A 50,628-nucleotide genomic window follows, 5' to 3' on the forward strand; every position below is an offset into this window, starting at 1 on the left:
GGTTCGTTTTTTCCTCATCGAAAAAATGAACACCCCTTTTAACCGGTTATGATTTTTTATCTTTAAGAATCATAATGTTTATCACAACCGTATCAAATGCAAGGTATTTTGGGAAATAGCGGAAAAATCTTGCATTTGAATCGCTAATTTAGTCTCCCAAGGTATTGGTAAATAATGACTTAGCACTCGCCTGAGGAAGCCCTAATTAACGGGTTTGAGTCTTATCCCTTTGTAGTATTCATTTTTTTAGTGATAAAAAAACGAATCAAAAAAATCACCGACTGGGATTTATTCGCCTGGCTGCACTTCGCTTCGGCTAAAAGAAATCTAGATTTTCACGTTTCAAGACTCTTCCCAGAGGATGAGGTTTTCATCAATCCTGCTTTCAAAATAACTCTGAAGCAAGATTTCTTTCTTAACGCCTGTGCTACGTTTGCCCGGGACGGCTCATAAATCGCTAGGCCGGATAAGGTAAAATTAGGAATGAAAATTTAAGAATGGTGAATTGTTTCTTCATGCTTCGATTTCGGGCACTTTCTTCAACAAAAATTTTAAAGGGTGGATGGGTAAATTAGAAATGAGAAATGTAAAGCTCCATATGGGAGATGAGAACCATCAACAACTCAACAATTCCACGCTTCAACGTCTCAACTTTCAATTCAACTTCTCTCCTGCTTATAGATAACCTATTGCTTTTGACCATCTGTCATCCTCTCATAACCACTTGCAGGGATTCTCTGGACTCGGAGTAGCATTTATTGTCTAATCATATAGACGAGCAAAAAAAGAATAACTCCCTAACTTTCAAACTTTTGACTTTAGACTTTCCTACTTTCGACTACTCCTCAGTGCCCATTGGTATCGAGATGAATCATCTGCAGTATTGTCCTGCCAATAATCTTGAGATCCATGGAGAGGGAGTTTTTCTGGACATAGATCAGGTCATAATCGAGGCGCTTGCGCATATGTTCTTCATCAAGTGTTCCCCCACGGTATCCCTTAGCCTGGGCAAACCCGGAGATTCCGGGCTTCACGGAGTACCGGTAGAAAAAGTCTTCAAAGGTGGAGTTCCAGTAGGCGCATTCCTGGACGGGATAGGGTCGTGGTCCGACCAAGCTCATATCTCCTTTCAGTACATTAAAAAGCTGGGGAAGCTCATCTAAATTCAGCTTGCGCAAGAGGCTACCGAACCAAAATATACGGGCATCTCCTTTTTGTGTAATGTCAGGTTTCCCATTCCGCTCTCTTCTCTGAAGTACATGCATTGTACGGAATTTGAAACAGGTAAAGGGATTGCCATTCAATCCTGTTCGCTGTTGTTTAAAGATGACAGGACCGGGTGAGGATAATTTAATTGCGAGAGCTATAAACGGATAAACCAGCGCCATTATCAGGACACCAATGCCTGAGAGTATAACGTCTAGTATACGTTTACTGCGATATTGCTTCTTAGAAAGAACGTGAAATTGTGGAGGAGTAACATTCTCGGTGATAGATTGAGCATTATTATCAAGTTCGGTATGAACCATAATGCTTTCTCTCACAGTTGTAGTCTCCTCTCCATTATCAAGGGATAATGCTCGGGAATTGCCTCTCATAATGTTATTTATTTATCGGTTAGTATCTGTAGAAGCCAAATACGGATATTTTATTAAGTTGAGGTTCCAATAATCTCCAATAGAAAATAGAAATTCAATGATAGGAAAATGTTTCATAGTTTCAAAGTTAAAGGTTTCTTAATGTTGGGTGACACTATGCATACACTTATCACAGGGGGATACCCCCAAAAGGATATTTAATTTTCTCTTAATTGTAATACACGGTGGGAATGCTAATAACTATTGGAGCTGTAATCAGAGATAATATATTTTATCATATAATCAAGCCGGGAGCGCTGCACGCAGTAACTAGTAAAAAAAGCTGGTTTCTTACTCCTCTCTTTTAGGCTAACTTGCCATTGCAATCACTGTACCAATCTTTAATTCCCTCTTTTAAGTTGTACTGGAGTTGAAAATCTGACTCAGAGAGTTTTTTCCCTGAAATATTTGTAGATATCATTACCTTCCTGACACGGTCTGGATGAATTCCATTAAATTCTTTTCCTATCAGCTTACCCAGGATCATTATGCAATAAGCTGCGAAGATCAGAAGAGGTCCAGGAATGAGTAGCAAAGGTTTTCTGGCATCTGTCTGATCCGCCAGTGTAAGACAAATTTTCTCTATTGCGGGTGCTTCTTCATAGACCAAATTATAAAGATGTTGTCCCTGTCTTTTTTTACTGAAATGGTAACATGCCCTGGCTACATCTTTGACATATACACAAGCTTTTTTGGTATCTTTTCGTCCCGGATATGCGAAAAAGCCTTTTTTCTGTGATTCATATAGACGGGTAAAATTGGCCTGCTCCCCTTCTCCATAAATAATACCCGGCCGAAGAATACTGAGCATCCGGTTTTCAGGTTCTTTTAGCTGCCATCCTTTGTGTATATACTCGGCAACCAGTTTGGAACTGCCATATGGATCTTTTGGCTGCGGAATGGATTCTTCGGTCTTAAGATCTTCTGAGGCGCCATAAGGTGAAACAGAACTTGTGAATACCATTCTTCTACAGCCCAACTCTTCTGCTAACTGGCATACATTTTCTGCTCCCTTTATATTGGTTCTGAAATAATCAATTTCTGGGAACCCAGGAATACGGCAAATAGCCGCCAGGTTATAAATGACGGTATCCTCATCACAACCCAACTCCTGAAGTGGAGGCGGATCAATGGGTTTGCGAATATCACACTGTATAAATTTAACATCAGTAGTTACTTCTTGAAATTCTTCAGTGGGAGGTACCAAATCTAGAATAATTACCTTTTCATAGGCATTTTCATTTGATAAATGATTTATTAGATGGGTTCCTACAAAGCCGGATCCACCGGTGACAATAGCTTTCATAAAATATCAAACCGTTTTGAAGTACTTTTAAAATAGCTAATCATCTTTTTTCTTGAATCAACTGCAGGATTTACTAAAAAAACATGATTAGTTTTTTTGGCTATTGGGAGATCATCTATATGATCAGTAAATAAATATTTAAATTTAGTAAAACCATAGTTTGCTTCAATTCTCTTGAGTTTCTCTAATCCATTACACTCTTTATTTTTTTTCATCTCTCCATAAGTACTGCAAACAATTTTTGATATTCCAAATTTCTTAGCCAATGGCTTAGCATAAAAACAATAGGCTGCTGTTGCCAAGATGATAATATATTCCCCTTTCAACTCTTCTAATCTTTTTACTACAGACTTTCTCCTGAAAAAAAAGAGAATACTCGTCAAATATTTTTCATATAAATCATTTCTATCTTTAAAGTATAACTCTAACACTTTGCGTTTAGTAGCAACCCTATTACTATTCTTGATTAATCTTTTTCTAAGAATTAAAAATAACTGATGTACTGTCCTAATTCTCCGATTCAAAATCAGAAAAATAAACCATGTAAATAAAAAAACTTTATAAGAGTTATTGATCAATAGGGTCCCATCAAGATCAAATACAGCTACTTCTTTTTTTTGAAATCTATCGACCATGGAAATATTATGTTTTCATTAAATAAATTATAGTCTGGTTTTATCTTGGGTGAATTAGAAGTAACAGTTATACAAAATATCTTTATATCTGGATTTTCATATTTTTCATTCAAAAAAAAGATAGATCTTATCAAAGTATTTCCAGTATCAACGGCATCATCAACAAGCAATATTTTAATTCCAGCCCCTTTTTTCTCAGGCAATTCCATACTAGAATTAAAGATTTTATCTTTAACCAAGTAAAATTTGTTTTCTATTAACCTCAAAGGAGTAAGCATGAAAGTTGGTAGTTTGGATAACCCATTCCTGAGAAAATTCTCTTTAAAAGAAGTAGTGCTACGCCTAAAATCTATCGACTCATATTTTATTTCTTTATTCAAATCTTTCTGCTTAAAAGATTTGAATAATTTTCTCCCTATGATATCTCCAGCATTTTTGATACCGATAACCTTATTAGGCATCCAATTCTCATTGATTATTTCACCGGACTCCAAAAAATCATTAACAAACTGATTAAGCTTTTTATCACTTAAAGTTCTCACTAAATTCTACTATTAAATTAATCTTCTTACCTACGATACATTGCACGTAATTATTTAATGTAAATCTTAGAAATAGATACAGGACAATGAAAGAAGCTATTATATAAAGCCCTAAGGCATTTTGAATAAGATTTACTACTGGGAAAAAAAACAAAACGACTAAAAAATAATTGAAGATTGGAAATAACCAAACCTCTCCATTTGTTAAAAATCTTCTTATCCCATTAATAATCACCCCGAAAGTCGCTAGTATCCAAAAAATAAAAAAGCCAAAATCAACGAATAAAGGACCTAAAAAGGTAGTATAGACTCCACTCCTTGGCTGAATATTACTAGGATCTAAAACTATGGATTGCCTAGTTATAAACCCAACAAATTTTCCTCCTAAATAGAAAGTATAAAGTCCCATAGTATGGCTATACTCCTGAAACTGATCATATAAATAAGCCCATTCAAAAAAGCCATGAGAATAATATTGAGTAAAATTAGTGTATGCAAAAGTCAATGTCGACCATAAACCTGTTTCTTTTAATATTTGATTAACAGTATCACTTGGCTTAATAGTGTAGGCATAAACTGAATGATTCGCAGTATAATAAGTTGAAAACCCATAGGAACTAATCCTTTCAATAAAAATATATAATGACAACAAAAATGCAGCAAAACCTACTAATAAAAACAATAATAACTTCATCTTTTTCTTATCAAAATCTCTGAAAGAAATTAAATAAGTTGCATATAGTGCTGTACTTACCACCATCACACCTCTATTGCCAGTTAGCAAGACATCTACAGATGGGTAGACAAAAACCAATATTGAAAACAACCAAATCCAAAAACTTTTTATTTTAAACAATCGAACTAAAGGATATAAAAACAAACCAGCTGGGTAAATAAAAGCTGAAATAACAGAAAAAAGGGAGGAATCTGTAGATTGGATAAGTTGTTTCCTTTCAAAGGAAGACATAAACAAATCTAATCCCCTAACATAAAACCTATCAAGAAGTCTAAATATAATCCCGATACAAACAATTATTAAAGCTGTTTTTAAATACTTTTCAACTTTTTGGGAATCAAAAATTAATGTTATTGACTTTCTATATGTTAGCTTAAACCTAAAGCTAAAGGCCAAAAAGATAGAAAAAATAATATTAGCAAATATATAAAAAAGAATTGCACCAATTGATGGGGGATAATACACTTTAGTCGGGGAGATCAGAAATATAACGATAAAAAATAGATTTCCTAATAATAAAGTGCTTACAGGAGATAGAAATCTAATTTTATGATGGACTATCGACATTCTTTTTTATAACCTTATTAATACCTGATACGATCTTACTTATATTTTCTTTTTGTAATACAGACGGATTATTTAACGGCTCTGTTATCCAGCCCTCCAAACTCCGATTTATCAATTCTTGAAATAATATTTCAGGGGATGCTTGTTTACTCTCTATCTCAGATAATTTTTCCAAATAATTAGATAATTCATCAAAATTATTTAGCTTAACAACAAGATTTTCTCTACTTAAGAAAGTATCACCTAGAGCTATTACAGGTTTCCGATTAAACACTCTTTCTAAGACTACTGTCCCTGTTACGGATATCACACAATCACTCAGTTTATCAATTTTTCTCATCCCAACTGAGGGATCGAGTAAACTAATATTCTCTCTTGACTGAATTCCTTCAAGTGTATTCATATTTAAATCTTCCCTACACTTAGGATTAAGTTTTACCACTAATTGCCAATTTTCAGGAAGAGCATTAGAAATTTTTTTTATTGTATTGCCTTGATCACGATACTCAACTCCCCAGACATCTAAATTAAATTCTGGCTGCATTTGCATGGGATACAGTAAAACTTTCGTCCCTTTACTCTTTAGATTCTGAACCTTACCTAAAGGTACGGCTGTCTTTTTAAATCTAGTATATTTCACCTTTGTAGCAAACTTTCTGTACATGAATACTAAAGGAGAAACCGTAGAAAACTTTTCGCCCCGAATATATTCAATTAAAAGTTTTATACGATATTTTAATTGAATCCATATCTTTACAAAAAGTTTGTCACTATTTTTATCCATATAATCAGGAACTATATTCCTGTTATTTACAGCTCCTAAAAAATTCTTGATGAAATCTTGTTCAACCTTCTCATTTGGGCTTATTTCTATTGGGCAATATTTATCGTATAGATGGAAAGAAAAGCGTTGGTTTGGATATCTTGAGGTCTCAATATCGTAGTAAGGTATTTCCATCTTTCTTGCCAATAAACAAATGAAATGTGTATGAAAGTTGCCCAATTCACCAAAGACAATATCGGGTCTTTCCTCACTCAAAATAGTTCGGATTTTATCAAAATAATAAGGATAGTGATTAGCATTTTTGCTGAAGTAATTGAGCATCCTATCTGATTTTTTTACTCTCTCAATAATATCCGAATCTACTTCTATCTGCTTAGCTCTCCTAATATCCTTTTTTTGAGGATAATCAATACAATATACTTTGCTAAAATTTTCAGGTTTAAAAAGGTGATTTTGTACTATCCATATTATTTCATGTCCTTCCTCTAATAAAGCAGCTGATATCTCATCATATAAGAAAGATTTAGTTCTTACTTCTGAAAATAAAATTTTTGCCATTTGGTCTTATAAGATATTTCAAAATTCCAATTGTAATAAATGATAAAAATAAACTTAACGCTACTCCAAACATTCCCAAATAAATAGGGAACACAAATCCTGATATGAGAAAGAAAACGGTACCGATGAAAGACGTCATGCCAATTTTGAAGTCATGGCCTGGCACATATAAATCGTAATGAAAAAGACTACTTATTGAGAGGAGCCCAAATGAAATTAATAACAGATAAAATACATAGAGAAAATGAACATACGATGATTTATCTATGAATATTATAATCGGATAAATCAAAATTCCATACGCAATAATTAGAGCAATAGATAAAAAAAGTAATCGGAATTTAAACTTTTTCCTAATTCGAGTAAACCTTTTCAGATTAGAATAGTAAGTACTAATTAATCTAGGATAATATATAGATGTTACTCCAGCATCAATCATCGAATTAAGAGAGGCTGCCACTCCTACATAAAATGAATAGATACCAGTTGCTTCCACTCCAACAAAATAAGTCACCATATACTTATCAATTGTAAGGATAAGTCTGTGACTTACAGTATTAACAAATAGATAAAAAGCTTTTTTAATCCGGTTGTAATACTGCATGGGTGTTAATAGCTTGATACTAACTCCATCAGTAATCTTATTAATGATCGGAATACCAACCGCACAAGAAACTAATGCAAATACCAACCAATAATTGAATATTGTCTCTAACGAATAACTTTTGCCAAAAATTATATAAATTCCAATTAATACAAACATCCATAAACCACTTCTAACCAACATCAACACAGATGCTCGAATCTGTTGATCCATGTATATTAAAAGACGATAAATTTCGTTGCCCCATATTTCAAATATGACGATAAATAATAGTATGATCAGATAATCATCTAATACAGTTGGAAAAAACAATACCAGAAGGTAAATAAATGCTGCAATGAAAGTAGAAATGAATAAAAACCCAAAGTGATCGCTTATAACGATCCCAATCCTTTTTTTGTTATTAGTTTTAGATATAATGCGCCCTGTATATGTGTAATATTCAAAGCCTAAAATAAACCTTACCAATAGTATAGTAGAATAGGCCAAACTATATAATCCCAAGACTCTCTCTTCATAAACTTTGGCTAAAAAAATCAAGAAAAAAAACTTTGCGGCAAGTGTTGTGCCTCTGATAAGAAAGTTAATTCCTCCCTTCATAACCACTCAAAATATTTACCTAAGAGAGGATCCCCTTTATTAATTTTTTGTTTTGCTTTTTTGCCTAAAATCTGATCAAAATACTTGGGATGAATACCATGCCCGGGTCGTACACTTCGCATATTTTGTTCAGTCACCTTTTCACCTGGTTTAATATCTTTTACAGCAAACAACGAACGCCTTCGAAGTTTATCTTTTTCGCTGACCTCATAGCTCACTTTTCCCAGTGCTTTCTCTACATTTCTCACATCTCTAACCATTTGTTTAAACTCATCCGGCTCCATGGAAAATCCAGCATCGGGTCCGCCCAGTGAACGGTCTAAAATAAAATGCTTTTCAATAACTTTTGCTCCCAAACTAACAGCAACAACCGGTACTGTGCTTCCCATCGTATGATCTGATACACCAACATGCACACCAAACCGTTCCTTCATATCGGGAATAGTCCGCAAATTCGCATCTTCAATAGTGGCCGGATAATCAGATGTACACTTAAGAAGTGTGATATCATCATTGCCTACTTCCCGACAAGTATTTACAGCCAACTCAATATCTTCAACTTCTGCCAATCCTGTAGATATAATCATCGGTTTGCCTTTGGATGCGGCATATTTTATGAGTGGAGTATCTGTAATCTCCATAGAGGCAATTTTATACTTTGGTACATCCAAAGATTCCAAGAAATCAATTCCCTCTTTATCGAATGGTGAGCTAAAGAATTCCAGCCCTACCTCTTGAGCCACTTCCTGCAGTTTTAGTTGCCATTCATAGGGCATTGATGCTTCTTGGTATAGTTCATATGGGCGGTATCCCTCCCACAATCCTGACTCCATGGGTTTGAAGTATTCATTTTCTACATCTATCGATAAAGAATCGGCAGTATATGTTTGAACTTTAACGGCGTCTGCACCAGCATCTGCCATTGCTCTAATAGTTTTTACAGCAATATCAAAGTCGTTGTTATGATTGGCTGATAGTTCGGCAATAATAAAAGTTTTGCTACCCATTATTGATTAAAGTTAGTAGATATTTCTGTTTAAAAGACATAAAGCGAGAATATGTCTTCCATTAATTCATCTCTCTTGATAGTAATGTACTGATTATTCCTTTTTGAGAGTATGTATGGTTGCCCTTTGATGAAGGGAGGTTTATACATAAGACTGTAAGCGCCAACATTACTAAACTCAATAAAGTCCCCCACTGCAATTTCTCCACTGACATCATATGCCAATATATCATCCTCAATACATGTGTAGCCGGTTATGTCAGCACTATTCACGAAATACTTTTTGCCTTTATGCATAGGTATTAGTCTGTAAGGTGGCAAAATTCTGGATCTACCCATGGGCTTAGTATTATGGATGCTTCCATGGACCATAACAATATCATTACCACGTATATTCTTTACATTGTTTACCTTACAATAAAACTTGACCGTATCTGCCACTACCATTGTTCCCGGCTCTAAGATGAGTTTAACTTTTTGGTCAGGAAAGCTTTGAACCATTTCATTACAGATGGATTCTGCATATTCTTTGAAATCAGGTACCTTACATGAAAATTGAGCTTTCATCTCTTCGGACATGTTACCAAAATATCCTCCACCTATATCTATATATTTACAGGGGTGTTTGTCAAAAACTTTTTTAGCCACCGTAATAATTTTCCTCGTTCTTTCTGTATAGCTTTTTAAACTTCTGGTAGAGGTTGAAAAATGGCAATGGATGCCAATAGGTTTACAGCCTTTCAATTGAAAAAGTCTTTTATATACTCTTTCAATATTATCGTCTTCAGCGTTAATTCCGAATCTCGATGTTTCTTCTCCCTTTAATGCAAAATTGCACCTGACAGCACACCGAACAGTTTTTTCTGGATGGTTAATTAGAAATTCTTCAAGACAGTCAATTTCATCCTCGTTGTCAAAATGTACAATTGAATTATTCTCAAATGCTCGGAAGAGTATCTCCTTTTTTTTGATGGGCCCATTGAAAATAATTTCATTAGGAGAATAACCTACTTTCAGTGCAAGCTCATATTCCATTTTAGAGACAACCTCAGCCAGTACGCCCTTATCTTTTGCAATTTGACAGATTCGTGGCATATAGTTCGTTTTGAAAGAGTAAGCTAGACCAATATTCGAATAAATATCTTCAAAGGCTGTCTTAACTTCATTTAAGTTTGAGATATATTTATCTTCATCAAATACATAGAAAGCGTCTCCATATTCTTTTTCTAATAATTCAATTGTTTGGCGGTCCATTTCCATAAATATTCGTTTTTTTTTAACTATGGCGCTCTGATAACGCTTTCAGGTGTGATTCTACTTTTTGAACATCAGGCGTATCTAACCTGATTTTGTTACCGGATTTCAATTTTAGATCTTCAATTCGTTTTTCATCATTATTCCAAAGATGTAAGTTGAATTTTGAGTTTAGCAGGTCTATAACAGATTCAGTATCACTAACAAAATCTTCATATTTTAACGTCAAGTACCTCTCATCAGGAAGAGTGGAAAGTGCATCAGAAATATCTTTTTTAATATAAAATACTTGTTCTGTACACTGAATTAACGGATCCTCTATTTCCATAATTTGCTTATAGTTTCTAGGGCGTATACCAAACCATGAACTATAGTCCCCATTATATTTTTTTCTAGACTCATAAGTAGACTGAACTACGTACAAATCTTCACGTACAATATTCAGAAAAATTGCGGGAGGAAACATTTTGCTAAGGTTAACTATATTAGGAATTACCTCAAGCAAGTTTTTAAAAAGAAGAGGCTCCTCATTAACAGACTGCCATGCTGCAAGATGTTTTTTCAATTGCTTTTCATGACTTGGCGGCATATCCCATGCTTTTGCGAGAGTAGCCGACTCGGGAAACCAGTGTCTCCAGAAATAACTAAATTCGTGAGGACCCTTGACTCCCTGTGTGGCTCCAAATTTCGAGTTGAAACCAATAGATTCGTTATTTAATTCTAGTGACTTGCTTATTATCGCTCCTAAGTATGGTGCACGCCAAAACCTAGCAATTAAATTTGAAGGGTACGATAGTGAGTAAAGTGTGGCAAGAGATTGAGTCAAAATCGTTGTTCCTGATCGTTGTACTCCAATCACGAAAATTATTGGGAGTTGTGGTTCTTTAAACTCGTCGTTAATCAAAAATTCTTCAGGGCCTGCTAAACTACTATTAATCAGTCTTAAGACTTTTTCTATGTAAGGGTCTTTCTCGGGAGGCATTCTACTTCTTTTTTATATGTTAAATCTATGATCCTAAGTGTTTAAGATAAATATCAAAACTAAGGTGTTAAGAAGTCATATAATGTCTTAAAACTATATTCTTAACTTCTTCTATTTATCTTATGAGATGAGTTTGACATGTATTAATTACAAGCTAGATAATAGTTCTCTTACAAGATTAGTAACACCGTCAATGTTTATTTTTTTCTTAAGAGAAGCTGCCATCGATCTTATGTCATTCTTAAGTAATTGATTAATACGGGTACCCAATTGTTCGGTGTTTAACGAAAGTGGGTCTTCTACAAGCTGTGCAAGCCCTCTTTGATTTAAAAAATTTGCACTTTGATATTCTCTTTTCCCCGCCGGAAAAACTATAAATGGTTTGTTAAGTGCACCTAATTCCCAGTTAGTAGTACCTCCTGATACAAATGCAACATCACAGCTACACATCAGTTCCTGCATGTTATCGACATCTTGAAATAACTTTATATGCAGTGTTGAGGAGTTTATAAACCTTTTTAAAGATTCAGTATGATTATACATCGCCCCGATGACAACTTTGCAAGTCTCGAATTGGAAATTCATACTTTCAATGGCTTCTAATACTTTTACAGTAAGATTATTAGGATCTGATCCTCCAAAGGTTAAAAGACAGGTTCTAAGATCCTTATTTTCATCAACTGGTTGAATAGAAGTAGCCACATCTCTAAACTTTCTATCTAAAATTAAGTTCTGTAGGCCAAACAAGCATTTTGTATAAGATTCTGTTCTGTAATGTTGCACATGTGATAAAGGATTTTGGTTGTGCAAAACATGGGCATAATAGTGTGGTTCTGAATCGAAAGTTATGTAGGCCAATCGATTAAAATCATTTATTATAGCTTTCTGAAAGCCCGGTTTGTAAAATATATTATCATAACTATCAATGACTATTACATTTATCTCCTTTTCTACAGTTGCATTTGAAATAAATTCAACTTCAGATTGGCCAGGGTAATCTTTATAAATAACTTCAATACCTAATGACAGGATTTCTTTTTCAAAGGATGCTGGTAATTGATTGGAGAGAAAAATGACTTTACCTTGATATTGTTCCATAACTTCTTTAGCAATCACCAAACATCTTCTTGCATGTCCCATTCCAACATCATTACTAGCGTCAACTCTAAAAAAAACACTTTCAGGTATATCCATTTTAACAATTAGAATAATTTTTTGTATAGGGTACTACATTTGAATAGCGAGTGAATATATTTCCTGTATCATGCCGTAACCAGTCTGAGTTTACATTTTTTCCAGTCCTCCATGCAATTATCGCGGCAGGAATATTAGCTCCTGCTGCCATGCTAAAAATATGTGAGCCACCGAAGCGCACATTAATATCTATCACATAGTACTTTTCATCTTTCTTGATAATATCCACATCAGCACAACCCTGATGCATAATTGCTTTAGAAAGTCTTTGTGCAATCTGATTTATATCATCATTTATAACGGTCTCTGCCACATCAGTCTCTTGCCCTCCCATAACAAGTCGTTTCCTGACTAAGCAACTGCTAAAATCCCTGTTGAGATCATTAATTACATCAACACAATAAACTTCTCCTTCAATTACTTCTTGGGCAACCCAATCTTCTGAATATTTTTTTTCTTTAGCAATATTCAATAATTCTTGGGTATTTTCTACCCTGATTATGCCCTTTGAGCCTCTTCCTTTTCGCATCTTTATAATATATTTGCCTGGAGGTAATGACAACTCACTATTTAAATCTTTTAAAATCCATGTTTTAGGTACTAAAATGTTAAATTCTTTCAGAAAGCTTGGATAACTGTATTTATCCATAGTATGTCTTAAATGCTCAGTTGGAGCTCCAATAAGCAGGCAATCTAATTCATTCATTTGCTGCCGTAAGTCTTCCAACTCAACTAATTCCTCTTCATGAAGAGAAATCCATAGCCCAACACCATATTTCATACAGACGTCAAGACACCAGTTCTTATATTCCTGTGTGGAAAATTTTGGACTAACAATTGAAAGATCAGCTGCAGTACCTGATGAAACATAAGGGTTGCTATCTGCTACTATAATTTTACCACTACCATCTATTGCCTTGACAAATGCTTTTACCAAGGGTAGTTGCCTTCCAGCTGAAGAAATAAGAATATTCAGTTCCTCTGTTTTTTCCATAAATACTTTATTTTAGCAATTTCCCAATCTTCATGGGTATCAATATCCTGAACAAGCAATTCTGATACCTCAAAACCAATTTTCTTATTGCCCCTCATACCGGTTTTATATCGGCACCAATAAAACTGCCCCGCATCACGGTATGCGGGTTCTAAATCCTGTGATCTGGTTTTTTCATGTTCAGGCTGGAACATTTGTAATAATCCTTCCTGATTCATACGTACCGCTCTTTGAATAGGGTAACTAAATCGAACGACGGGTTTGACTGAATCCGCGCGGCTTTTCTTGAATATTTTTAACCCTTTTTCCAACAAATCTGCATCAATAAATGGCGCGGTAGCTAAAATGCAACAAATATACTCAAAGCTTCGGTCTGCTCTAACGTAAGACTCCTTAACCTCATCAATCACATCAGCTAAAGTCGCATGATCATCAGCATTTTCTTCCGATCGCATAAACGGAACCTTTGCACCATATTCTTTGGCTACGTCAGCGATCTCCTCATCATCCGTTGAAACCATCACCTCGTCAAAGAGCCCACTTTCGAGAGCAGTTTCAATAGAATAGGCGATAATAGGTTTTCCCAAAAAATCTTTGATATTTTTTCGGGGAATGCGCTTGCTCCCCCCCCGGGCCGGTATAATAGCTAAGTTCTTCATTCTACTACATCGAGTACTTTCTCAATGACAAATTCCTGTTGCTCATCAGTTAAGGTTGGATACATGGGAAGACTGATGCATCGCTCGTAATATTGTTCCGCTTTGGGGAAATCTCCTTTATTCCATCCAAACTGTCGGTAATACGGAAGTAGATGCACTGGTATGTAGTGAATCTGGCTGTAGATCTGATGCTTTCGCAGATAGTCATAAACTTCCTTACGGTTATCTACCTGTATAACATATAAGTGGAAACCGTGATGATTGTCTCGCTCGTTTTCTGAGACCTTTTGTGTAGTGATCGTATCAAGATCAGAAAATGCCAGATCATATTTTTTTGCAATCCTTCTTCGTCTTAAAAGGCCTTCATCAGCTCTTTTCAGTTGTGACAGTCCCAACGAAGACTGAATATCGGTCAGGCGATAATTATAACCAAGTTGCTGCATTTCATAATACCATCCACCGTGGTTCTCCTGGAGTCGTTCAGGCTCTTTGGTTATTCCATGCGTACGCAGAATATCTAACTGTTTTTTAAGTTCTTCACTATTGGTCGTGATCATCCCCCCTTCACCGGCTGCAATATGTTTGACTGGGTGAAACGAAAAAATAGCTGCTTCAGCATATCGACAATCTCCGCAGTTTACTGCTTCACCCTCGCTGTTTTCAAAACTTCCTCCGGGCGCATGGCAGGCATCTTCCAGTATCCAAAGACCATACTGGTCTGCAATAGATCTAAGCCGTTCTATATCGACAGCCAGGCCGGTAAAATCAACCGGAATAATACCGGCATACTCTCCCAGCTCAGAATCCCTAAGTTTCCGTTCTACAAGATCGAGATCAATCAAAAAAGTTTCAGGATCAATATCCACAAAATCAACTTCTCCACCTGCATATCTTACGCAATTGGCCGAGGCCGAAAACGTAATGGGCGTTGTTATGACTTTCTGTCCGGGTTCGACTCCCAATGCCAACACACCGAGATGCAGGGCCGCCGTCCCGTTGGAAACGGCTACCGCATAATCGCTTCCTATATAATCAGCAAAAGCTTCCTCAAAATCTGTAACCTTTGGTCCCTGTGTGAGGTAATCAGCCTTTAACGTTTCGGTAACGGCTTCAATATCTTCTTCCGTGATGTGTTGAGTCCCATACGGTATCGGCCCCATTGTCTTATTACTCATCAAGCCCTGTTCCACTATTTAGTTTGACCATTAACAGAAAAAGTAGAATCGACATATTTTTTAATTTTTTCCCGAAGTGATTCGACCGTTTCCCATTCATCATTTTCACCCGAATTATATGTAAAACCTGGTTCTACAAATTCAGCATCAAAGTGATCAATAAATTTTTCTTTATCCCAAACCGGTTTTGTAGGTAGAATCGCATAATATTTACCCAAATCTACTGTATTGAAAGAGTCAGGGGCTGTAATCATCTCTTCATGGATTTTTTCGCCTGGTCTAATACCTACTTCTTTATGCTCACAATTTGGACCGATAGCTTCAGCTAAATCGGTGATTTTATAAGATGGAATCTTTGGCACAAATAATTCCCCACCCCATCCATGTTCAAGAGCATACATGACTAAATCAACCCCATCTTGCAGAGAAATGTTAAAGCGCGTCATACGCTTGTCGGTAATTGGCAAAATTCCTTCTTCTCTTTTTTCTATAAAAAAGGGCATTACAGAGCCACGAGATCCCATTACGTTTCCGTAGCGAACGACATTGAAAGTTAAATCTCGCTTACCTTTCATATTATTTGCAGCAATAAATAATTTGTCAGAACAAAGTTTCGTTGCACCATATAAATTAATTGGTGCAGCTGCTTTGTCAGTAGAAAGTGCAACTACTTTTTTTACCCCACAATCCATAGCAGCGTTAATTACATTTTCCGCTCCCAATACATTCGTCTTTATTGCTTCCATGGGATTGTACTCTGCAGCTGGTACCTGTTTCAAAGCAGCGGCATGAATAATGGTATCAATGCCCTCACAGGCTCTTTTTAGACGCTTTTCATCGCGCACATCACCAATAAAATATCTAAGGCAAGGATAATCTTCCTTTGAAAATTTCTGTGACATACGGAACTGCTTCATCTCATCCCTGGAATAAATTACAAGACGTTTTACATCAGGATATCGATCTAAGATAGTTTCTACGAACTTGTTACCAAATGAACCTGTTCCGCCTGTAATTAATACTGAATTACCTATCATACTTTATTCTGTAAATTGATTTTATGACTATATATGTAACTGATGTTATAGAACCGATAAAAAATAAGCTTAATATTAAATACAAACGTTGTGGGCTACTCTTCTCTATCGGCACCTGTACCGGCTGCAAAATACTTACCACCGGCGTCTGCTCCTGAACCTTCAGCTTGGCCTGTTCCACTCGCTGGGCCAGGGAATTGTAGACGTTAAAAGCAATATCATACTCAGACTGCAGACGCTGCTCACGGGTTTGGGCTTGGGCTGTGGCCAAATTTACGTTACTGTCACGGAACTCTGCTAACTGAGTCTGTGCTTCCTCAAACCGCTGCCGAACCTCCTCAAGTTGCTGCCGTGCATGTTCCAGATCTTCCTGTGCTTTGCGAGTGCGGTAGTTGGTCATATACTCCTTGAGTAGGACGATGCTCGTCTTGCCCACCTGCGCTGCGGCATTGGGGTCGGGCATCTCCACATTCAGGTTGATGACGCCGGATTCCTCGTTCAGCGACACCGTCACCCGCTCCTGCATGTTTTCGATCACCTCCATCTGGTCTTTCGTCACCGACACTACAGAATCTGCAGCAAACCCCCTGGGCAAAGGTTGTTCGGGCGCTTCAGGTTTGAAAAGACCGATAACTTTTCCCGGCAGACCTATAGTATATTCCAACACATAAGAAAACACAGAAGGGGTATATACTTCATCAAAAAAAGCGTAGACAGTTGTTGTCGTATCAAACTCGGCGAAATGTACTTTCTTATTCAAAAGCTCCAATTGGAAGGGTAGGCTTTGCACAATCTGCGGGTACAAGGTGGGAGGAATCATCCCCTCTTGATCCAGGTTCAGGCTGCTCCCACTCATGCCCAGAAGTCCACCATATTGTTGCAGCAAACCGCTGGCTCCACTTTGTGTTGAGGGTGTCTCAGGTAACAGAGTGGCATCCGTCTGATATTCCTTTGGACTCAATAACGCAACCAGCAATCCAATAACAACAAAAACACCCGTTACCTTGGCTATAAACAGGCGTTTGCTCCAGATGTGCTGGGCCAATTCTACAAGATCGATTTCTCTTTCATCGTCCTCCCGTTCTTCCCATTCTTCTACGGGTACCAAGCGGTATTCTTGCAGGGGAAATTCCTCGGAGTTTTTCTTCCGCTTCTTCTCAGGATGAGATGAGTTGTCGTTATGTGATTTTTCGTCGCTCAGAGCGTTAAGAATTAGGAATTAAAAATGAAGAATTAAGAATTGAATTGAATCGCCTTCCAACTCAATTTTAATAGCCACCTATGATACGGATTTTTGTGTACGGAGGAAAGCAGGAAGATTTTATGATCATGTGACCTAGTTCTCGGGCCAAGCCAAAATAATTTCTTTAAAGGGGATTAGCTCAAAATCGATTAGGTGACTCTTATCCTTATTATGGTGTTCATTTTTTCAGCGATGAAATCCGCCAGTGGTCGGACTGAAGAACTAAACGAAAAAAATCGCCGGCTAATGATTCATTAACCTAGGCTGCATTTTGCTCCTGGCGGTTCATGAATCAAAGGCCGGAAGAATAGAATTATTGCTCGATATTAGAAGGTAAGGACTTAAACAACTCAACAGTTCAACGCTTCAACGTCTCAGCGATTAGCTTAGACCGGCAGGCTGCACCTTCCCATATTTACCCTTGTCTATGAAAGATCTCTCCCTCCGCAGGCTCCGGTCGAGATGACGGTTGATGGGTAGAGGCATAATATTTAGAGGACGGGCAGCAGACAAGAACCAAGCCCCGGCCAATCAGATCGTCATTTCGACCGTGAGGGAAAAATCTTTTTGGGCAAGACCTCGGATTTTACATTGGTCTCAAGAAGGGACTCCTATCGCCAGGTCACCCCCATCATTAGCCCCAGGTTATCACTATACAACTCACCGGTATCAACGGCTAAATTCACGTTTAGGTATAAACCGTCCACATTCTGGATATCGTATTCCAGGCTCAACAGCCAAGACAACTGATCCTTCTGGAACTGTTCCCTTGGAATAATATCCTCCCGGTCTTTGGGAATTGAATCTGAACTACGTTCCACCCAGTCATCCTGGACTCCGTAATTTCTTGACCATGTAAAAAGGCTGCGCCAGCTCAACAGGTCATCTCCAACATTTCCTTTCAACCCCAGATGGTGCCCAACCAGCACGTTGTTGCTAATCGTGTTCCCGTCAAAAATGATAAGTGGTATCCCCAGCGTACGGTTTTCGTAGGTCCACCCGCTGCTGTAGACAAAGTTGTCATAGTAATCGCGCCGTCCAATCAACTCCCAGGATTTTGCATCCTGGTTTTTAGTGTTGATATGTTCGTAGGTTACCGCGTTCAACCACCGGGTTTTGTCATCGAATGCCAGGTTCACGCCCCACACTCCGTCCCAGGGACTCCGAAACCGGGTGGAAACTTTATCCTCCAGGTAGAACAGCCGCGTCAGGTTGATGGTGTATTCATTGTGATCGTACTGGAGTCCAAATTCGTACGCCGCAACCGAATTTCCTATCACATTCGATTTCTCTCCTCCCGGGGCGTTGCTGCTGGCATCTGCACCCTGCCCGGTTACCAGGCGGATGTAGTCGTTAAAAGACTGTGGCAGGCGTCCCAGGTCGGGATCGGTACCGCCCCACTGGGCATTGTGAACGATGCCCCCCGTCCCGGAAAGCGGCCCAACGTTCACTCGCAGGTAGAAATATTTTTGGTGCAGATACGGGCTTTCCACGTGACGGTCTTTCTCAAGCCAGCCGTGAGTGAACATCCCCTTGTACTGCAGGTACCCATCGGTCAGTGGCACGTCTCGAAACTCGGGTACAGAAATTGAAATCTTGGGCACAGGCATGGCATTTCTACTTACCATCATGGAGCCGACTGACAGATCATGATTATTCAGTCCAATTGGCTGTGGAAAGCGACCAATATCTAGCTTCAGCCCAAGAGCGCGGCCCGTAAGGTACAGCTGTGGAAATAAAATAGTACTGTCTTCCGACCAGCGAAGAACGGCATTACCACCGGCATCAAGGCTAATTTTGCTATTCCCAATAATCGATTGTTGGAAACTAATTTCATTCAAAAAATTGGTACTTCCCGGGTCCACTGTACCATAAACCCCGGAGTAGAACCAAAACGGGAGTTCTCCCTCGGTTGCAGTATAAACGGAAGAACGCAGTTCTACATCCAAGCCATCCGGTTCGTTGTTATTTTGGGCATTAACGGTTTCTACAAGATAGAAAATAATCGTAATAAAGAAGAGTAATCGCATTTTATTGCTGCTTACAACCAGTGTCATGTCAACATTACTGTTTCGGGTTAGATGGAACACGGATTTTCACAGGTGATACTATACATCTGAGGATATCCTGTCGAATCGGTGTCATCTGCGTTCTGTCAGCGAAAATGTAGATTTCCAGTCTTGGCATATCACTAATTGTCAATATTTTTAGAATAAGATTCTGCTGCGAGTTCCTTGACTTCAGAAATAACCTCGTCTTGATGCTCCCTGGTCATCCCCGGCCAGATGGGCAGGCTCAACACTTCGGAAGCTGCTCGCTCGGAATTTGGCAACTCGTAGTTTAGATCAGAATATATCGGCAGCTGGTCCTGGGGGACGGGATAATAGACACCGGTGCTGATTCCTTTCTCTTTCAATTGTTCGCGGAACTGATCCCTGTTACCGTTTAGGATCCGAATAGTGTATTGATGATATATGTGGGAGACGGGTGACGGGTGACGGGTGACAGAGACGGGTATCCTGAGACCTGGAATACCATTAAGCGCCTCAAAATACCTATCGGCGATTTCTTTTCTCTGTTGGTTGGCTTCGTCCAGGTATTTGAGCTTGACCAAAAGCACTGCTCCCTGGATGGTGTCGAGGCGGGAGTTGTAGCCGAGCATTTCGTTATGATACTTCTTCTTGGAACCATGGGCGCGCAATTTCTTACAAAGTTCGGCTATTTCTTCATCACCAGTTGTAATAAGTCCCCCATCGCCGAAGCCGCCCAGATTTTTGGTTGGGAAGAAGGAGAAAGCGCCAACGTCCCCTATGGACCCGGTTTGCTGTCCGTTATACGTAGCGCCAAACGACTGGGCGCAATCCTCAATGACTTTTAGATCATACTTTTCAGCGATCTCTATTATTTCATCCATCTCTGCCGGCAGTCCAAACAGGTGGACGGGTAGGATCGCTTTCGTTTTTTCGGTTATTGCTTGTTGAAGGTTTGAAGGTTGAAGGTTGAAGGTTGTTGGATCTATATCAACAAAGACGGGTGTGGCACCTAAATTACTAATTGACTCGGCGGTGGCAAAGAAAGAGAAGGGCGTGGTTATCACTTCGTCGCCCGGCTTTACTCCCGCTGCACGGAGACCAATAACCAATGCATCGGTCCCGGAATTAACACCGATGGCATATTTTACTCCCAAATACTCGGCGGCTTTCTGTTCAAACTCTTCCACTTCCGGACCCAGGATAAACTGGCCGTGCTTCATCACCTTCTGGATGGCCTGGTTGTATTCTTGCCAATGTGCTTCGATATCGGGAGTAGAATCGAAAAGTGGAACGGGCATTTTTTGTTGAAGGTTGAAAGTTAAATGTTTGATGTTGGCAGGTTAAAAGTTGGAAGACTATTCGTCAGGTTGTAGATCGGTTTTATACGATGTTACTGCTTCAGAAACTCTGTCATTGGATTTATATTTTTCAAGGTATTTGGTAAATCGATATATCTTACGGGATATTTTTGTAGCAAGATTATAGCATTCATCAAATTGTTCATCAGTCATGTATTTGCAATCTAAAGCTACATATAACATCGATCTTGTTTCACCACATGAGGCTTTTGAACGACCTAGATAGTCAATAAAACGTTTCACCGTTCTGCTCTCAAAGCCTTCACTAATATTATTCATGACTGAAACTGTCGAACGGCGTACCTGGTCTTTTAGTCCAAAATCTTTGTCAAACTCTCCCTGTCTTGTAAGCTCATAAATTTTGTTGACCAAAATCCGGGATTCCTGCCAAATTTCCAGATCCTCAAACTTTTTAATAGTTGCCACAGCTTTATCGTTGAGTGTTGAAGGTTAGATGTTGAATGTTGAAGGTTGAAGGTTACATGTTGTGAGTTTTTAATAACCTTCAACCTGCAACCTTCAACTTTTAACTAATCAGTTCGACTTCCCCATCTTTTAGCCTATATTTTTCGCCCGACTTCGGACAGGTGGCCCGGTTTTTCTCATCAAACTCCAACCGATGTCCATGTCTGCTCATCCATCCGATTTGTCGGGCGGGGTTTCCAACCGCCAGGGCGTAATCAGGGACATCTTTTGTCACTACCGCCCCGGCTCCTATGAAGGCGTATGATCCGATCGTATTTCCACAGACTATCGTTACATTGGCACCAATGGTGGCTCCCTTTTTAACCCTGGTTTCAGTGTATTCACTACTGCGATCTACCCCACTGCGGGGATTAATGATGTTGGTAAAAACCATGGAGGGACCCAGGAACACTTCGTCTTCACAGATCACACCCTGGTAGACTGAGACGTTGTTTTGAATTTTAACGCGATCACCTATTTCAACATGATCCCCAACAAACACATTTTGTCCCAGGGTGCAATTGCTGCCAATCTGTGCCTTCCCCATTATATGACAAAAATGCCAGACCTTTGTTCCGCTCCCGATCGCAGCTCCCTCATCTACGTAGGAGGATTCATGGATATAAGCTTTTTTGTGAACCATTTTTAGAAGGTTGAAGGTTGCAAGTTACAGATTCATGGTAAACTTGGTCGGGAGTGCAACTCCCTCCCAACATATATTCTAAGGTCTAAGGTCAAAGGTCATAAAGTCCAAGGTCAGCTTATCTACAATTCAACGTTCAATCTTAGACCTTCGACATTCGACTTTCAGACTTTCGACCTTCACGTTCGCTGCTTGTAAATCCGTTCAATAATATCGACAACTTTCATCCCCTCTTCGGCCACAGTATTGATTTCACTGTTGCCGTTCAGGGTATCTACAACGTTTTCAATCACATAATGATGGTTGGCAGCACTACCTTTATATGGGCCGTAGTCATTTGGGGGATTAGTTGGAGGCAGTTCCGGCATCTCATAGTCCTTGATATGACAGTATTCGATCTCATCCATATATTGTCCGCCGATTTTCAGGGATCCTTTCTCCCCGATCACGGTCATGCTGCTCTCCATATTTTTATCCCAGCAGGAGGTCGAGTAATGGATCGTCCCCTCTCCCCCGCTCACAAACTCGAAGTTCACGATACCAGTATCCTCAAACTCAATCATATCCCGGTGATTAAAGTTCTGAAACCGGGCGGAGATATTTTTTACATCCCCGAAAACCCAGTGCATGATATCCACGAAATGGCTGAATTGCGTGAACAGCGTTCCTCCATCCTGCTCCAGGGTACCGTGCCAGTCTCCTTTTTTGTAGTAGCGTTCGTCACGATTCCAGAGGCAGTTGATCTCCACGAGGTAAATTTGTCCCAACAGCTCTTTTGAAACCACTTCTTTTAACCATTTGGAGGGGGGACTGTACCGGTTCTGTTTTACTACAAATACTTTCTTGCCGCTCTTTTCTGACGCTGCAATGATCGACTCACACTGTTTCTTGCTCAGGGCCATCGGCTTTTCGATAACTACATGGTACCCGTTTTCCAGGGCTTTTACCGCCAACGGGGCGTGCAAACCGTTGGGCACACAGATATTTACCACATCTGCCTGATTGTCATCTTCATCGATAAACTCTTCCAGGCTGGAATAGAACGGTGCTTCAACATTATGTTCTCCAACCTGTCTTTGTTGGAAGGGATCCGTATCAATTAGGGCTGCCAGCTCTGCTTCTTGGTACTCTTGGATAATCTTTGCGTGGCGCTTGCCGATACGGCCAAAACCACATACTGCAAATGCGATCGTTTTTTTACTCATTAAATCCAGACTCTCAGTGTTCCAAAATTCCTGATGTGGATATTAAAGCTATTAGAACTGAATCGAAAACGAATATTTAGGAATGGTCGAAGGTCAAAAGGTTGAAAGGTTGAAGGTGTTTAATTTTAACAACTTTCAACCTGCAACATTTAACTTTTTAGTTTGCTCAAAAGCCCTGCCAGGTAATCTCCATAGGAATTGGAATAGGATTCTGCCATCCGGCTTAGTTCTTTATCAGTAATCCAGCCTTTGCGCCATGCCACTTCTTCAAGACAAGCTATCTTTAAATCCTGACGACGCTCGATAATCTCTACAAACTGGGAGGCTTCGAGGAGGGATTCAGGGGTACCGGTGTCGAGCCATGCAAATCCGCGGCCCAGTAGCTCAACTTTGAGCTTGCCCTGTTTGAGATAGGCCCTGTTAACATCTGTTATCTCCAGCTCGCCGCGTTCTGAAGGAGTAATGGTTTTGGCAATATCGACCACGCTGTTATCATAAAAGTAGAGTCCGGTCACAGCGTAATCTGACTTTGGGTGCTCCGGCTTCTCCTCGATAGAGATGGCGTTCTTTTCCTCATCAAACTCGACAACTCCGAACCGATTGGCGTCCTTCACCTGGTATCCGAAAATCGTCGACTGCTCGCGTTTAACTGCTTTTTGCAGGGTCTCCGTAAAGCCCTGCCCATAAAAGATATTGTCTCCCAATATAAGCGCCACATCGTCATCTCCGATAAACTCTTCCCCGATCAAAAAAGCCTGGGCTAATCCCTCCGGTTTGGGCTGTACGGCGTAGCTTAGCTCAATTCCCCACTGGGATCCATCTCCCAGCAGGTTCTCAAATGCGGAGCGGTCTGTCGGGGTAGTGATGACCAGGATATCACGAATTCCGGCCAGCATCAGCACGGAAAGCGGGTAATAGATCATCGGTTTGTCGTAGACCGGCAACAGCTGCTTTGAAACACTTTTAGTAATAGGATGCAGCCTGGTACCACTACCACCGGCCAAGACAATACCTTTCATTCAATTATCAATTTTGAATTGTGAATCACTGTTGTCTGGCAAAAACTTTTAGAGATTGCCTTGCTTCTCTTTCCTACTGTTCATTTTTTCATTGAAGAAAAAACGAACCAAAAAATTCACCGGCTCAGCTAAACTTGACCTGAAGGGCTCCTCGTTCCGCTAAAAAAATCACAGATTTTTTCTTTACGCTTCACTCCGCTCCCTTCCGGGCGGTCAACTTTACCAAGGCCGGAAGCCGAAGGCTTGTTTTATTGTAGGAAGTCTGTTTATAAGGGATCATATTGTATTCCCAATGACTTGTAATGAACGTAAATGCCATTTTTGGGCAATATGATTCATTCCCCCGGGCACTACTGATTCTGAATGTTGAATTCATTATCGATACAAATTCAACATTCAACATTTAACATTCAAAACTTTATATGATCATCGCCGCGCCGACGGTTTCGTTCGTAAACTCGTCGATGATGATCAGGCTTCCCGTCGTACGGTTGCGTTTGTAGCTATCATAAAAGAGCGGCTGGGTCGTTCTGATATGAATCCGCCCAATATCATTGAGGCCGATCTCCTTGTCGCCTTCCACGCGGTGCAGTGTATTGATATTCACTTTGTACTTCACCTCTTTAATAATACAACGCGCGTTCTGGGTAGTATGCTTGATAGCATATTTTCCACCGGGCTCAAGAGGCTTTTTATTTAGCCAGCAGACCATCAGGTCAATATCCTGCCCAACCGTGGGCTGGTTATCCGGCTTGGCAATCATGTCACCGCGACTAATATCAATATCATCCTCTAGCGTCATCGTCACAGACATCGGCTGGAAGACTTCATCCTCTTCTTGTTCAAATGTTTCTACCGTATCTATCGTGGATGTAAACCCAGATGGAAGTGCAATAATTTCGTCACCGGGTTTAAAAACGCCGCCAGCTACACGTCCCGCATAACCTCGATAGTCAGGATATTCTTTCGATTGCGGGCGGGTAACCCACTGCACCGGGAAACGGCTGTCCACGTGGTTGTAATCGCTGTCGACCTGCACATTTTCCAACGTGTGCAACAGCGTGCTGCCGTTGTACCATGGCATTTTATCGCCCTTCTCCACTACGTTGTCACCATAAAGTGCACTTATAGGGATGTAGTGAATATCCGGGACATCCAGCTTGGAGGAGAATGTGCTAAATTCCTTTTTAATCTTGTTGAACTGTTTCTCGCTGTAATCGACAAGATCCATCTTATTTACACACAGAATAATGTGCTTTATCTGGAGCAGAGATGCGATAAAGGAGTGGCGGCAGGTCTGTTCGATGACGCCACTTCGAGCATCAACCAAAATCACGGCCAGATTCGCCGTAGAGGCGCCGGTCACCATGTTCCGGGTATACTGAACGTGGCCCGGGGTATCCGCAATAATGAACTTGCGATTCGGGGTGGAGAAGTAGCGATAAGCTACATCAATGGTAATGCCCTGCTCTCGCTCAGCGGAAAGTCCGTCCGTGAGCAGTGCCAGGTTGGTGTATTCATCTCCCTTTTTCCGACTGGATTCCTCAATAGCCTCCATCTGGTCGTCGAAAATCTGCTTGCTGTCGTACAGCAGCCGACCAATTAGCGTGCTTTTGCCGTCGTCAACGCTGCCCGCGGTCGTAAACCGCAGCAGATCCATATCCAAGTATTTCTGTGCTTCCGTCTTTTCGTTACTCATCAATCAAAGTGTAAATTTTTGAAATTTTTAACTTATTGACCGGAGACGGTTGACCGTCGACCGGTGATTAATTTATTGCTCTTTTAAAAGCTTGGAGCTTGTTAAAGAGCTCAGCTCCTATAACTTCAAAATTTTGTTTTACATTTTCGTGTTTTGCCAGATAGCCCCTTGCCTCCATCAATCGGATACAGGCAACGGTTTCAACATGAGATCGAATAGCATATGACAAAAATCTTGCTTGTTCATTATCGGATTGGCTTGTTGAACCTTCTGCAATATTTAATGCAATTGATGTACAAGCTCTTTTTAATTGTGACGCAAGGTTAAATTTTTCATGCTCTGGCAGGCTATCAGCTAGTTTATACGACAAGTCATTAAACTTCATCGCCAAATTCCAAACCTCCAACTTCTCGAACTTGTATTCCATAATATGGATACTATTTAATTAACGATCCACGGTCAACCGTCATCGGTCTCCCATATTCTTTGATAAGACCATTTAAAACCGGAATACTTACAAAATAAATTTCTTTTTTCCTGCTGCCTCTAGAAGTATCCTTCCTTCTTCCGCTCTTCCATCGCTGCTTCTGAACGCTTGTCATCGGCCCGGTTTCCGCGTTCGGTGATGCGGGCAGAGGCAACTTCTTCAATGATCTCAGCCATAGAGTGGGCATCGGAGAGAACGGCACCAGTACAGGTCATATCCCCAATTGTTCGGAAACGAACCTGCTTTTCTTCATATTTCTCTCCGTCCATCAGCGTTATATGCTCGCACTTCGCAAGATAAACCTCGTCACGTTCCACGACTTCCCGTTTGTGAGAACGATAGAGCGAGGGAATATCGATTTCTTCAGCAGCAATATACTGCCAGACATCCATCTCCGTCCAGTTACTGAGTGGGAAAATCCGGAAATGCTCGCCCATGCTTTTTCGTGCGTTGAACAGGTTCCAGAGCTCGGGCCGCTGATTTTTGGGATCCCATTGCCCAAATTCGTCACGATGGGAAAAGAATCGCTCTTTTGCCCGTGCTTTTTCTTCATCTCGCCGTGCTCCACCGAAAGCAGCATCAAAGCCGTGCTCCTCCAATGCATTCAGTAGTGTAGGAATTTGGAGCTTGTTCCGACTGGCGTTCGGTCCCTTTTCTTCTCGCACTTTGCCGGCATCAATCATATCCTGAACGTGGGCGACAATCAATTCTACACCCAGATCATCCATCAACTGATCGCGAAACTCAATGGTTTCCGGGAAATTATGCCCGGTATCGACATGAAGAAACGGGAACGGTATTTTTCCCGGCCAAAATGCTTTCTGTGCCAGCCGGGCCATCGTGATACTGTCCTTCCCGCCTGAGAACATTAGTACGGGATTCTCAAATTGTGCTGCAACTTCTCTAAATATGAATATCGATTCAGATTCGAGCTGCCTTATATGACTTAATTTATACGACTGCATGAGTATTGTTAATAAACCTGGTTAATTTGGTCTAAAGCTGCCAAAGTTAAAAATTAAAACTAAGAATGACTAACATATTGCTGATACGCTTTCTTTATCGAGACTCAAGGTAGTCTATCACCTGCTGAACGGCCTCATCCACTGTGATATCAGTAGTATCAATATTCAGCTCCGGGTTTTCAGGTTCCTCATAGGGATCACTGATCCCGGTAAAGTTATCGATCTCTCCAGCCCGGGCCTTTTCATACAGTCCCTTCACATCGCGCCGCTCACACTCCTCAAGGGGTGTAGAGATAAAAACCTCGGTGAAATCCTCACACATATTCCGGACGAAATCCCGCGCATCCTGGTATGGCGAAATGAAAGAGGCGACTACAAAAACGCCGTGCTTCTGCAAAAGACTGGCTACAAAACCGATTTTCTTCACGTGGCTGTCTCGCTCCTCCTTGGAGAACCCCGTAGTTGGAAACACTTCCCTAACGGCATCGCCGTCAAGATGTTCCACTTTCAGTCCACGTTCTTTCAGGATCGCATATACTTTCTCAGAAACGGTGCTTTTTCCCGAACCGGAAAGACCGGTAAACCAGAGAACCGTGGGTTTTAACTCGTTTTTTGACATCTGAAAACTAATTTAACTTGAAAATTATTTTTAAAACTCTGAACAGGAGCCATCCAATTCTGACATTTAGGATTCAGAATTTATAATCCGATGATGAAGCCTTCGTTCTTCAAATCAGGCTTGTTGTACTTTAACGGAGACGAATGCTGACCCTCTTTTGCGGAGTTGCGGTACACACAATCTCCGGCCGCCACATCCCACTCCATGGTCGGACCCATCCGTGGATATAGATCAGCTTTCCCCTCGGCCACCAGACAAAATTTTATTGAGCTTCCCGCCGGTATCGCTTCTTTGATCGTGATCCCCTGTTCTTTCAACTTATCTTGTAGGTCAGATGAACCATGAGACCGACTTTTAACAACTGTCAGGGGTATATTGGTATCTGCTTTGTCGGAATAGATGCGTACAGGTTCTGCATCTCCTTCTTGTTTAAATGATCCGTTCTCCTTGCTCCCATAATAGGTAATCTCTTTGGCAGGCACATATACGACGCCAAAAACCGGTTCGCCATCTTCAATTAGGGCGATATTGATGGTGAACTCCCCGTTCTTTTTAATAAACTCTTTGGTACCGTCCAGGGGATCAGCGATCCAAAATTTATTCCAGTTTTTTCGTTCCTCGTAACCTGGTAGTCCACCCTCTTCAGAAATAACCGGAGTATCGGGATCGATCTCCTTCAGCCCAGCAATGATAATCTCGTGTGCGGCCAGGTCTGCCTTAGTAAGCGGAGAATCATCGCTCTTGGTCTCTACTTCTATTTCCTGACTATAGTATTCAAGAGTTGCTCTGCCCGCTTTGCGTGCCGTCTCTATAACTTTTTCAAACATATTTTTGTAGCCGTGGGATTTCATTTTGTAGTATACAGATATCGCTAATCGATGTCTTTAAATAGGCGCAAAACTACGAAAAGATTTCTAAAATACCATTTCTCTCTCATCCCTTTTTACAGTGGCCAAATAATGGGTACCAGTATTATTGTTATGGTGGCAACTATCAGGTTAAGCGGTAACCCGATCTTTGTAAAGTCAGTAAATTTATATCCTCCCGGACCGTAGACCATCAAATTAGTCTGATATCCTATAGGAGTTGAGAAACTGGCTGATGCCGCCATAATAATCACCATCACAAACGGCATGTAACTCACACCGAAAGAGGCAGCCATGGAGATTGCAATCGGGAAGATGAGGACCGCCGCCGCGTTGTTTGTGACAAGCTCCGTCAGAATCCAGGTTGCCAGGTAGGTGGCAGCCAGCGCCAGGTGCGGATTGGCATCGGCATATTTCAAAAGACCGGAGGCCAGTACTTCTGCAGCACCGGTCACCTGTAGTGCATTACCCAGCCCCAAAGTGGCGGCAATCACCAATAGCACGGTCCAGTCTATGCTGTCTTTGGCCACCGTAGTTTTACAACACCCTGTCAATATCATGAGTCCAGCCGCCAAAAATGATGCCTGGAACATTGATAATACGCCCAGCGCCACACTTACGACCATTCCACCTAAAATTGACCAAGCGTATACAGAGTGCTCGTAGTTGGGTGGAGAAGAATCTGCAATTCCACTCACCAGGAAATAGTCGGTTGAGTTTTTGTATCGATCTACAAAAATGGGATGTGCTTCAAGCAGCAACGTATCTCCCGTTTTCAACCGAATATCCCCAACTTTTTCTTTGACTCTTTCCCCATTCCGGGAAACCGCCAACACAACGGCATCATACCTGTTGCGAAATCCACCCTCCTTAATCGTTTGCCCGTTTAGCGGGTGCGACTGTGAGACAACAGCTTCGATCAACAAACGCTCCCGTCGCGGGGCATCGAGCTTGAAAACCTGGTCGGTGGCGGGACTGATCCCTTTCACCTGCTGCAGGTCCACGATTGAGTTTACGATACCTGTAAATATTAGGCGATCTTTTTCATAAAGCCGTTCTTCCGGTTCCACTGCTGCCAAAATCTGGCCATTCCGATATATCTCAACCAGGTACAAGCTGGGCAGATGACGTAGGCCCGCTTCTTCAATCGTCTTGCCGGAAAGTTGACTGCCCTCGTCAACGATCATCTCAATGGTATATTCCCGCGGATCCTTGAATGTGTCAAACCCTGATCCACGAATCGGGAGCATTCGTTTAGCAAAAATGGCGAGATATAGGAAGCCAGCAATCGCGCAGGGTACCCCGATTAAACCGGGTTCAAAAATACCAAGCGCACTTGTGGAACTCTCTTTGATCAACAACCCATTGACAATCAGGTTTGTACTGGTTCCTATAAGCGTGCAGGTTCCGCCAAGTATGGCAGCATAACTTAGTGGAATAAGAATTTTTGAGGCTGGAATACGATTTTTACGCGACCAGTCTTCCATCGCCGGGATGAAAGATGCCACAACGGGTGTGTTGTTAAGGAAGGCGCTTACAACCATTACCGGGGCCATAATGCGTAACTGGGCCCGCCTAATACTTTTAGAATGGCCTATAATTTTATTGACAATTAAATGTATAGCACCAGTCTCCTTAAGTCCGGCAGCAACTACATAAAGCGCTGCAACTGTGAGCATTCCCTGGTTCGAAAACCCCACCAGGGCCTCTTCAGCAGTGACAGCATTCCCAATGATCAGGAGCGTTAATCCTCCGAGAAAAATAATTTCGGGAGATATCCTGGTCGATATCAGCAAAACCAGGCAGAGTACAACCACAAAAATTACGCTCCAACCAGCTAATGTCATACTTGGTGATCATTATTTTGTAAATCGAAATTTTTTACGTCGCTAAGTAATAAAATTTAAATGCCTAATCAAGAGGTATGGGTTTAAAAAACGAATCTAACTTGTAACCCCAAATCGCTGCGCTTGTTTCCTTCAATTTGACTTAATCCGCTGCCCAGTACCTGTCTGTTTTCAAAAATGGTAATGCCAAACTTTGCCCAGATCTCCATAAACTCCCAAGGCTCAAAATTAGCTAAAATATACAATCGCTGCCCCTGATCGTATAAAACAGAGTTGGAAAATACGTATAACAGATCGTTTTCAAATTGGTAGACCCTGCTGTCGTAGCTATCGGTATGAAATACGGTTATCCTCGTATCAAAAGTCCATTTGGAATTGGGCTCGTATCTGAGATCCTGGTAAAACAGGAAGCCCTGTTCGGCAGACGCCCCGGGTTGGGCGGAACGGACAATCTCACCACGGGTGCGCATCCGTATTTGTGGATTGACCCAGTACTGGAACTGGGCACGCAGGCTTGAACGCGCTGCCTTACCCAATTTGCGCTGCGTTCGACCGTAAGAATCTGTCACATCATATTCACTGTCCTCGATTTCACTTCGCGCCTGCAGGTAGAATTCCATTTTGCTGTCCAGGTCCACTTCAACTAGCCCCAGCCAGTCGTAGCCTTGTGTTGGCTGGTGGGTCCCGAACCGGGGAGCGGGGAAACGGTACTGATCAAAGTATGCACTCAGCAAAATCTTCGAATTCAATTCGTGGCGCAGTCCCATGTAAATTCCCTGCTCGTTTTGTGGCTCCCCTGAAGATTCCCCGAATCCCGATCCATAGACTGACTGAAAATCCTTCTGGTAGTTGCGGTAGGTGAGCACAAGTTCTGTATCATTACCGAGCGGACTTTCTACGCCTGCCACCAGGCCATAGCCTCCATTTTGAGTTCGGGCCACCTCTCCGTAAAGGAGCGTCGTCCCCACCAAAAAGTTGTAATCAATGCCCAGGGCCGAGGTGTTACTACCCCGAAAGTCATATTTTTGATAGAGGGCAGAGCCGGCATAAATATGCTGATCAAAGGATGTGTAGTAGCCGGACGCACCGATCAAACCAAATGGCAACCGAGCTCGTATTCGTCCTCCATACATGGCCTGATTGACATTGTCTTTCTTGGCGATCTCGTTGAGCGTGCGGTGCATACCACCATCACTAGGGAAGCGAGTTGTATCTTTATTAACCCTGGACGCCGAACGAGACTGGGCCGAGTAAAAACCAGTGAACTGAAATTTATCTCCAACTGTCGCAGCAACTCCCCTAAAATAATTGGCCTCCATCGCGGATGTATACGGCTTGATACCCCGCTCGTTCTTGGCACTGCTACCAATCACATCCCGGCCTTTTCCGAAAGCCCCGCCATTCCACATCACAAGTCCCTGCCCGAACGATAGATTATAATCCCCAACAATAAACTGTTGAAGCTTGCCATTATCGGTCAAAGCGAAGTGCCAGGAGTTATAGTCAAAACCTGTAGGACCTTCTAGCGGCTCTCCGGCATCTTTTTCCTGCGTAATATTTGCTGAGATGTGATTACTGCGATACCGCAGGCGCTGATAATATTTAAAAGGTCTACCCAGGAAACCACTCGAATCAGGGCGTGTGAACCCTTCTTCCTCTTGCAATGAACGCTGGTATCGCGTAAAGGCCTCGAACTCTCCGTCACTGGTCCAATATTTGGGATCTGTATACAGGTAACGCAACTCGGAACTACCGATCGTAACGTAGGGCCGAACCCGCTCCAGTGTTACACGACCGATGCCCGGGACTTCCTCCAACTCTGATATCGATTCAAACGGCTTAACATTCCTGCGATACCCAAGAATGGCACGGCCTGTTTTCAGGTTAATGCCCGGTACCTGCATCAGCTCATCAATCTGGGCGGCGTTGACATTGACCGGGTTGGCCGCCAAATCCTGCAAAAATTGAGTGAACTGCTCAGTATTGAAATCTGACTCCTCTGGATCAAAATTCTCGAGTGCCCGCTCCAGGTCATCGCTCACTTCCGAACGGGTGGTATCAGGCTGCTGGGCATGTGCAATACTTCCTGCCAGACTGCAGGTACAGAGCAATATAATGAGTAAACGGTTTGTCATAACGTCTACCACTTGATGCTCAGGTCCAACCCGGGACTGATGCCCAGGTCGGTATGATTTTGTGCTACCACGTTGATCTGCCAAATATCCGACTCATAACCGAATCCACCTGAAAAAGTGACTGGTTCTGTTGTTATTCCTGCCCGGGCCGTAAAACTTTCAAAGATATACACCTCTATTCCTCCTCGATACGAGATCGGGAATCGCACATCCTTGACGACATCAGAGCTCAACAGGGCTATGTCGGAAAGCTGATACGATAACCCAATAGCGAGTTCGCGCGGAAGCACCTCATCAGTATTCCCATAATTCGGCTGATTGATGTTGGTTGCACGAGCTCCAATCCATCCGCCCTTAAACAAGACGGCCGCAATGCCAACATCTAATCCAACGGCGCCGGCCGAGCCATACCCTCCACCTTGCGAAACATGGCTGTAATTCAACACCGCCCCATAGTGGAATAGTTGAAATGAGTTTTTATAGGCCACCCGAATCCGGCTACGGTTGAAGAGATCATAGCCATAGCGGTGTGCCCCGGCGCCCAGTGTGCCCCACCCCGTAGGATAGTTGACGGAAGCGGCCATGTCGGTTAGCTCAGCGAAGCCGTAATACCGTATTCCAAAGAATGAAACGGACTTATTCTTTGATGACATCAACGCAGGATTTGAAAATACAGCCCACTCTTCGTTGGGAAGTGCGGTGGAAGCTTGCCCCAGGCTTACCGCCCGGGCTCCGATCACATTCTGCGCGTCGAGCGGCTTCGTTTTTATTATTCCAATAATCACTAAAATCAATAAAGAAAAAGAGGCGACTCTCTCCATAATCTCTCCCAATTGATTTGTAATACCTGTTTAGCGATTAGATTTAATGGGCAAGATAGATACCCAAGCTGTGTCATCCCGGACCCCGTTCCGTGATCTCGCGGGGAACAGTAGCGTTGTTAAGGTCGGATTAATTCTTAGCGTTCACCTTGCGAGATCCTGATCCCGAAAACCTTCGGGACAGGATGACACAAAATATTTAAAACCGCTAAACATGTGTTTAGTGTTCTAGTTGTACCATTTTTTGCCAACGTTTGAAGTATTTAAACGTGGAAACTTCTATCTATCTTAATGTAAAACACTATTTTCTTCTGCACTCTAATCTGCGGTATCAGCGTAATCTGCGGGAATTATTTTTTCGCAGATAGCGCCGATGTCACAGGTTATTCTCTTGTACACCTTTAAGTTTATTTGTCTACGATGCCTGTAAGGATATAAAAAATATTCTCCCAGCCAGTGATTTTGACTGATCCCCAGTTCGATGTTGCTTAAAAATTCAAATCAACGAAATCTTGATCTATTTATCAAAATTTGAGCGGGTATCAGGCAGTGGTACTCCAAAGTCGGGTGTGCCATCTTCATTCCAGTGAAGCACTTGTACGCGGGTGTGCCTGTTGGGATCGTCCAGCGGATCGCCATCAATTTCCTTGTAGCTGCGTGCGTGATAGACAAACAGATCTGTCGAGCCGTCGGGCGTGGTGGTAAAACTGTTGTGGCCAGGGCCGTATATGCCGTTCTCTTCCGAACTCTCAAATACCGGTTTTGGGGATTTCTTCCAAGATTCGGGATCGAGCAGATCGGCATCTACATCAGCAGTCAGCAGTCCCACAGAATAATGATGATTTGTGCCGCTGGCCGAGTAAGTCATGAATATTTTGCCATCTCTTTTGATGACTGCGGCTCCTTCGTTTACCTTAAACAGTTGTTTTTCCCATTCATATTCCGGCCGGGTCAGCTCCACCTGTGTTTCCTGCTTAATACTCCAGGGCGTATCCATTTCTGCAATAAATAGAGCCGTGTTGCCATCCATATCGGGTGGGTGCTGAGCCCACACCATATAGCGCGTACCCCGGTGCTCAAAGGTCGTGGCATCCAGTGAAAAGGTTTCCCATTTCGTTTTGGTCTGTCCTTTTTCCACCCATTCACCTTCCAGCGGGTTTGCGGAATCGTTTTCCAACACATACATGCGGATAGCCCAGACATCTTCGGCTCCACCGGCCGCAAAATAGATGTACCACTTCCCGTTGACAAAATGCAGTTCAGGGGCCCAGATGTGCGATCCCATCTCACCCGTCTCATGTTTTCGCCAGACGACTTTTGGTTCTGCATTCTTAATACCTTCAATCGTTTTGGCGCGGCGTACCTCAAGCCGGTCGTATTCCGGTACGGTTGCAGTAAAATAATAATAGCCGTCTGTGTGGCGATAAACCCACGGGTCGGCTCGTTGTAATATCAGTGGCGTTGTATAGCGGTTGGACTTTTCTTTGGAACTATTCTGGGCATTCGCCATATCCAGATCGAAGATGACGAAAACAAACAGTATTATTGTCGTAAGTAGAAAAAGTGAATGTTTTTGCATGGTATCGTTAAGAATTCGTAGCTTTTTCCAAAAACTAGTCAATCAAAATGAAAATTTCTGGTTTCTTCAAAGCATTTTTTTTTAAGTCAGGTATTATCCTTCTAACTCTCTTTGCCCTGGGTTCCACAGCTTTTGCTCAGGAGTTTGATGTGGAGGTTACGGTGGATCAAAGCCAGGTCAGTAGTGCTTCCCTTAGTTATATGGATGGGTTTGCCAATGAAATTGAGTCCTATTTCAATGAGCATGACTGGATAAATGACAACTTTATGGAACATGAACAGATACAGGCCGAACTCCAGATTGTGCTTTTGAGCGTGGATGACAATTATAATTTTCAAGCGAATATTGTACTCCGTGCTCAACGCCCTATTTACGACACAATGCAACAAACAACGATTTTCCTGTTCAATGACGACAACTGGGGGTTCCAGTACACCCCAAACAGGGCATTTGTCCATGATGAGCTTCAATTTGATGCCATCACTACCCTGATGGATTTCTACGCTTATGTAATGCTGGGATATGACTATGATACCTTTTCTGAGACCGGGGGGACGCCCTATTTTTCGGAAGCTCAGAACATACTGTCCCTGGCGCAGACTACCGCATCCCCGGGATGGTCGCGCAGTAGTAGTACACGACGAGGACGTGCTCAGCTCATTGCCGACCTTCTAAATCCTACATATTCGGATTTACGGCAGGCTATGTATGTCTACCACAGGCTCGGGCTCGATCAATTCATTTCCAACACGGAACAAGCTCAAAAACAGGTACTCTCAGCACTTGAGATGATCCGTGACGCCCAACGGCAAGCGACGAACGACTTCCTGTTCGATATCTTTTTCAATGCCAAGTACCGCGAAATTGTCTCCATCTTTGAGGATGCCCCCACGGAGGTCCGCCTTGAGGCGTACGAGCTGCTTTCCCAAATGGATCAAAGCCACCTTTCGGAGTATGACAAGCTTCAATGATCTAATTTAATATTTCGGCTAATACGTGAGAACAAGGGGGGCATGCCGCTATTGCGGAAGGAAGCAACAAATGGAGTTCGAAGCTTGCACTTCGTAGTTTTAACGAAGCAGTGGGGCTACGGGGGATGACCGGTTAGTTTCATCTCGTTCCGTACCTCCCGGTGCGGAACGCCTGGGAGTACCTCCGGTACCAAATTATTTTGTAAGGAATTGCTATCCAACCGATCTATAGGGAAAGGAAATTAAATGATATTACCTATGGGCCGAAGCAGATACAAGATATACGATGACGTCTATCCTTATTTTATCACTTCCTCTATTATGCAAGGCTACCCGCTTTTTTCCCGGCCACCAGTTGCCCGTATTATATTAAATTCGCTAAGTTTTTTACAGGAAAGAAGGCAGGTAACACTATTCGGCTACGTGATCATGGAAAATCATCTCCATGTTGTCGCTTTGGGGGAAGTGCTCTCGAAAAAAATCAGACTGTTTAAATCGTACACAGCACGGGAGAGTATTAATTGGTTGCGTGCAAATGGACATACAAACATACTGCGTTTCTCCCGACAAAATAAACAAGAGTATAATACCAGGTCTACCTACCAGATTTGGCAGGAGGGCTTTCATCCCAAACAGATTATAGGGGATGATATGATGATCCAGAAGCTGGAGTATATACATCAAAATCCAGTACGAAGAGGGTATGTGGATAATCCCGAAGATTGGCGATACTCCTCAGCAAGGAATTACCTAGAGTCTGAGGCATTGATACCTATTACATGTTATAGGCGATGACTGCTACCAGAGGTAGCGACGGGACGTGCCCGACCAAGAGGTCAGGCACGAGATAGGATATTAATAATTTGATGATTAGAGCTTCTCATTTCCCCCGGGCATCTCGTTCCGTACCTCTGGTGCGGAATGCCTGCCGGTACCTCCGGTACCATCAAAAGAAAAGCCATTAAGCCACCTTCCGACCTTAGACCTTCTGACTTTCGTCTAAACCATCAACACCTCAATAATTCAACATCTCGGAATCCCATATTTTTTCTTTTAGTTAGTCCGACTCCCGGCGGATTTTCCTCATTGAAAAATGAACACCGATAAGATAAATACATGCTAGGAGTCTGTCGGACTTTCCGGAGCTAATTTATTAGTTTTGGACAACTCTTGTAAAAACGAATAGATTTATTGTGCGATGGCGAATTTCAAATTAGTGGATCGTGACACCTCGTATTTGCTGCCGCCCTCGGTCGACCAGTGGCTTCCCGAAGATCACCTGGCCCGGTTTGTGGTCGAGATTGTCGATCAATTGGATATTTCAGCCCTGGAGTCCAGCTACACCGGCAGCGGCTCAGATGCCTATCATCCGCGGAGCCGGCCGCACTGCTGTTTTACAGCTACGCCACCGGGACGTTTTCCTCCCGCAAGATCGAAGCGGCGACCTACGAATCGGTGCCGGTCCGGTATGTCGCGGCCAACCAACATCCGGATCATGATACGCTTTGCACGTTTCGGCGGCGATTTTTTGCCCCATTGGGCGATCTGTTTACCCAAATTTTGCTGGTGGCCGCCGAGATGGGGCTGACCGAATTGGCCAATGTAAGCATTGATGGTTCCAAATTTACCGCCAACGCCAGCAAGCATAAAGCGATGAGCTGGGAGCGGGCCTGCGCCCTGGAGGATCAGCTGAGCCGGGAAGTGGCCGAGCTGTTGGAAAAAGCCGAAGCCGCTGACGCCGACGATGAGGAAGGCCAGAAGCTGCCGGAGGAGCTGGCCCGCCGGCAGGACCGTTTAGCCCAGATTCGCCAGGCCAAAGCGATGCTCGAAGAGCGGGCGGAGGAGCGCTACGAGGCCGAACAAGCCGAATATACCCGGAAGATGGCTGAACGTCGGAGCAAAGAACAGCAGACCGGCAAGAAGACGCCGGGCCGTAAGCCCCAGCCCCCGGAGCCGGGCCCGCGCGAGGCGGATCAGGTGAACTTCACCGACCCCCAGTCGCGCATCATGCTGACCAGCTCCCGCGGCTGGCAGCAGGCCTGGAATGGGCAACTGGCCGTTGACATGGACTCCCACCTGATTGTGGCCGGCCACATCAGCCAGGCCCCGAACGACAAGCAGCAGTTAGAACCCGTCTTAGACGCCTTAGAAGATCTGCCCGAACAACTGGGAGCCCCCGAGCGGATCGCTGCCGACAACGGATATTACAGCGAAGCCACCGATCGAAATATAACGCCCTACCTGGCGACCGGTCGCCAGAAACACAACCAGCACTGGAAGGAGCGGGGCGCCGATCCGGGGCCGCCGCCGGAGGAGGGGGCGGAAAAAGAGCGGATGGCCTGGCGACTGAAGACCTCGGAGGGGAAAGCCTTCTACGGGCGGCGTAAAGCAACCGTAGAGACGGTCTTTGGCATTATAAAACAGGTGATGGGCTTTCGGCAGTTTAGCCTGCGGGGCCTACGGAAAGTCGCCGGCGAGTGGAATCTCCTCAAATGCGCCTACAATCTAAAGCGCATGCACGCCTTGGCCACATAAGCCAGACGGAGAGAACTATAGCTGAGATGGAAATAAGAAAACAATCCCCAAAACCGAAGTTTTGTTCAAAAATCGGTCCCAACTAAATTTAAAAATATTTAAATCGGCTTTGTCCGACAGACTCCTAGATAGAAAAATTCAGCTTATTCCTTCAACACTCAACATTTATTTTGCCTTGCGTTTTATATATTGTGCTGTTAAAGTCAGCTATAGAAACTAATTCCAATCTTACAAGTGAGTGATCGGGTATGAAGTTTTACGTTTGTATCAAACAGGTACCAGATGTCAATGCACCCATTCAAATCAAAGAGGGAAAACTAATCCAGGATACCGACCGGATGATTCTCAACGCCTATGACGCCTCTGCCGTTGAGGAAGCGTTGGTGCTTACGGAGGAGCACGGCGGCGAGGTAGAAGTCGTTTCTATCGGGCCGGATAAAACCACCGAGGCGATCCGCAAGGCCCTGGCGATGGGAGCTGATAAAGCCGTTCATATCAAAACCAGTGGCGATCAGCAGTTCGACTCGGCGTCATACGCAGAAATCCTGGCCGCCTATTTCAAAGACAAAGAGTACGATGTGATTTCGTGCGGGAAGCAATCGCAGGATACCGATGCAGGACTCACCGGTAGCATGCTTGCCGAAAAGCTTGATCTTCCATATGCGACCAATGCCGTCGGACTCTCGATTGAGAATGAACAACTGATTGTAAAGCGACAGGGCGATTCCGGGCAAGAGATGATCGCACTTCCCCCGCCCTGCCTGGTTACCTGCTCCAACGATATGAACGAGCCGCGCATCCCGAGCCTGAAAGGCATTATGCAGTCAAAGAAAAAACCGCTGGAGACGATTGAGCTTTCCGACCTTGATATTGATGAGAAAAAGCTTTCTCCCAAAACAAAAGTTTCGGGATACCGTGAGAAACCAGCCCGAAAAGCGGGACAAAAGTTCGAGGGTGAACCTGATGAACTGGCCCGAAAAGTTGCAAATCTGCTCGATGAAGAAGCGAATGTGATTTAAGCAATTAGCGTTCAGCTTTTAGCAGTCAGTTGTCAGCTTTCATTAGTTGGAACTTAAATGGAATACCGACCGCTGAGAGCGAAATAACTGATTCAGCATAAAACTTGAACCTCTCTAATGAAACTATATCAATTATATGAGCAATCTACTCACCCACATCGCCATCAGTGACGGAAAAGTTAAGCGGGCTTCGCTTGAAGTGTTATCCCGCTGCAAACAGCTGGCAGAAGAACATGGGCACACCGCAGAGGCTGTAATTATCGATCCGGATGCTTCCAGCTATGTTGAACAAGTCAAGCAATACGGCCCAGACAAAATTTATATCGTCGAAGATCCCATTTTTAAAAACCATATCAATACTCCGTTGCTTAAAGCACTCACTGCCATAATGGATGAAGCTAATCCTTACCTGTTTGCCTTTGCTTCTACCGAGAGCACGAAAGATATCCTGGGAGCACTGGCCGCCAACCAGGATGCCGCGGTATTGTCTGACGTTTCCGGTTTCGACTTGACAGATAGTGGAATAGAGGCCACGCGCCCCGTAATGGCTGCAAAAATTCTCTCTGACAGCCAGGCGGTTGGAGATAAAATCCTCGTTTCCGTGCGCTCCGGCTCCTATGAACTGGTTGAATCCCCCAGCAATCCGGAGATTGTGAAGATAGATTATAGTTTTGATGAAAGCGAGCTCAAAACTACCCTGCGGGATATTCTGGGTGCTTCTGGTGACAAAATTGATCTTTCAGAAGCTGAAACCATCGTTGCCGCTGGACGCGGTGCCAAAGATGAGGAGGGACAGAAACTGATCCATCAGCTGGCGGAGGTGCTCAACGCCGCTGTGGGAGCCTCACGCGCACTGACCGAGGCTGGTATTGTGAATCCGAGCCTGCAGATCGGGCAAACCGGCAAAGTTGTTTCGCCCCAGCTCTATATTGCAGTCGGTATTTCGGGTGCCATCCAGCACGTGGCCGGCATGGCCAACAGCAAGGTAATTGTGGCGATCAACAAAGACCCTGATGCACCCATTTTTGACATCGCAGATTATGGTATTGTAGGCGATCTCTATAAAGTTCTTCCACCATTTATCGAGGAACTGAAAAAGATAAAAGCATAATTTGTTTTTCGTTGAAAGTTGAAGATTAAAGGGTCTTTCAACCTTCAACATGTAACCTGCAACCTTTAACGTTCAACTCCATAGCATTATGGATGATGAAAAATTTGACTGTATCATCGTAGGGGCCGGAGTTGCCGGGCTGGCGGCAGCTATGACGCTTGCGCGTAACAACATGAAATTTCTCCTAATCGAGAAGGGCGAGTTTGCTGGTTCCAAAAACGTCTCCGGTGGTGTGTTGTGGGGACATGATCTGGCCAAGCTGGTGCCAAATTATTGGGAGGAAGAGGACGCCGGGTGGGAGCGCTTTATCAACCATCGCAGGCTGACGTTCATGGATGATGAGTCCACATTGTCAATCGATTTTAAATCGGCCCACTTTAACGAGCCGCCCTACTCCGGCGTGGTGGTATTGCGATCCAAATTTGACCGCTGGCTGGCGGGAAAAGTTGAGGAGGCAATTGCAGAAAGTGAGTATCCAATGGATTCTTTCATTGCCACCAACATCAAGGTGGATGAGGTGCTGATGGAGAATGACAAAGCGGTGGGAATCCGAACGGGAGAAGAGGAGTTTTTTGCTGATTCTGTGATTATTGCGGAGGGTGTCAATAACCTGTTAACCCGACAGGTAGGGCTACAGGATGATTACGTTCCAGCCGACCACGTGCTAACCGGCATCAAGGAGATTATCCGTTTCGATCAGAATGTGCTGGAAGATCGATTTCAACTCAATGGCAAAAGCGGCATGTCCAATGAATTTGTTGGCTACGCCACTGACGGTGTGGAAGGCGGCGGATTTCTCTATACCAATCGGGATAGCATTTCCATCGGCCTTGTGCTGGGAATCAAGGATCTTCGTGAAAAAGAGAAAAGTCCGCACGACATTCTCAGCCACTTCAAATCGCACCCTGTGGTAGCGGATACCATTCGCGGAGGCGAAGTGGTAGAATATTCGGCTCACGTTGTCTCGTCCGGTGATATGCGCATTATGCCGAAAGAGCTTTATAAGGATGGACTGTTGATATGTGGCGAAGCAGCAAACCTACTGATGAATGCCGGCAAGGCGATCCAGGGTATGGATTATGCGATGCGCTCAGGAATACTTGCGGCGGAAACAATTGTAGAGGCCAAAGAACGCGGCGATTTTTCTTCCTCCACAATGAAAGAATATCGCACCGCGTTGGATGATAGCTATGTGATGAAGGATATGCGTGGATTCCAGGATGCGGTTCAGATGCTCCATCAACCCATGATGTACAAGGAGGTGCCAAACCTGATGTGTGGATTCGGTAAAAAATTTTTCACTATTGATAACCAGCCGACCAAGAAGGCACGGGAACTGATGAGTGAATCTGTGAAAGAGCACTCTTCATGGTGGAATTTGATTAAACTTGGAATTAAAGGAGGCAGATCGCTATGAAAAACCTGACACTAACTGAACGGCTCGGTTTGGTAAGCTATCGGAATCAAGCCAAGTCCAATATTAAGCCTCATATTCAGGTGGATATTTCAATATGTAATTCGGTATGTCCGCATAAATGCACGACCTATGTGTGCCCCGCCAACTGCTACAAAATTGATGATGAAGGACAGGTCTTTTTCCAGGTGGAAGATTGCATTGAATGTGGCACCTGCATGTATGCCTGCGACCAGGGAGCGGTGAGTTGGAATTATCCCGATCCCGAAGAAGGTCGCGGGGTAACCTGGAATTTTGGGTGACTTTGCTCTCCTTTGATCTTAATTAAAAAGCCATCCCGGTCTGGTAACCAGGATGGCTTAATTTTTAATTTGCGCTTCCTGCTAAGAAGAGCTACTTAGTTTCAACTCAATGGTTAACTCTTTTCCGGAAGCAGTTAGTTCAACCTGCTCAGAAACTTCCTGATAATCTTCAGGAGTTGCAGTTATTGTGTACATTCCCGGCACAAGTCCCATAAAACTGAATTTGCCTTCTTCATTTGTTTGGGCCGTATATTCAGTATCTTTGATCTTGAGTTCTACTCCAGAAACTGGCTGCTGGGTTTCCGTGTCAATTACCGTACCGGTAATAGGTGCTGTAAGTGTATCTTTCTCCACTTGCGCATAGGCAGTTACTGTAAACATCAGGCCCATAAAAAGAGCCAACAATGCATACGAACTTATTTTTCTACTAAACATAATAACACCTACTTTAAGTGTTTGTGATAGGACATTTCAGGTTATATCACATGCTTTTGCATGTGTATCCAACTTAAATTCCAGAAAATACTTTTTGTTTCCGAACCCTACACGCCACCTCTCAAGTCAAAACAGATTTCTTGGAGCTAAAACTAGTCTTAAGAGGATGAAACATCCCAAAGTTCAAAACCGTTTTCTATATTGAATAGCATAAAAGTCAGCTAACGGTCACCAAAAGAGAAAGATCATGAGTACAGACCTAATTAACAGTTCTCCATCTCTGTGTTTTGAACTTTCTGAAGATCAACAGCTCATCAGGGAGAGTGTTCGTGATTTTGTAAAACGTCATGTAGTGCCGGGTGTCAAAGAGCGGGATGCCTCCAAGGCGTTTCCACATGATATCATTCAGCTTTTGGCCGATCAGGGATTAATGGGCATGATATATCCTGAAGCGTACGGTGGTGGAGGGGTCGGCGCCATAAGCTATTGCCTGGCAATTGAGGAGATCGCCCGATGGGATGCCTCCCTGGCGCTTACGGTTGCATCTCATACTTCCCTTGCGTCCGGACACATTGAGCTGGCAGGTACACATGAGCAGAAAGAGAAATACCTCACTCCCTTGTCCCGGGGAGAAAAGCTGGGCGCCTGGTGTCTGACTGAGCCGGGCTCGGGCAGCGATTCTTCAGGATTAAAAACAACTGCTGAGAAAAGGGGTGACAAATGGATTTTGAACGGTACAAAGATGTTCATCACCCAGGGTTCTGTTGGCGGCATCTATGTGGTGTTGGCAAAAACGGAACAAAACAAAGGAACAAAAGGGATCAGCGCTTTTATCGTGGAGCGTGAGTGGGATGGTATTACGCCCGGAAGCAAAATGGAAAAGCTGGGAATGAACTCTTCTGATACAACTGAAGTCCATTTTGAAAATGTGGAGATACCTGAAGAAAATTTACTTGGAGAGCTAAACGAAGGCTTTGTCGACACGATGAAGGTGCTGGATGGCGGCCGTATCGGGATCGGGGCACTTTCCGTGGGCATTGCACGAGGCGCATTTGAGGAATCGATGAAATATTCCCGAGAGCGGTCCCAGTTTGATACCCCTATCGGCGACTTCCAGGCTATTGAGCAAAAGCTGGCAGATATGGCTACCGAAATCGATGCCGCCCGCTTTCTCGTTCACCGCGCCGCATGGCTGAAGGAGCAGGAAAAATCTTACACCAAGGAAGCCTCAATGGCCAAACTATTTGCCTCGGAACTGGCCGTGCGCGCCGCTGACGATGCCGTCCAGATTCACGGCGGTTACGGGTACATTAAAGAATATCACGTAGAACGGTTCCTTCGCGACGCCAAACTGATGACGATCGGTGAAGGCACTTCTGAGATTCAGCGAAAGATTATAGGCAGAGAGCTTAAAAAGGAATTTTGAAAGCAGCTGTCAGTTCTCAGCTTTTAGCTACCTACATTAACGCAAGAATGAGCTGAAAACTGACAGCTGATAGCTTTTCTTGCACTTTGGTTTAAAATTACTATTACCTTCGATAAAAAAATCAAATTCATATCATACTCACCATGCCACAAAACAGCTTCAACCCCGACGACGCCCTCCAATTCGAGTCTGAACTGAATGAAGATGATCGCATGATCATGGAAACGGCCCGGGAGTATGCCCAGAGCAAGTTGGAACCACGGGCATTAAAGGGGAACCAGGAAGAATACTTCGATATAGATATTGCTAAAGAGATGGGCGAGCTGGGATTGTTGGGGGCTTATATCGAGCCCAAATACGGCGGATCCGGAGCTAGTCAAACAGCATATGGATTGATCGCCCGGGAAGTGGAGCGAGTGGATTCCGGCTATCGCTCTTTCATGTCGGTGCAGTCGTCGCTGGTAATGTACCCCATTTCCAAATTTGGGACCGAGGAGCAGAAAGAGCGGTTTCTACCCAAGCTGGCCACCGGAGAACTGATCGGCTGCTTTGGACTTACAGAGCCCGACCACGGGTCCGACCCGGGTTCAATGACTACCACAGCCCTGAAAACAGATGGCGGCTGGATTTTGAACGGCGCCAAAATGTGGATCACCAACTCCCCCATTGCCGATGTGGCGGTAGTCTGGGCAAAGGCAAAAGAAAATAAAAATGAAGAAGGTGTAATCCGCGGTTTTTTGGTGGAAAAGGGGATGGAAGGGTTTAGTGCTCCCGCCACGAAATACAAGATGTCACTCCGTGCCTCCGAGACCGGCGAACTCATTTTTGAGGATGTCTTTGTTCCTGATGAAAATGCTTTTCCAGATATCAGGGGACTAAAAGGACCTTTCACCTGCCTGAACAGTGCCCGGTATGGGATCGTATGGGGATCGCTTGGGGCAGCCGAATTTTGCTATCAAAAGGCACGTCAATACGTTATGGAACGCAGCCAGTTCGGTTATCCCATCGGTGCAAACCAGATTCCCCAGACCAAGCTGGCCGATATGCTCACTGACATCACGCAAATGCAGATGCTGGCCTGGCGGCTGGGTAAACTTAAGGATGAGGGGCGGGATCACCATGTGATGACCTCCCTGGCCAAACGAAATAATTGCCAAAAAGCCTTAAATATCGCCCGCACCGCGCGTGATATGCACGGAGCGAACGGTATTACGGGGGAATACCGGGTTATCCACCATATGATGAACCTGGAATCTGTCAACACCTACGAAGGGACCTACGATATTCACGGTCTCATTTTGGGGCGGGAACTCACTGGTATCCAGGCATTTATGCCCCGAGGAAATGATCTGCCGGATGGAAGCGAATAGGCAAGCATACGCGGAGGCTAATTAAAAAGATATTGCTACGACCATAATTTAGCTTGCAGACAAGAGTGTTGTTAAAATCCCAAAAAACGGATATATATAGAATATAAAATGAATAGCTAATAGTGATCGGGGAAAGTGAAAATATCATTTCCCCACCGAATATCATCAAATTACAACAAATACGGAGGGGAAGGGAATGATTACTCATCAGATTCGAAAATCGACAGTACTGTGCTTAACAATTCTCATAGCTAGTTTTCCGCAGCTTTTTGCTGAAGTCCCACCCGCGTTATTAGATACCTACGTTTCCGGGACCGTCGTCAGTGCCGAAGATAATCAGCCACTGCCGGGTGTGAATGTCACGGTGCAGGGTAAGATTATCGGTACATCTACTGACTCGGAGGGGAATTTTGAGCTAAACATCAGCCAGGATCCGCCCTTAACATTGGTATTCTCTATTGTGGGATTCCGCACGCAAGAGGTTGAAATAACCACGAATGAGCGCACCGATCTTCGCATCACTATGGAGGAACAGACCATCATGGGTAGCGATGTGGTTGTATCGGCCTCTCGCGTTGAAGAAAGCATCCTGGAGGCACCGGTGACTATCGAAAAAATGGATGTGATCAATATTCGGAATACGCCCTCCGATGATTACTACAAATCTCTATCCCACCTGAAAGGGGTTGACATGACCTCCAACAGCATCAATTTCCAGGTTATCAACTCCCGGGGATTCAACTCCACCGGGAATACACGCATGGTCCAGCTAATCGACGGGATGGATACCCAGGCCCCTGCCCTTAACTTCCCGATCGGAAACTTAAACGGCCCCAATGAGCTGGATGTGGAAAGCATTGAATACCTGCCGGGTGCGGCTTCTGCTCTTTACGGGCCCAATGCCTTCAACGGTATTCTGCTCATCAACAGCAAAGATCCCTTTCAGTACCAGGGACTGAGCGTGATGCTTAAATCCGGTGTAAATCATATCAACGGCAACGAAAGTTTAGGGGAACCGGGCAATCCACAATCAACAACTAGTACTGCTATTCGATATGCAAGAGCAATTAACAACAAATTTGCTTTTAAATTGAACTTCGCGTATTCGCAAGCTGAAGATTGGTATGGCATAAATTTTACTGACAAAAATGAGGCTTTCAAAGGAAGTAATCTTCCTGCTGAGGCAAGGAATCCTGCTTACGATGGGATTCACAGCTATGGTGATGATGGTTCTTTCAATATTGCGCTACTTGGGTTAAGTTCAAATTTTATTGAAAGAATGAGTCAGCAATTTGGACTTTCACCACAAAATGCTCAACAGTATGCCGCCTCGATCCCCTCTCAGCCAGTAAACCGAACAGGATATGATGAGCGCCATCTTGTGGATTATGGGGCAGAAAATCTGAAATTTAATTCTTCACTTCACTACAGATTATCAGATCAGCTTGAAGCCAGCTATACCTTAAACTACGGATACGGAACCTCTGTTTACACCGGCGCTCAGAGATACAGCCTAAAGAACTTCAATATTTCCCAACACAAGCTACAGCTTGAGGGGAGTAACTTCCTTCTGAAAGGTTACGGGACATTTGAAGATTCTGGAGATTCTTATATCGCAGACTTTGTGGGCTATTATATTAATGGAGTTTCTTCTGATCCCATGGGGTCAGATCCCAGTCGCGGTAATCAGGCCTGGTATGGAACCTACGGGGGGACCATTGTTGGGGCATTGGTTAATCAAGTGCAGCAGGCTACGGGCTCCACTGATTATAACCAAACTGTGGTTAACGGTGTACTTAACAATCCTGCTGCACTGGCTGCTATCTATAATCAAGCCAGGATGAATGCGGACGGTAATCGATATGAGCCGGGCTCGACGGAATTTGAAAATGCCAAGGACGCTGCGCTGCAAAACACCATTCCAGATGGCGCGCTGTTTGATGATGAATCGCGTTTCTATCACCTGGAAGGGCAATACAACTTTAGCAATCATATCGATTTCGCCAATGTAATTTTGGGTGCCAACTTCCGCCAGTTCCAGCTGCGCTCAAACGGGACGATTTTTGACGATGCCGGCGGGCGTAACATCAACGAATGGGGCACCTACCTGCAGGCATCCAAAGCCTTTTTGGAAGATCAGGTCCAACTTACTGGTTCTGTTCGGTATGACAAAAACGAGAACTTTGACGGGCAATTTAGTCCACGGCTTTCCGGGGTATTCTCGATTGCGGATAATCAAAATATCCGCGCCTCATTCCAGACCGGTTTCCGAAATCCAAGCACCCAGGGGCAATATATCGACCTCAACGTGGTAACCGCGCGGCTGCTGGGTGGGCTTCAGCAATTTGCAAACAAATACAGCGTCACCACCAACTCCTATACTTTTGAGTCGGTCCAGGAGCTGACAAATACTGTGTTAGAAGATCCCACGACCTTGTCCGACCCTGCCAAGCAAACGGCGGCAATTAATAACCTTGATCCCTACAGCACACACGATGAGGTGAAACCGGAGCAAATCCAGGCTTATGAGATTGGTTACAAGGGCCTGATCGGCGACAAACTCCTCATTGATGCTGCTTATTACTATAATATTTATGACGATTTTATCACCCAGATCAGGGTACGTCGTGCTGCGGGTTCCTTTGTTCAAAATCCCTCTACACCAGCCGAATTTGCTCAGAACGGGCAGGTAGCCGCCTCCCTGCTTTCCGGTGATTTTAACAACACCTTCCAGATCTACACCAATGTTGACAATTCGGTAGAAGCGCATGGAGCGGTGTTCGGGGCAAATTACAGTCTCCCCGCGGGATATCAAATCGGCGTAAACTACAACTGGAACAAGCTGATTTCGGACCTGGAGACGTTCCAGAATGACTTCAACACCCCGGAGCACAAAATTAACGTGACCTTTGGCAACCGAAACCTGACCGAGCGACTCGGTTTCAACATTGCATATCGCTGGCAGGATGCTTTCCGGTGGGAGTCCTCCTTTGCGTTCCAGGATGTAGAGGCAATAACAACGGTGGATGCTCAAATCAACTACCAGATTCCAGAGTATAATGCCACGTTAAAAGTGGGTGGCTCCGACCTGTTTAACAAGCAGTATGTCATGAGCGGTGGTGGACCTCAACTCGGGGCTATTTATTACATCTCTCTGACGTTTGATCAGCTTTTCCGCTAGCCCGTATTTCTCACCAAGAAATTTGTTTCTCGGCAAGGCGAAGGTAAAATGGCAGAGGAAACGTACCTTGGTACGTTGAGCATGTGATTTTAGCTTCAACGCAGCCGAGGGATAAATTTCGCAGCAATGTACAGAGTGCTAATTTCGCACTGGGATAACTTTCTTAGTTAACCTCATGATTAACAGCATCTTACAGTAACGAACTATAAATACCTGTGAGAAATTCGGGCTAGGCTGTCAAGATTTTTCAACAGAAAAGCCGCCCAATCATATTTCTTGGGCGGCTTTAATTCTTACGAGAACCGTTAAACCAGAACGGAATATATTATTGCCATTTTAAAAAGAGGGTTTGTGATCCTCCGCTTTCTCCACCCGCTCCTGCTTTTTTTGCTTGTTTATAGTCTTTAGCCGACCGTTGTGATCTTTACGGGATTCGTGAAGCTGAGAATCTTTTATCCACGCCCGACCGCCGTCATGCTGGAAACGTTTTGAATTTTTGAACATGAACGCCTGCTTATGGAGGTCTGGTAGTTCTTTACTCATCGCTTTCCCTTTTTCAGTTATAAGGTTTCATTCTAAATGAAGAGTTAAAATACTATTTTGATTCCTCGCTCTCCAAAATTTCTTTGTTGTTAGGTAGCCATCTATTTACCCGGACAGACTCCTAGCCAAGTACAACTATTTTTGGGTGTCCTTTCTATACAAAAAAAGACTATAGAAGAAGGATATATGGCATTTCCAAACTAATTCTCTATAGAAGTGCCTAACCGGTGAGTTCATTGGTTCGTTCTTCCTCATTGGAACATCCGCCAACTCTGACAACCAACCTGCCAAGATTTCTTTCTTAACGGTCTCCGGTCCCCACGCATACCCATCGCTCCACAGGTATAGTGCGGAATGTTAAATTCTTTTTTACGCTTTTTATCAGCCCCTCATCAACAGAATGTTCCGATTTTTCACCTGTTGCTAGAAAAACCTGCATTAAAGTAAAGCAGATCCAATGATAATGAATATGCTTGTCATCCCCCTGCCACCACCCCTTCGCTTAAAACTACGGAGTGTATGTTTCGGGTTCCGCCAAGTGCTTTCTCATTCGGTATAGCCATAAGGGGGACTCCTTAAACATTCAGTCTGCGATTTATGACCCGACTGGGAAAGCGTAGCGGAGGCGTCAAGAAAGAAATCTTGCTCTGATATTTATTGTGAGCTTATCCTTTCCGCCCTTCGAAATTTTTGTTGGGAAAAGTGTCCGGAACCGGAGCGTGAAGAAACCATTTCTGTCTGAGATCCGCGTTGCCCAGCGGATTGAGTTAAATGGTTTTAGTGGAGGTGGAGGAAACGCAACAAAAATTTCATCAGGCGGGGAATTTTTTGGTTCGTTTTTTCTTCAATGAAAAAATGAACACCCATTTGTAATTCTACCTATATTTATATCATATATATAATAGTATAACGCGTTTAGGGGTTAGATTTTTAACAATTTTAAAATAAGAAAGGCCATGCAAACGCTTGATAATCAATATCTTAGGAGTGTTAATCTTCATAAAAACACCCTGCGTATGCATGACCTCAAAGCCAATTTCGACAAAATTCTACCCATCGTCAATGAA

42 protein-coding genes and 1 pseudogene are annotated in these 50,628 nt (G+C 43.3%); 10 read left to right on the top strand and 33 right to left on the bottom strand.

The window, feature by feature from the left end:
* Positions 1 to 845: 845 nt before the first annotated feature.
* From NC796_RS20355 to NC796_RS20505, 31 genes are all read right to left on the bottom strand, one after another.
* A complete protein-coding gene (locus NC796_RS20355; RefSeq protein WP_310687259.1) occupies positions 846 to 1,598 on the bottom strand; it encodes a sugar transferase in 753 nt (250 codons plus the stop codon).
* 343 nt (positions 1,599 to 1,941) lie between these two features.
* Positions 1,942 to 2,943, bottom strand: a complete 1,002-nt coding sequence (locus NC796_RS20360) for an NAD(P)-dependent oxidoreductase (RefSeq protein ID WP_310687260.1) — start codon at positions 2,941 to 2,943, stop codon at positions 1,942 to 1,944.
* Positions 2,940 to 3,578: an HAD family hydrolase gene (locus NC796_RS20365; RefSeq protein WP_310687261.1), complete on the bottom strand. Its 639-nt coding sequence runs from the start codon at positions 3,576 to 3,578 to the stop codon at positions 2,940 to 2,942. The genes NC796_RS20360 and NC796_RS20365 overlap by 4 nt, the downstream gene beginning before the upstream one ends.
* The gene (locus NC796_RS20370; protein WP_310687262.1) at positions 3,548 to 4,120 is read right to left on the bottom strand and encodes a phosphoribosyltransferase family protein; all 573 of its coding nucleotides are present in this window, start codon (positions 4,118 to 4,120) and stop codon (positions 3,548 to 3,550) included. Before NC796_RS20370 ends, NC796_RS20365 begins: the two co-directional genes overlap by 31 nt.
* A complete protein-coding gene (locus NC796_RS20375; RefSeq protein ID WP_310687264.1) occupies positions 4,104 to 5,423 on the bottom strand; it encodes an O-antigen polymerase in 1,320 nt (439 codons plus the stop codon). The genes NC796_RS20370 and NC796_RS20375 overlap by 17 nt, the downstream gene beginning before the upstream one ends.
* The gene (locus tag NC796_RS20380) at positions 5,404 to 6,765 is read right to left on the bottom strand and encodes a hypothetical protein (protein WP_310687266.1); all 1,362 of its coding nucleotides are present in this window, start codon (positions 6,763 to 6,765) and stop codon (positions 5,404 to 5,406) included. Before NC796_RS20380 ends, NC796_RS20375 begins: the two co-directional genes overlap by 20 nt.
* The gene (locus NC796_RS20385; RefSeq protein WP_310687268.1) at positions 6,731 to 7,969 is read right to left on the bottom strand and encodes a hypothetical protein; all 1,239 of its coding nucleotides are present in this window, start codon (positions 7,967 to 7,969) and stop codon (positions 6,731 to 6,733) included. Before NC796_RS20385 ends, NC796_RS20380 begins: the two co-directional genes overlap by 35 nt.
* A complete protein-coding gene (gene pseI, locus NC796_RS20390) occupies positions 7,966 to 8,976 on the bottom strand; it encodes a pseudaminic acid synthase (protein ID WP_310687270.1) in 1,011 nt (336 codons plus the stop codon). Before pseI ends, NC796_RS20385 begins: the two co-directional genes overlap by 4 nt.
* Positions 8,977 to 9,005: 29 nt before the next feature.
* Positions 9,006 to 10,235: a hypothetical protein gene (locus tag NC796_RS20395; protein ID WP_310687271.1), complete on the bottom strand. Its 1,230-nt coding sequence runs from the start codon at positions 10,233 to 10,235 to the stop codon at positions 9,006 to 9,008.
* Between the two features lie 16 nt (positions 10,236 to 10,251).
* A complete protein-coding gene (locus tag NC796_RS20400; RefSeq protein WP_310687273.1) occupies positions 10,252 to 11,211 on the bottom strand; it encodes a sulfotransferase in 960 nt (319 codons plus the stop codon).
* Between the two features lie 147 nt (positions 11,212 to 11,358).
* On the bottom strand, positions 11,359 to 12,405 hold the full coding sequence (gene pseG / locus NC796_RS20405) for a UDP-2,4-diacetamido-2,4,6-trideoxy-beta-L-altropyranose hydrolase (RefSeq protein ID WP_310687275.1): 1,047 nt from the start codon (positions 12,403 to 12,405) through the stop codon (positions 11,359 to 11,361).
* A 1-nt stretch (position 12,406) separates the two neighbouring features.
* On the bottom strand, positions 12,407 to 13,399 hold the full coding sequence (locus tag NC796_RS20410; RefSeq protein WP_310687276.1) for an ATP-grasp domain-containing protein: 993 nt from the start codon (positions 13,397 to 13,399) through the stop codon (positions 12,407 to 12,409).
* Positions 13,378 to 14,058 (bottom strand): pseudaminic acid cytidylyltransferase, encoded by a 681-nt coding sequence (gene pseF / locus NC796_RS20415; protein ID WP_310687278.1) that lies wholly within the window; start codon positions 14,056 to 14,058, stop codon positions 13,378 to 13,380. Before pseF ends, NC796_RS20410 begins: the two co-directional genes overlap by 22 nt.
* Positions 14,055 to 15,233 (bottom strand): UDP-4-amino-4,6-dideoxy-N-acetyl-beta-L-altrosamine transaminase, encoded by a 1,179-nt coding sequence (gene pseC / locus NC796_RS20420; protein WP_310687280.1) that lies wholly within the window; start codon positions 15,231 to 15,233, stop codon positions 14,055 to 14,057. Before pseC ends, pseF begins: the two co-directional genes overlap by 4 nt.
* Before the next feature lie 14 nt (positions 15,234 to 15,247).
* Positions 15,248 to 16,270 (bottom strand): UDP-N-acetylglucosamine 4,6-dehydratase (inverting), encoded by a 1,023-nt coding sequence (gene pseB, locus NC796_RS20425; RefSeq protein ID WP_310687282.1) that lies wholly within the window; start codon positions 16,268 to 16,270, stop codon positions 15,248 to 15,250.
* Positions 16,260 to 17,378, bottom strand: a complete 1,119-nt coding sequence (locus NC796_RS20430) for a Wzz/FepE/Etk N-terminal domain-containing protein (protein ID WP_310687284.1) — start codon at positions 17,376 to 17,378, stop codon at positions 16,260 to 16,262. Before NC796_RS20430 ends, pseB begins: the two co-directional genes overlap by 11 nt.
* 746 nt (positions 17,379 to 18,124) lie before the next feature.
* Entirely contained in the window at positions 18,125 to 19,570 is a 1,446-nt protein-coding gene (locus NC796_RS20435; RefSeq protein WP_310687285.1) for a capsule assembly Wzi family protein, read from the bottom strand.
* A gap of 134 nt (positions 19,571 to 19,704) precedes the next feature.
* A complete protein-coding gene (locus NC796_RS20440) occupies positions 19,705 to 20,844 on the bottom strand; it encodes a DegT/DnrJ/EryC1/StrS family aminotransferase (RefSeq protein ID WP_310687287.1) in 1,140 nt (379 codons plus the stop codon).
* Between the two features lie 57 nt (positions 20,845 to 20,901).
* Complete coding sequence (locus tag NC796_RS20445; RefSeq protein WP_310687289.1) at positions 20,902 to 21,330, bottom strand: four helix bundle protein; 429 nt, start codon at positions 21,328 to 21,330, stop codon at positions 20,902 to 20,904.
* A 100-nt stretch (positions 21,331 to 21,430) separates the two neighbouring features.
* Positions 21,431 to 22,012, bottom strand: coding sequence for an acyltransferase (locus tag NC796_RS20450; RefSeq protein ID WP_310687291.1), 582 nt, complete (start codon positions 22,010 to 22,012; stop codon positions 21,431 to 21,433).
* 179 nt (positions 22,013 to 22,191) lie between these two features.
* On the bottom strand, positions 22,192 to 23,217 hold the full coding sequence (locus NC796_RS20455; protein ID WP_310687293.1) for a Gfo/Idh/MocA family oxidoreductase: 1,026 nt from the start codon (positions 23,215 to 23,217) through the stop codon (positions 22,192 to 22,194).
* A 149-nt stretch (positions 23,218 to 23,366) separates the two neighbouring features.
* Positions 23,367 to 24,236 (bottom strand): glucose-1-phosphate thymidylyltransferase RfbA, encoded by an 870-nt coding sequence (gene rfbA, locus NC796_RS20460; RefSeq protein ID WP_310687295.1) that lies wholly within the window; start codon positions 24,234 to 24,236, stop codon positions 23,367 to 23,369.
* A 418-nt stretch (positions 24,237 to 24,654) separates the two neighbouring features.
* The gene (gene cysN / locus NC796_RS20465) at positions 24,655 to 25,935 is read right to left on the bottom strand and encodes a sulfate adenylyltransferase subunit CysN (RefSeq protein WP_310687296.1); all 1,281 of its coding nucleotides are present in this window, start codon (positions 25,933 to 25,935) and stop codon (positions 24,655 to 24,657) included.
* A gap of 67 nt (positions 25,936 to 26,002) precedes the next feature.
* Positions 26,003 to 26,362: a four helix bundle protein gene (locus NC796_RS20470; protein ID WP_310687297.1), complete on the bottom strand. Its 360-nt coding sequence runs from the start codon at positions 26,360 to 26,362 to the stop codon at positions 26,003 to 26,005.
* 119 nt (positions 26,363 to 26,481) lie between these two features.
* Positions 26,482 to 27,387 carry a sulfate adenylyltransferase subunit CysD gene (gene cysD, locus NC796_RS20475; protein WP_310687298.1) on the bottom strand — a complete coding sequence of 302 codons (906 nt, stop codon included), beginning with the start codon at positions 27,385 to 27,387 and terminating at the stop codon, positions 26,482 to 26,484.
* A gap of 94 nt (positions 27,388 to 27,481) precedes the next feature.
* Positions 27,482 to 28,006 (bottom strand): adenylyl-sulfate kinase, encoded by a 525-nt coding sequence (gene cysC / locus NC796_RS20480; protein WP_310687300.1) that lies wholly within the window; start codon positions 28,004 to 28,006, stop codon positions 27,482 to 27,484.
* An 80-nt stretch (positions 28,007 to 28,086) separates the two neighbouring features.
* Complete coding sequence (gene cysQ / locus NC796_RS20485) at positions 28,087 to 28,857, bottom strand: 3'(2'),5'-bisphosphate nucleotidase CysQ (RefSeq protein ID WP_310687302.1); 771 nt, start codon at positions 28,855 to 28,857, stop codon at positions 28,087 to 28,089.
* Positions 28,858 to 28,949: 92 nt separating this feature from the next.
* Complete coding sequence (locus tag NC796_RS20490) at positions 28,950 to 30,719, bottom strand: SLC13 family permease (protein ID WP_310687304.1); 1,770 nt, start codon at positions 30,717 to 30,719, stop codon at positions 28,950 to 28,952.
* Between the two features lie 83 nt (positions 30,720 to 30,802).
* The gene (locus NC796_RS20495) at positions 30,803 to 32,854 is read right to left on the bottom strand and encodes a helix-hairpin-helix domain-containing protein (protein ID WP_310687305.1); all 2,052 of its coding nucleotides are present in this window, start codon (positions 32,852 to 32,854) and stop codon (positions 30,803 to 30,805) included.
* Positions 32,855 to 32,859: 5 nt separating this feature from the next.
* Positions 32,860 to 33,675, bottom strand: coding sequence for a hypothetical protein (locus NC796_RS20500; RefSeq protein WP_310687306.1), 816 nt, complete (start codon positions 33,673 to 33,675; stop codon positions 32,860 to 32,862).
* Positions 33,676 to 34,192: 517 nt separating this feature from the next.
* On the bottom strand, positions 34,193 to 35,185 hold the full coding sequence (locus NC796_RS20505) for a family 43 glycosylhydrolase (RefSeq protein ID WP_409070399.1): 993 nt from the start codon (positions 35,183 to 35,185) through the stop codon (positions 34,193 to 34,195).
* 116 nt (positions 35,186 to 35,301) lie between these two features.
* Between NC796_RS20505 and NC796_RS20510 the strand changes: the two genes are divergently transcribed.
* The 7 genes and pseudogenes from NC796_RS20510 (at position 35,302) to NC796_RS20540 (ending at position 42,606) form a co-directional block, all read left to right on the top strand.
* A complete protein-coding gene (locus NC796_RS20510; RefSeq protein WP_310687309.1) occupies positions 35,302 to 36,225 on the top strand; it encodes a DUF4835 family protein in 924 nt (307 codons plus the stop codon).
* A gap of 258 nt (positions 36,226 to 36,483) precedes the next feature.
* Positions 36,484 to 37,020 carry an REP-associated tyrosine transposase gene (locus NC796_RS20515; RefSeq protein WP_310687310.1) on the top strand — a complete coding sequence of 179 codons (537 nt, stop codon included), beginning with the start codon at positions 36,484 to 36,486 and terminating at the stop codon, positions 37,018 to 37,020.
* A 403-nt stretch (positions 37,021 to 37,423) separates the two neighbouring features.
* Positions 37,424 to 38,760 (top strand): annotated as a pseudogene (locus NC796_RS20520) (transposase).
* Positions 38,761 to 39,008: 248 nt separating this feature from the next.
* Positions 39,009 to 39,779: an electron transfer flavoprotein subunit beta/FixA family protein gene (locus tag NC796_RS20525; RefSeq protein ID WP_310687312.1), complete on the top strand. Its 771-nt coding sequence runs from the start codon at positions 39,009 to 39,011 to the stop codon at positions 39,777 to 39,779.
* 136 nt (positions 39,780 to 39,915) lie between these two features.
* Positions 39,916 to 40,890 carry an electron transfer flavoprotein subunit alpha/FixB family protein gene (locus tag NC796_RS20530; protein WP_310687313.1) on the top strand — a complete coding sequence of 325 codons (975 nt, stop codon included), beginning with the start codon at positions 39,916 to 39,918 and terminating at the stop codon, positions 40,888 to 40,890.
* Between the two features lie 88 nt (positions 40,891 to 40,978).
* Positions 40,979 to 42,307, top strand: a complete 1,329-nt coding sequence (locus tag NC796_RS20535; RefSeq protein WP_310687315.1) for an FAD-dependent oxidoreductase — start codon at positions 40,979 to 40,981, stop codon at positions 42,305 to 42,307.
* Positions 42,304 to 42,606 carry a 4Fe-4S binding protein gene (locus NC796_RS20540; protein ID WP_310687317.1) on the top strand — a complete coding sequence of 101 codons (303 nt, stop codon included), beginning with the start codon at positions 42,304 to 42,306 and terminating at the stop codon, positions 42,604 to 42,606. Before NC796_RS20535 ends, NC796_RS20540 begins: the two co-directional genes overlap by 4 nt.
* An 81-nt stretch (positions 42,607 to 42,687) precedes the next feature.
* Here NC796_RS20540 and NC796_RS20545 read toward each other — a convergent pair whose 3' ends face one another.
* Positions 42,688 to 43,041 (bottom strand): carboxypeptidase-like regulatory domain-containing protein, encoded by a 354-nt coding sequence (locus tag NC796_RS20545; protein ID WP_310687319.1) that lies wholly within the window; start codon positions 43,039 to 43,041, stop codon positions 42,688 to 42,690.
* Positions 43,042 to 43,288: 247 nt separating this feature from the next.
* Here NC796_RS20545 and NC796_RS20550 point away from each other — a divergent pair, with 247 nt between their 5' ends.
* The 3 genes from NC796_RS20550 (at position 43,289) to NC796_RS20560 (ending at position 49,018) form a co-directional block, all read left to right on the top strand.
* Positions 43,289 to 44,467: an acyl-CoA dehydrogenase family protein gene (locus tag NC796_RS20550; protein WP_310687321.1), complete on the top strand. Its 1,179-nt coding sequence runs from the start codon at positions 43,289 to 43,291 to the stop codon at positions 44,465 to 44,467.
* A 143-nt stretch (positions 44,468 to 44,610) separates the two neighbouring features.
* The gene (locus NC796_RS20555; RefSeq protein WP_310687322.1) at positions 44,611 to 45,837 is read left to right on the top strand and encodes an acyl-CoA dehydrogenase; all 1,227 of its coding nucleotides are present in this window, start codon (positions 44,611 to 44,613) and stop codon (positions 45,835 to 45,837) included.
* A gap of 196 nt (positions 45,838 to 46,033) precedes the next feature.
* The gene (locus NC796_RS20560) at positions 46,034 to 49,018 is read left to right on the top strand and encodes a TonB-dependent receptor (RefSeq protein ID WP_310687324.1); all 2,985 of its coding nucleotides are present in this window, start codon (positions 46,034 to 46,036) and stop codon (positions 49,016 to 49,018) included.
* Positions 49,019 to 49,354: 336 nt separating this feature from the next.
* Here the strand turns inward: NC796_RS20560 and NC796_RS20565 are convergent, their stop codons facing one another.
* The gene (locus NC796_RS20565; protein WP_310687326.1) at positions 49,355 to 49,561 is read right to left on the bottom strand and encodes a hypothetical protein; all 207 of its coding nucleotides are present in this window, start codon (positions 49,559 to 49,561) and stop codon (positions 49,355 to 49,357) included.
* Positions 49,562 to 50,628 lie beyond the last annotated feature (1,067 nt).

Origin of the sequence: Aliifodinibius sp. S!AR15-10 (assembly GCF_031569985.1) — a bacterium.
Classification (GTDB): Bacteria; Bacteroidota; Rhodothermia; order Balneolales; family Balneolaceae; genus JAMQKA01.

Excerpts from the sequence above, each read along its gene's own strand:
- NC796_RS20355 (WP_310687259.1), bottom strand. The coding sequence starts at position 1,598 with ATGAGAGGCAATTCCCGAGCATTATCCCTTGATAATGGAGAGGAGACT.
- NC796_RS20360 (WP_310687260.1), bottom strand. The coding sequence starts at position 2,943 with ATGAAAGCTATTGTCACCGGTGGATCCGGCTTTGTAGGAACCCATCTA.
- NC796_RS20365 (WP_310687261.1), bottom strand. The coding sequence starts at position 3,578 with ATGGTCGATAGATTTCAAAAAAAAGAAGTAGCTGTATTTGATCTTGAT.
- NC796_RS20375 (WP_310687264.1), bottom strand. The coding sequence starts at position 5,423 with ATGTCGATAGTCCATCATAAAATTAGATTTCTATCTCCTGTAAGCACT.
- NC796_RS20380 (WP_310687266.1), bottom strand. The coding sequence starts at position 6,765 with ATGGCAAAAATTTTATTTTCAGAAGTAAGAACTAAATCTTTCTTATAT.
- NC796_RS20385 (WP_310687268.1), bottom strand. The coding sequence starts at position 7,969 with ATGAAGGGAGGAATTAACTTTCTTATCAGAGGCACAACACTTGCCGCA.
- pseI (WP_310687270.1), bottom strand. The coding sequence starts at position 8,976 with ATGGGTAGCAAAACTTTTATTATTGCCGAACTATCAGCCAATCATAAC.
- NC796_RS20395 (WP_310687271.1), bottom strand. The coding sequence starts at position 10,235 with ATGGAAATGGACCGCCAAACAATTGAATTATTAGAAAAAGAATATGGA.
- NC796_RS20400 (WP_310687273.1), bottom strand. The coding sequence starts at position 11,211 with ATGCCTCCCGAGAAAGACCCTTACATAGAAAAAGTCTTAAGACTGATT.
- pseG (WP_310687275.1), bottom strand. The coding sequence starts at position 12,405 with ATGGATATACCTGAAAGTGTTTTTTTTAGAGTTGACGCTAGTAATGAT.
- NC796_RS20410 (WP_310687276.1), bottom strand. The coding sequence starts at position 13,399 with ATGGAAAAAACAGAGGAACTGAATATTCTTATTTCTTCAGCTGGAAGG.
- pseF (WP_310687278.1), bottom strand. The coding sequence starts at position 14,058 with ATGAAGAACTTAGCTATTATACCGGCCCGGGGGGGGAGCAAGCGCATT.
- pseC (WP_310687280.1), bottom strand. The coding sequence starts at position 15,233 with ATGAGTAATAAGACAATGGGGCCGATACCGTATGGGACTCAACACATC.
- pseB (WP_310687282.1), bottom strand. The coding sequence starts at position 16,270 with ATGATAGGTAATTCAGTATTAATTACAGGCGGAACAGGTTCATTTGGT.
- NC796_RS20435 (WP_310687285.1), bottom strand. The coding sequence starts at position 19,570 with ATGACACTGGTTGTAAGCAGCAATAAAATGCGATTACTCTTCTTTATT.
- NC796_RS20440 (WP_310687287.1), bottom strand. The coding sequence starts at position 20,844 with ATGCCCGTTCCACTTTTCGATTCTACTCCCGATATCGAAGCACATTGG.
- NC796_RS20450 (WP_310687291.1), bottom strand. The coding sequence starts at position 22,012 with ATGGTTCACAAAAAAGCTTATATCCATGAATCCTCCTACGTAGATGAG.
- NC796_RS20455 (WP_310687293.1), bottom strand. The coding sequence starts at position 23,217 with ATGAGTAAAAAAACGATCGCATTTGCAGTATGTGGTTTTGGCCGTATC.
- rfbA (WP_310687295.1), bottom strand. The coding sequence starts at position 24,236 with ATGAAAGGTATTGTCTTGGCCGGTGGTAGTGGTACCAGGCTGCATCCT.
- cysN (WP_310687296.1), bottom strand. The coding sequence starts at position 25,935 with ATGAGTAACGAAAAGACGGAAGCACAGAAATACTTGGATATGGATCTG.
- NC796_RS20470 (WP_310687297.1), bottom strand. The coding sequence starts at position 26,362 with ATGGAATACAAGTTCGAGAAGTTGGAGGTTTGGAATTTGGCGATGAAG.
- cysD (WP_310687298.1), bottom strand. The coding sequence starts at position 27,387 with ATGCAGTCGTATAAATTAAGTCATATAAGGCAGCTCGAATCTGAATCG.
- cysC (WP_310687300.1), bottom strand. The coding sequence starts at position 28,006 with ATGTCAAAAAACGAGTTAAAACCCACGGTTCTCTGGTTTACCGGTCTT.
- cysQ (WP_310687302.1), bottom strand. The coding sequence starts at position 28,857 with ATGAAATCCCACGGCTACAAAAATATGTTTGAAAAAGTTATAGAGACG.
- NC796_RS20490 (WP_310687304.1), bottom strand. The coding sequence starts at position 30,719 with ATGACATTAGCTGGTTGGAGCGTAATTTTTGTGGTTGTACTCTGCCTG.
- NC796_RS20495 (WP_310687305.1), bottom strand. The coding sequence starts at position 32,854 with ATGACAAACCGTTTACTCATTATATTGCTCTGTACCTGCAGTCTGGCA.
- NC796_RS20500 (WP_310687306.1), bottom strand. The coding sequence starts at position 33,675 with ATGGAGAGAGTCGCCTCTTTTTCTTTATTGATTTTAGTGATTATTGGA.
- NC796_RS20505 (WP_409070399.1), bottom strand. The coding sequence starts at position 35,185 with ATGGCGAATGCCCAGAATAGTTCCAAAGAAAAGTCCAACCGCTATACA.
- NC796_RS20510 (WP_310687309.1), top strand. The coding sequence starts at position 35,302 with ATGAAAATTTCTGGTTTCTTCAAAGCATTTTTTTTTAAGTCAGGTATT.
- NC796_RS20515 (WP_310687310.1), top strand. The coding sequence starts at position 36,484 with ATGGGCCGAAGCAGATACAAGATATACGATGACGTCTATCCTTATTTT.
- NC796_RS20525 (WP_310687312.1), top strand. The coding sequence starts at position 39,009 with ATGAAGTTTTACGTTTGTATCAAACAGGTACCAGATGTCAATGCACCC.
- NC796_RS20530 (WP_310687313.1), top strand. The coding sequence starts at position 39,916 with ATGAGCAATCTACTCACCCACATCGCCATCAGTGACGGAAAAGTTAAG.
- NC796_RS20535 (WP_310687315.1), top strand. The coding sequence starts at position 40,979 with ATGGATGATGAAAAATTTGACTGTATCATCGTAGGGGCCGGAGTTGCC.
- NC796_RS20540 (WP_310687317.1), top strand. The coding sequence starts at position 42,304 with ATGAAAAACCTGACACTAACTGAACGGCTCGGTTTGGTAAGCTATCGG.
- NC796_RS20545 (WP_310687319.1), bottom strand. The coding sequence starts at position 43,041 with ATGTTTAGTAGAAAAATAAGTTCGTATGCATTGTTGGCTCTTTTTATG.
- NC796_RS20550 (WP_310687321.1), top strand. The coding sequence starts at position 43,289 with ATGAGTACAGACCTAATTAACAGTTCTCCATCTCTGTGTTTTGAACTT.
- NC796_RS20555 (WP_310687322.1), top strand. The coding sequence starts at position 44,611 with ATGCCACAAAACAGCTTCAACCCCGACGACGCCCTCCAATTCGAGTCT.
- NC796_RS20560 (WP_310687324.1), top strand. The coding sequence starts at position 46,034 with ATGATTACTCATCAGATTCGAAAATCGACAGTACTGTGCTTAACAATT.
- NC796_RS20565 (WP_310687326.1), bottom strand. The coding sequence starts at position 49,561 with ATGAGTAAAGAACTACCAGACCTCCATAAGCAGGCGTTCATGTTCAAA.